This window comes from Mycolicibacterium flavescens (assembly GCF_001722335.1).
Classification (GTDB): Bacteria; Actinomycetota; Actinomycetes; order Mycobacteriales; family Mycobacteriaceae; genus Mycobacterium; species Mycobacterium flavescens.
The window spans coordinates 56417-113077 of sequence record NZ_MIHA01000017.1 but is presented as its reverse complement, the minus strand read 5'-3'; the positions used below and the strand labels follow the sequence as shown (position 1 = coordinate 113077).

Sequence of the window (56661 nt, the reverse complement as noted above, 5' to 3'; positions counted from 1 at the left end):
GCCTGCGTGCCGCCGGTCTGTTCGAGGCGACCGCCGGGCTCGCTGAGCGCCATCGCGTCGGCGGCCAGGCCGTTGTGCCGCTGCGCCAGTTGCAGTTCGCGGCCGAACTCGGCCGCCGAGGCGAACCGGTCGGCGGGCTCCTTCGACATCGCCTTCTCGATCGCGGCGCAGACGTCGGCGGGGATGCCGGCCGGCCGCAGGTCGGGCACCGGGGTGTCGGTGATCCGCAGGTAGTGCGCGATCAGGTCCTCGTCGGCCTTGCGTTCGTGGGGCGGGCTACCGGCGATCAGCGCATAGATCGACGCGCCGAGGGAGTAGACGTCGGCCGCGACCGTCGGCGGGCTGCCCGCGAGCACCTCGGGTGCGGTGTAAGACAGTGTGCCGGTGAAGAATCCGGTGACCGTCTTGTAGCCGCCGGCGATGCGCGCGGTGCCGAAGTCGCTCAGCTGGGGTTCGCCGTAGTCGTTGACGAGGACGTTGGCGGGTTTGATGTCGCGGTGCAGAGTTCCGGTGCGGTGCGCGGTTTCCAGTGCGCCGCAGAGCTTCACGCCGATGCGCAGCGCTTCGGGCCAGGCGATGCGGCCTTCGCGCCGGACGCGTTCGGCGAGCGATCCCGCTGCGTGGTAGGGCATCACGATGAACGGCCGGTTGGTCGCGGTCATCCCGACCTGCAGGATGTTGACGATGTTCGGGTGCCCGGACAGGCCGCCCATCGCGACACCTTCGCGCAGGAACCGCTCCCGGTCGTCGTCGTCGAGATCGGAGGCGAGCACCTTGATCGCGACGCTGCGCCCGAGTGATTTCTGGTGGCAGCGGTACACCACGCCGCCCCCGCCGCGGCCCACCTCGACGGCGTCGATGAATCCCGCTTCGGCCAGTTCAGATGCTATTCCGCCGCCCATGTCGCCGCCCTCCGTGCGCGATGCGGATACCTCGCCTAAAGGTACCGAGCAAAGATTCGGAAAAGATGAAATCGGCCATACGCGGGCGGGCGGACCCGGGCGGTCATACTCGTGCGGTGACATCCGTCGAGGGATTCGAGGTCGCCGATCCGGTCGAGGCCTGGCGGCGGGCGGGGTTCACCGTCGACGACGACGGGGTGTGCCGGGTCGGTGGGGTCCGCATCCGGCTGGGTGCGTCCGGAACGGGGATCGTCGGCTGGTCGTTGCGCGGTGTGCAGGTGCCGGACCTCGACGGTATCCCCACGACGACGTCCGACGCGCCGCAGGCGTCACCTGCCGAGCACGCCAACGGCGTCGTCGCGATCGACCACGTCGTGGTGCTCTCCCCCGATCTGGGCCGGACGGTCGACGCTTTCGCGGCCATCGGCGTGGCACCGCGCCGGGAACGCGTCGGCGAACTGGGCGGCCGGGCCATCCGCCAGGTGTTCTACCGGTTCGGCGAGGTGATCGTCGAGGTCGTCGGCGCCCCGGACTCCGCTTCGGACGGCCCGTCGTCACTGTGGGGGATCACCTACGTCGTCGGCGACATCGACTTGACCGCACGGTTTTTCGGCGACAAAGCGGCGCCGGTCAAGGACGCGGTGCAGCCGGGCCGTCGGATCACCACGCTGCGGCACCGGGATCTCGGCATGTCGGTCCGCACCGCGATGATCTCGGCGCCTATCCTTCGACCGTGAGCGAAGACCCGGTCGTCATCCACACCGACGGCGGCTGCCGGCCCAACCCCGGGCCGGGCGGCTGGGGCGCGGTGCTGCGGCATCGCGAACACGTGCGGGAGATGTTCGGCGGGGAGGCCGGCGCGACGAGCAACAACCGGATGGAGTTGACCGCGCCGATCATGGCGCTCGAGGCGCTGACCCGGCCGGTCGCGGTACACCTGTACACCGACAGCACCTATGTGCGCAACGGCATCACCAAGTGGGTGTTCGGCTGGGAGCGCAACGGGTGGCTCACCGCCGCCAAGCAGCCGGTCAAGAACGAAGACCTGTGGCGGCGCCTGCAGATCGCCTGTGCGCGCCACCGCGTCGAGTGGTTCTGGGTCAAGGGCCACTCGGGGATCGCAGACAACGAGCTGGCCGACCAGTTGGCGACCCGGGGTCTCAACGAAGCGCTGTCCGTCGGGGCCACATCTGCCCCTTAACGGGTTGATTGCACGCGAATATCGCGGGTAATCAACCTCTTAAGCCCCCTGCGGCCCTTCCCATTTCACCTCGCCGGGCTCCTTGTCCGGCCGCAGACCGCGCCAACTCGCCTGGCGCAGCCGGCCGTCGGAGGTGCGTTCGCTGTAGCGCACCTCGCCGACGAGTTCGGGCCGCACGAAGGTCACCCCCCTGGCATCCTGGCGGGGCAGCCGCTCGTTGAACGGGCTGTCGTCGGTCTCCAGCGGTTTGAGGGTCTTCTTCAGCTCGGCGAGCGCCTTGTCGGTGAAGCCGGTGCCGACGCGGCCGACGAACTCCAGCCCGCCCTCGGCCGGAATCCCCAGCACCAGCGCACCGATCCCGCTCGAGCGGCCGCCCTCCCCCTGCCGCCACCCGCCGATGACGACTTCCTGGGTGTTCCAGATCTTGTCCTTGATCCACGACGACGACCGACGGCCCGGTTGGTAGGTGGAGTTCCGCTTCTTGGCGACCACGCCCTCCCACCGTTGTGCCCGTGCGTATTCCAGCGCCTCGGGCCCGTCGCCGGGCAGTGTGTCCTTCACGATCACGCCACCACCCTCGGCCAGCGCCTCCAGCAGCCGCCGGCGATCGGAGTACTTGACCTTCAGCAGCGACCGCCCGTCGAGGTGCAGGATGTCGAAAGCCCAGTACTCGACGCGCGTCGAGCGCGCCCGGTTCTGGATCTCGGAGAAACTCGGCACACCGTTCTGGTCCAGTGCCACCGCCTCGCCGTCGAGGATCACGTGGTGGTCGGCGAGATCGGCTGCCAGCGCAGCGAATTGCGGGAACTCGGCGGTGACGTCGCGGCCCCGCCGGGACCGCAGGCTGAGCTCACCGTGGCGGGCCTCGAGCAGCACGCGGTAGCCGTCCCACTTGCCCTCGAACGCCCACTGCGTCGACTTCAGCCTCGCGATCGAGCCCTCGCTGGCGAGCATCGGCGCGAGGTCTGCAACCGTCGCGGGGCCGGGCTGTTCCTTGGTGCGGTGCGCCAGCCAATTTTTGCCGTTCGTCTGGATCAACGCGTAGCGGCCGGTGATCTTCTTGCCGTGCAGCGTGACGATCACTTCGCCCTTGTCGGGGCCGTTGCGGTCGAGTGGCTTCTCGTCGTTGACGCCCGGGTCCCGGAACTTCTCGGCCTCGTAAGTCCCCGAATCCCAGACGATCACCTTGCCGCCGCCGTACTCGCCTCTGGGGATTTCGCCTTCGAAGGTGCCGTACTCGAGCGGATGGTCCTCGGTGTGGACGGCCAGATGGTTGACCGACGGGGTGTCTGGCAGGTTCTTCGGGATCGCCCAGCTGACCAGCACCCCGTCGCGTTCCAACCGGAAGTCGTAGTGCAGCCGCCGGGCGTGGTGCTCCTGGATGACGAAGAAGTCGTCGTTGCCGGTGATCGGCGCGGTGTTCGGGACGGGCTCGGGCGTCTTGCCCGCGTCGCGCATGCTGCGGTAGGTCGACAGGGCGTCGGCGACCGGCGCGTCGTCGTCCATGTCGGCCAACAGATCACCGTTGCGTTCGAGGCGTTCGAGCACTTCGTCGAAGCGCAGATGCCTCAGGTCGGGGTCCTCGATCTCGTCCCAGGTGCGGGGCGCCGCGACCGTGGGCTCGTCGCGGCCGCGCAGCGAATACGGCGCGATGGTGGTCTTGTTGCCGTTGTTCTGGCTCCAGTCGACGAACACCTTGCCCGCCCGCAAACTCTTGGTCATGGTGGCCGTCACCCGCTTGGGCATCGCCTTCTCCAGCTGCACCGCGATACGGCGGGCCAGCACCGAGGCACCACTCGAGCTGATCGGTTTCTCCAGCGGCACATACAGGTGCAGGCCCTTGCTACCACTGGTCAACGGCAGCGTGGTCAACCCGATACCGGTGATCAGCTCGCGCACCTCATGGGCCACCTCGCACAGCTGCCGGAACGTGACGCCCTCGCCGGGATCCAGATCGAACACGACGCGGGTGGCCAGTCCCGGCGTCTGCTCGGCGCCGCCGTCTCGGCTCCACGTCTTGACGAAACGCCATTGCGGCACATGCACTTCCAGCGACGCCTGCTGCGCGATCCAGGCCAGCGCCTCGGCGCTGTTGATGATCGGATAGGTGGTGGTGCCCGACTTGTGCGTGATCGATCCGCGCTCCAGCCAGTCGGGCGCCGAGGAGGCGAGCTGCTTCTCGAAGAACGACGGCTCGTCGACGCCGTTGGGCCAGCGCTTGCGGGTGCACGCCCGGCCCGCGATGTGCGGCACCATCGCCGCGGCGACGTTGACGTAGTACTCGAACACCTCCGCTTTGGTGGTCCCCGTCGCCGGGTAGAGCACCTTGTCCGGGTTGGTCAGCTTCACCCGGCCGAAACGATCCACAGTGTGAACGTATACCCGCTGGTAGCGTGAATCCGTGGTGAGAGTGATCGCGGCGGTGCTGCTCGCGGTGGCCGGTCTGGTCGCCGCCCCGCACGCTGCCGCCGACCCACAGGACCTGGTGCCGTACTGCTCGGGCGACCAGACGCCGATGGACAACAACTGCCGGACGATGGCGCATCAGGAGTTCACCCACGGATCCGGTCTCGACCCCGGCGTGCCGAGCGGCCTGCTGCCCGGCAGCGTCGCCGCGATCAACGACTAGCCGCGCCGAGCGGCCAGTTATCCGACGTTTTCCGCGCTCAACCGCGCGACAACTGGCCACTCGGCGCGGCAACTAGTTGATGCGCTCCCCGGTCTCGGGATGGAACAGGTGCACCGCACCCTCGGGATGCCTGCGCAGCCGCACCGTGTCGGCGAGCCGCGGGGCGCTCCGCGGGTTACAGCGCGCCACCAGCTCGATACCGCCGGATCCGGCGTGGGTGTACACGTAGGCCTCGGCGCCGAGGTCCTCGACCAGGTCGACGACGACCTCCACGCCGCCGGAGTCGACGATCTCGAGCTGCTCGGGCCGGACACCGAAGGTGACCTCCGACAGGCCCGCCTCGCTGAGCTTGGTCAACGATTCGCGTTCCAGTTCCAGCGTCGAGTCGCCGATCTTGACACCGTCCGGGGCGATCGGCACGGTCACCAGGTTCATCGCGGGTGAGCCGATGAAGCCGGCGACGAACGCGTTGGCGGGCTTGTCGTACAGATCGTTGGGCGAGGCGAACTGCTGCAGCTTGCCGAACCGCAGCACCGCGACCCGGTCACCCATCGTCATCGCCTCGACCTGATCGTGAGTGACGTACACCGTCGTGGTGCCGAGGCGCCGCTGCAGCGCGGCGATCTGGGTGCGGGTCTGCACCCGCAGTTTCGCGTCGAGGTTGGACAACGGCTCGTCCATGCAGAACACCTGCGGCTCACGCACGATCGCGCGGCCCATCGCCACCCGCTGACGCTGACCACCCGAGAGCTTGGCCGGTTTGCGGTCCAGGAACTCGGTCAGGTCGAGGATCTTGGCGGCCTCCTCGACCTTGCGGCGCCGCTCCTCGGCGGACACGCCGCGCAGCTTGAGCGCGAAACCCATGTTCTCCGCGACGGTCTTGTTCGGGTACAGCGCGTAGTTCTGGAACACCATCGCGATGTCGCGGTCCTTGGACGGCACGCCGACCATGTTCTTGCCGCCGATCTCGATCGTGCCCTCGTCGATCTCCTCGAGACCGGCCAGCATCCGCAGCGCGGTGCTCTTGCCCGACCCGGACGGGCCGACCAGGACGACGAACTCCCCGTCGGCGATCTCGAGGTTCAGCGAGTCGACCGCGAGCTTGTCCGAACCCTCGTAGATGCAGGATGCGTTGTTGTAAGTGATTGAGGCCATGGGACTTTGACTCCTCTACTTGATCGCGCCGAACGACAGTCCGCGCACCAGCTTGTTCTGAGCGAACCACCCGCACAGGATCACGGGCAGCGCGGCCATGGTCGCGGCCGCCGAAAGCACCGCCCAGTACTGCCCCTCACCGGCGATGAAGCCGACCAGGTAGACGGGCATGGTCTGGGCATTCACCGCGGTCAGGTTCACCGCGAAGAAGAACTCGTTCCACGCGAAGATCACGCAGATCAGCGCGGTCGCCGCGATACCGGGCGACACCAGCGGCAGGATCACCTCGCGCACCGACCGCCACAGGCTGGCGCCGTCGAGGCTGGCCGCCTCCAGCAGTTCACCGGGCACCTCGAGGAAGAACGACCGCATCATCCACACCGCGATCGGCAGGTTCATCGACGTGTAGAGCACGATGAGCGCCCAGATGTTGTCCAGCAGGCCGATGTTGGACACGATCACATACAGCGGCAGGATCACCGCGACGACGGGCAGCATCTTGGTGCTCATGAAGAAGAACAACGCGTCCTGCGTCTTCTTCACCGGCCGCAGGGACAGCGCGAACGCCGCGGGCACACCCAGCAGCAGCACGATCACCGTCGAGATCCCCGTGGCGAACACCGAATTCAGCATCGCCGGGCCGATGCCCTGGTTGAACACCTCGGCGTACTGGTCCAGCGTCGGGTTGAACAGCAGCGTCGGTGGGCTGGTGGCCGCGTCGGCCTCCTGCTTGAACGACGTCAGCACCATCCAGAACACCGGGAAGAAGAACCCGAGCCCGACCAGCCACGCCACCACCCCCCACGGGCTGAACTTGCGGGACTTCTTGGCGCGCACCGCGGGTTCGGCTGCCGCCGCCGGCTTTTCAGCAGTCGTAGTCATATCTAGGCCGCCTCTTCCTTTCCGCTGAACGACTTGAAGATCAACCGCAGCGCGAAGCTGGCGATGACGATCGTGAACACCACCACGACCACACCCATGGCCGCAGCCTGGCCGATGTCGAAGCCCAGGAACGCGCGCTGATAGATGTAGAACGGCAGGTTCGCACTCGCGATACCCGGGCCGCCCTGCGTCATCATGTAGATCGCGTCGAAGGTGTTGACGAGATAGATCGCGCCGAGCACGACGCCCAGCTCGATGAATCGCCGAAGGTGGGGCAGCGTCAACTCCCGGAAGAGCTGGAACGCGCCGGCACCGTCGACTCGACCGGCCTCCAGGATGTCGCGAGGCATCGACTGGAGGCCGGCGAGGATCAGCAGCATCATGAACGGGGTCCACTGCCAGATCAGTTCCACCATCACCATGGTCAGTGGGAACTGACCGATCCAGTCCACCTTGCCGATCCCGACCAGCGACAGCAGCCAGTTCAGGATGCCGTTGTTCGGGTCGAGGATCGTGGTCTTCCAGATCAGTGCGCCCGCAACGGGTGTGACGAGGAACGGGGTGATCAGCAGCGTGCGGACGATGCCGCGGCCCAGGAACGCGCGGTCGAGCAGCAGCGCCAACAGCAGCCCGAAGAACGCCGAGACCAGCACCACACCGACGATCAGGATCACGGTGTTGAGCGCCACGGTCCAGAACTGGCTGTCCTTGGCGACCGTCAGGTAGTTCTGCAGGCCGACGAACTCGCGCGAACCGGGCCGCACCAGGTTCCACGACAGCGTCGAGTAGTACAGGGTGAACAGGAACGGGATCTGCGTGACGACGATCATGAAGATCAGCGCCGGCAGCAGCGGCCCGCGTCGGCGCCACGCCTCGGCTCGGCTGACGCCGACGCTCTGCGCCTCCCGAATCTTGCGAATCCGTTCGGCCACCGCCTGTTCGCCGGCGTCGGCTCTGGTGTCAGCGGTAACGGTCATCATTTCTCCTGATATGTCCGGCCGACGACCTCGGCGTACTGCTGCGCCTGGTCGAGCGCTTCGTCGACGGTCTTCTGACCGGCGATCGCGGCGCTGATCTGCTGGCTCACCCGGGTCCCGAGGTCCTGGAACTCGGGGATGCCCACGAACTGGATTCCGGTGTAGGGCACGGGTTGCACGGTCGGGTGCTCCGGGTCGGCGTTCTCGATGGAGCGCAGCGTCAACGGGCCGTAGGACTGCGAGATCTTCTCGTACTCCGGCAGTTCGGTGTACGTCGACGTCCGGCTACCCGGTGGCACCCGGGCCCAGCCCAGCCGCTCGCCGACCAGTTTCATGTAGTCCTTGCTCGTCATCCACGAGATGAATTTCCAGGCGCCGTCGGGGTTCTTGGCCGACTTCGGGATCCCCAGCGCCCAGGTGTAGAGCCACCCGGAGTTCGGCTTCTCGGCGATGGGCGCGGGCAGGTAACCGATCTTGCCGACCAGCTCGGGGTACTCCTGCGGGTCCTCGAGCACCGACACCGCCGAGGTCGCGTCGTACCACATGGCGGTCTGGCCCTGCCCGAACAGGTTCGCGCACTCCTGGAAACCGGTTGAGGCGGCGCCGATTTCACCCGATCGTTTGATCAGGTCGACGTAGAAGTTCACCGCCTGACGCACCTGCGGGCTGTTCAACTGGGCGTTCCACTGCTCGTCGAACCAGCGCCCGCCGAACGTGTTGATCACCGTGTCCAGCGGAGCCAGGACCTCACCCCAGCCCGGCTTACCGCGCAGGCAGATCCCAGCCCGGTCGGCGGTCTTCAATTTGTCCGCCCACCCGGCGACCTCCTGCCAGGTCGGCTGGTAGTCCGGCGACTGGTCGACGGTGATGCCGGCCTGTTCGAACAGGTCCTTGCGGTACATCAGAAACGACGACTCACCGTAGAACGGCACCGAGTACAGGTCGCCCTCATAGGACAGCGACTCCCGCAGCGACGAGATGAAGTCCTGCTCGTCGTAGCCGGGGGTCTGCTCGGCGTAGTCGGAGAGGTTGCGCAGCCAACCGTCTTTCGCCCACTGCGGGGTCTCGAAGTTGCTGATCATCACGACGTCGAACTCGCTGCCGCCCATCGCCGTCGACATCGTGATCTTGGCGCGGGCCTGGTTTTCCGAGAGCGTGATGAACCGCAGCTTGGTGCCCGGGTTGGCGGCCTCGAACTCCGAGGACAGTTCGCGGGCGTCGGTCATCTGCGCGTTCGACACCATCGCGATCGTGACCTGGTTCTCGGAGGCGCCCATGCTGCCCGCGCCCGAACAACCGGTGGCCAGCGTCAACCCCACGGCGGTCAGCCCGGCGGCCAATCTTCGTAGTGTTCTCACGTCACCTCACCTTTCGCCGTGCTGTCTATTGCGCCAACAGCCAATGGGCACAATCGATGTCGCAGACCAACAGCCTGGCCAGCTTGCCGCGCAGAGCGCCGAGCGTGGCCTGGTACTTGGTGGTCCCGCTGGAGATCAGCAGCGTCTTGTCGCAGTTGCGCACGTCCTCCAGCGGCACCGAGACCGCGCGCTGTTGCAGTTCGGTGACCACCGGGGCGCCGTGGGCGTCGAAGAACCGGCCGCCGATCTCACCGACGGCACCCAGGGACACCAGTCCGTCGAGCATCCGGGTGTCCAGGAAGCTGCCTTCGAACAGGGTCGTCGACGTCGACACCGCGCCGACACCGAACAGCATCATGTCCGCGCGCCGGCCCGCCTCCAGCGTGCGGGAGATGACCGAGTCGTTGCGCATCGACGCCACCGTCGACGCGTCGGCGTACAGCGGTGCGGGAAGCCGTAATGTCGCTGCGCGCAACGTGTCCCCGGCGCGGGTGAGGATGAACTCGGTGCCGGTCTGGTACGACGCGGTGGACATGGCGCCGTCGAGCTGGACCACCGCGCGGCAGCTGGCCACCCCGGGTGTGAGCGCCGCGGCCACCGCGACCTGCTCCGGGCCCCAGGTGAAACCGAGCACGTCGTCGGAGGACAGCCGACGCATCAGCAGCGCGGCGGCGGCGCGCCCGACGCCGGCGTACGAGGCGGGTCGTCCGGGACCGCCGACGTCGGCGCCGTGGCCGGCGATCACGGCCTCGGTCAGCCCGAACCGCCGCTCGAGTTCGCGCTCCTCCTCGGCGTGCAGGTGTTCGGTCATCTCCGGCGGGACCGCGACCTCGATGCGCACCAGCCCCTTGGCCTTGGCGCGGGCGATCAGCCGCCCGGCGGTCGGGCGGGAAACGCCGAGGTTGGACGCGATCTCAGCCTGCGTCAGGCCGTCGAGGTAGTACATCGTCGCCGCCCGCAGAGCCAACCGGATGTCCTCAGGCGTGGAACCGCTCCTGACGACCTCGCCGGCGACATCGCCGTTCGACCGTGGCACAGACCCTCCTGGCTTGAGCAAATGCTCAGGGATGCGAGTAGATGCTCATGACGTTAGCATGGGGATGTGACGCAGACAACACCCTCATCGGGCGCCCTCATGCGGGCCGCAGTCCTCGTCGAACCCGGCCGGATCGAGATGCACGAACGGCCCGTGCCGCGTCCCGACCCCGGTGACGTGCTGATTCGGGTCTCCTCGGTGGGGGTCTGCGGGTCGGACACGCACTACTACCGGCACGGCCGCATCGGCGACTTCGTCGTCGAGGGGCCCCTGGTGCTCGGCCACGAGGCCGCCGGCACGATCGTCGACGTGGGCGCGGGCGTCGACCCGGCCCGCATCGGCCAACGGGTGTCGATCGAACCGCAGCGGCCCGATCCCGACAGTGCGGAGACCCGGCGCGGGCACTACAACCTCTGCCCGCACATGCGGTTCTTCGCGACGCCGCCGGTCGACGGCGCGCTGTGCGACTACGTGACGATCGGCGCGGACTTCGCTCACCCGGTCCCCGACACGATGAGCGACGAGGCCGCCGCGCTGTGCGAACCGCTGTCGGTGGGCATCGCCTCGGTCCGCAAGGCGGGTGTCGACGGCCGGTCCCGCGTGCTGATCACCGGGGCGGGCCCGATCGGGATCGTCTCACCCAGCTCGCGCGGGCCTACGGCGCCACCGACATCATCGTCAGCGACCCCGACGGCGCCCGCCGCGAGCAGGCGCGCTCGTTCGGCGCGACCGAGGTGTTGGACCCGACGACCGGCCCGCTGCCCGACCTCGGGGTCGACGCGTTCATCGACGCGTCGGGGGCGCCCTCGGCGGTGGCCGACGGCATCCGCGCGGTGCGCCCGGCCGGCAACGTGGTGCTCGTCGGGCTGGGCGCCGAGTCGATGGAGCTGCCGGTGCAGGTGATCCAGAACCGCGAGCTGGTGCTCACCGGGGTGTTCCGGTACGCGAACACCTGGCCGACGGCGATCGCGCTGGTGGAGTCCGGGCGCGTCGACGTCGATGCGATGGTGACCGCCCGCTTCCCGCTGGAGAACACCGCCGAGGCGCTGGACTCCGACCGCACGCCGGGTACCGTCAAGACGGTGGTGACGGTGTCATGAAGCTCGACAACTCGACGCTGGCGCAGCTCGACATCGCCAAACCCACCTATGACCGGTCCGAAATCTCAGTCGGCATAGTGCATTTCGGGGTCGGCGGCTTCCACCGCGCGCATCAGGCGATGTACGTCGACCAGCTGATGGAACAGGGACAGGGCTCCGAGTGGGGCATCTGCGGGGTCGGGGTGATGCCATCCGACCGCAAGATGGCCGACGTGATGGCCGCCCAGGACGGGCTCTACACGCTGCTGCTCGAGAAGCCCGACGGCACCCGCGAGGCGCGGGTGATCGGTTCGATCGTCGACTACCGCTACGCGCCCGACGATCCGGAGTCGGTGATCGAACTGCTGGCCGCACCGAGCACCCGGATCGTTTCGCTGACGATCACCGAGGGCGGCTACAACATCGACAACCTCGGCGACGGCGTGAACGTCTTCGGTCTGGTCGCCGAGGCGCTGGCGCGTCGCCGCGACCGCGGCACCGGCTCACCGACGATCGTCTCGTGCGACAACATCGAGGGCAACGGCGACGTCGCACGGCACACGTTCACCACCTACGCCGAACGCGCGCATCCCGGCCTCGGCGAGTGGATCACCGCGAACACCAAGTTCCCCAACTCGATGGTCGACCGGATCACCCCCTCCACCACCGCCGACGTGATCGAGTTGGTGGCAAGCGAATTCGGCGTCGACGACCGCTGGCCGGTGGTGGCCGAGCCGTTCACGTCGTGGGTGCTCGAGGACGACTTCAGCGACGGGCGGCCACCGTACGAGGACGTCGGCGTGCTGCTGGTCGACGACGTCACACCGTATGAGCTGATGAAGCTGCGCCTGCTCAACGCCAGCCACCAAAGCCTCTGCTATTTCGCCTATCTCGCCGACTACCGGCTGGTGCACGACGCGGCCGGTGATCCGCTGTTCGCCGATTTCCTGCGGGCCTACATGGACGACGAGGCAACCCCGACACTCAAACCCGTGCCCGGTATCGACCTGCCCGACTACAAGCGCACGCTGATCGAGCGGTTCGCCAATCCGGGTGTCCGCGACACCGTGGCCCGGTTGTGCTACGGATCGTCGGACCGCATCCCGAAGTGGCTGCTGCCGGTGATCCGGGAGAACCTGCGGACCGGCGCGCCGATCGCGTTGTCGGCGGCCACGGTGGCGAGTTGGGCGCGCTACGCCGAGGGCGTCGACGAGCACGGCGAACCGATCGACGTGCAGGACCAACTCGCCGACACGCTCGTCCCGATCGCCCGCAGCCAGCGTGACAACCCGACCGCGTTCATCGAAAACACCTCGGTGTTCGGCGATCTCGCGGACCACGAGCGGTTCGTCGAGGCGTACGTGTGGGCGCTGGAGTCCCTGCACCGCGACGGTGCGCGCGCGACACTGGAGGCGTTGATGAACAAGGACACCCCGTGACCGCGCCGCGGGCGCTGGTGATCGGCGAGGCACTCATCGACATCGTCGAACGCGGCGGCGAGGTCGAGGGCGAGTACGTCGGCGGCAGCCCGCTCAACGTCGCCGTCGGCCTGGCACGGCTGGGCCGCGACGTCGACTTCCTCACCCACATCGGCACCGACGACCGCGGCCGCCGCATCGTCGACTACGCCGAACAGGCCGGGGTGCAGATGGTTTCGGGAAGCACCACGGCGGCGCGGACGCCGACGGCCAGGGCGATGCTCGACGAGCAGGGGTCGGCCCGCTACGAGTTCGACATCGACTGGCAGCTGTCCGGCACCCCCGAGGTGGCACCGCCGCTGGTCGCGCACAGCGGGTCGATAGCGACGACGCTCGAGCCGGGCTGCCGGGCCACCGCGGCGCTGCTCGACACCTACCACACGGCGGCGACCGTGACGTTCGACCCGAATGTGCGCCCGGCGCTGGTCGGTGACGGGGAAGCTCAAACGGTGCGGGGCCGCATCGCCCGGCTGATCGAACGCTGCGACGTGGTCAAGGCCAGCGACGAGGACATGGAATGGCTCGACCCTGACCGCTCCCCCGAGGAGAAGGCGCAGACGTGGCTGTCGCTGGGCCCGTCGATCGTCGCGGTCACGATGGGCGGGCGCGGCGCGTTCGCGACGTGCGCGGCGGGCACCGTGCACGTGCCGGCCTACCGGGTCGAGGTGGTCGACACCGTCGGCGCCGGGGACGCGTTCATGGCCGGGCTGATCGACGCGCTGTGGTCGCTGGACCTGCTCGGAGCGCAGCGGCGCCGCGACCTCGCGCGGATCGACACGGCGACGCTGACCGAGGTGGTGCGCACCGCCGCGCTGTCGTCGGCGTTGACCGTGGCCCGCCCCGGCGCCCAACTGCCTGATCGAGCTACCCGCGATGCGGCCCGGGGATCAGCCATACTGGGCTGATGCGTTCCATATGGAAGGGCTCGATCGCGTTCGGCCTGGTGAACGTCCCGGTGAAGGTGTACTCGGCGACGCAGGACCACGACGTCAAGTTCCACCAGGTGCACGCCAAGGACAACGGGCGCATCCGCTACAAACGCGTCTGCGAACTCGACGGTGAAGAGGTCGAGTACCGCGACATCGCCAAGGCCTACGAGTCCGACGACGGGCAGACCGTCATCATCACCGACGAGGACATCTCCACGCTGCCCGAGGAGCGCAGCCGCGAGATCGAGGTGCTGGAGTTCGTCCCGGCCAGCGACATCGACCCGATGATGTACGACCGCAGTTATTTCCTCGAACCCGAGGGCAAGTCGTCGAAGTCCTACGTGCTGCTGACCAAGACGCTCAAGGAGACCGACCGCGTCGCGATCGTGCACTTCGCGCTGCGCAACAAGACCCGCCTGGCCGCGCTGCGGGTGCAGGACTTCTCCAAGCGCGACGTGATGGTCATCCAGACGCTGCTGTGGCCCGACGAGATCCGCGACCCGGACTTCCCGGTGCTGGACAAGGAAGTCGAGATCAAGCCGGCCGAGTTGAAGATGGCCAGCCAGGTCGTCGACTCGATGACCGACGACTTCAACCCCGACCGCTACCACGACAACTACCAGGAACACCTGCGCGAGTTGATTCAGGCCAAACTCGAAGGCGGAGAGGCGTTTACCACCGAGGACCAGCCTCAGGAACTCGACGAGACCGAGGATGTCTCCGATCTGCTGGCCAAGCTCGAAGCCTCCGTCAAGGCGCGTCGCGAGGGCCGCTCGGGGTCGGGCGATGGGGACGACGGCGACAAGCCCGCCAAGAAGGCGCCGGCCAAAAAGGCCGCGAAGAAAGCCCCGGCCAAGAAGTCCGCCGCGAAGAAGTCGCCTGCGAAGAAGACCGCCGCCAACAAGACCGCCGCCAAAAAGACCCCGGCGAAGAAGGCCGCCAAGAAATAACCGCCCTTCGCCCCGAGTGTGAACTGGTGGCGATTTTTCGCGCGTTCAGTCGCCGTGGCTTCACAGTCGGCGGGAATTAGAACGTGTTTCAGAAACCGCTCACGAGCGGTCCTCGGCCCTGCTACGGTTCGCCCGTCGAGGGAAGGGACCGATCGTGATTCTTGACAGATTCCGCCTGGACGACCGGGTCGCGGTGGTGACCGGCGCGGGCCGCGGACTCGGCGCCGCGATGGCGGTCGCCTTCGCGGAAGCCGGTGCAGACGTGGTGATCGCGGCGCGGACGCAGTCGCAACTCGAAGAGGTCGCCGAGCAGATCCGCGGGGTCGGGCGGCGGGCCCACATCGTGGTGGCCGACCTCGCTCACCCCGAGGACACCGCGACGCTCGCCGGTGCCGCGGTCGAGGCCTTCGGCAAACTAGACATCGTCGTCAACAACGTCGGCGGCACCATGCCGAACGCGCTGCTGAGCACGTCGACCAAGGACATGCGCGACGCATTCACGTTCAACGTCGCCACCGCCCATGCGCTGACGACGGCCGCGGTGCCGTTGATGCTCGAACACGCCGGCGGCGGCAGCATCATCAACGTCACGTCGACGATGGGCCGGTTGGCCGGGCGCGGGTTCGCCGCCTACGGCACCGCGAAGGCCGCGCTCGCCCACTACACGCGGCTGGCCGCACTCGATCTGTGCCCGCGCATCCGGGTGAACGCGATCGCGCCCGGTTCGATTCTCACCTCGGCGCTCGACATCGTCGCGTCCAACGACGACCTGCGCGACCCCATGGAGAAGGCCACCCCGCTGCGCCGGCTGGGCCAGCCGGAGGACATCGCCGCGGCCGCGGTGTATCTGGCCTCGCCGGCCGGCAGTTACCTGACCGGCAAGACGCTCGAGGTCGACGGCGGGCTGACCTTCCCCAACCTCGACATGCCCATCCCGGATCTCTAGAGGAGACGTACATGACCATCAAAGTGGCCGCGATAGGCACCGGCAACGTCGGACGGCACGCGCTGACCCAGCTCATCAACGACCCGCAGTACGAGCTCACCGGCGTGTGGGTGTCCTCGGAGTCGAAGGCCGGCAGGGACGCGGGTGAGCTTGCCGGACTTGGGGTTTCGACGGGCATCACCGCGACGACGGACCTCGACGAGATCCTGGCGGCTAAACCGGACTGCGCGGTCTACACCGCGATGGCCGACAACCGGCTGCCCGAGGCGCTCGAGGACTACCGCCGCATCCTGGCCGCGGGCGTCAACGTCGTCGGCAGCAGCGCGGTCTTTTTGCAGTACCCCTGGCAGGTGCTGCCCGACGAGCTGGTCAAGCCGATCGAGGAGGCCACGCAGACCGCGTGTTCGACCTTGTTTGTAAATGGCATCGACCCGGGGTTCGCCAACGACCTGCTGCCGCTGGCGCTCGCCGGCACCTGTCAGCGCATCGAACAGATCCGCTGCATGGAGATCATCAACTACGACACCTACGACAGCGCCACCGTCATGTTCGACGTGATGGGGTTCGGCAAGCCGCTCGACGAGATCCCGATGCTGCTGCAGCCCGGTGTGCTTTCTCTGGCGTGGGGTTCGGTGGTGCGCCAGTTGGCGGCCGGACTGGGCATCGAACTCGACAAGGTGGTCGAGACCTACGTCCGCGAGCCCGCGCCGGAGGACTTCGACATCGCCGCCGGGCACATCGCCAAGGGCACCGCGGCCGCGCTGCGCTTCGAGGTGCAGGGCATCAAGGACGATCAGGTGGCCGTCGTCCTCGAACACGTCACCCGGCTGCGCGACGATCTGCACCCCGACTGGCCGCAGCCCGCGCAGGAGGGCGGGTCGTACCGCCTCGAGATCACCGGGGAGCCGTCCTACACCGTCGACCTGTGCCTGAGCAGCCCCAACGGCGACCACAACCACGCCGGTCTGGTCGCGACCGCCGCGCGCGTCGTCAACGCGATCCCCGCGGTCGTCGCCGCCGCGCCGGGCATCCGCACCACCCTCGACTTGCCGCTGATCACCGGAAAAGGGTTGTACGCTGTGCGATGAGGCCGGGGTAGACCTAGACAGAAGGACGTGCCTATGCGGACCACACTTCGTTATCTCGCACCGGTGATCGCCGCGGGCGCCATCGCGGCGGGTCTGGCCGCAGCACCGCTGGCCGGTGCGGAACCGGCCAATCCGACACTGCCGCAGTGTGTGGACACCGGCGGCGCGCAGGCCATCGGCGGGTCCACCACCGAATGCGCCACTCCGGGCAACGTCCAGATCAACGCCACCCCCGCCGAGCAGGAGTACGTCGGCCCCTGGGGCAGCATGTGGGAAGGCGACGGCTTCTTCTTCCCCTGATCCATCGGGGTTGAGGCGCAACGCCTTTCACGCGGCGGAACAAAACACCGCCGACAGCGGTTTTATGGCCTTAGGAGGCCATCGCATGAACTCTTTCTCTCATTACGCCGCACCCGTTCTCGCCGTAGGCGCAATCGGCGCGGCCCTGTTCGCCTCTCCGATCGCCGCCGCCGCTCCGCAGTGCGCCAACGTCGGACCCAACACCACGCAGTGCCAGACCAACGGCAGTTCGCAGATCGTCACTTCACCGTCGGTCCAGACCGGCCCCTACTGGGGTGGTTGGCCGTGGGGCGGCGGCCTGGTGATCAACCTCGGCGGCTGGGGCAAGTAACCCCCTCACCGACACGCCGAAGGTTTCGGCTACCCTAACTTTTCTATTCGCAAGCCCGGATAGAAAGTGGGGTTTCGTTGATCCAGCGCAGCGAGGTACGGCCACGGCCGGGTTTGATGCTGCTCGGGCCCGCGTTCGTCGCCGCGATCGCCTACGTCGACCCGGGCAACGTCGCCGCGAACGTCAGCGCGGGCGCGCAGTTCGGCTTCCTGCTGGTCTGGGTGATCGTCGCCGCCAACATCATGGCGTGCCTGGTGCAGTACCTCTCGGCCAAACTCGGGCTGGTCAGCGGGCACTCACTGCCCGAAGCCGTCGGCGCGAGGATGCGCCGCCCCACCCGGCTGGCCTACTGGCTGCAGGCCGAATTGGTCGCCATGGCAACCGATCTCGCCGAAGTCGTCGGCGGCGCCATCGCGCTGTACCTGCTGTTCGACCTGCCGCTGCTCACCGGCGGCATCATCACCGGCGTCGTCTCGCTGCTGCTGCTGGTGGTCAAGGACCGGCGCGGCCAACGCACCTTCGAGAGCGTGATCACGGGTCTGCTCGCGGTCATCGCGGTCGGCTTCCTGGCCAGCCTGGTCGTCTCGGCGCCACCGGTCGGCGAGGTCGCGGGCGGGCTGGTGCCGCGGTTCGCGGGCACCGAGAGCGTGCTGATCGCGGCCGCGATGCTCGGCGCGACCGTGATGCCGCACGCGGTGTACCTGCACAGCGGCCTGGTCCGTGACCGGCACGGCCACCCCGAACCCGGCCCGGTCCGGCGCATGCTGCTGCGGGCCACCCGCTGGGACGTCGGCGTCGCGATGGTCATCGCCGGCGCGGTCAACCTGTCGATGGTGCTGGTGGCCGCCACCAACCTGCAGGGACGGGAGAACACCGACTCGATCGAGGGCGCGCACGCCGCGGTCGCCGACACCCTGGGCCCGACGGTCGCGCTGCTGTTCGCGATCGGCCTGCTCGCCTCGGGGCTGGCGTCGTCGTCGGTGGGCGCCTACGCCGGCGCGATGATCATGCAGGGCCTGTTCTACCGCTCGATCCCGATGGTGCTGCGCCGGCTGATCACCCTGCTGCCCGCGCTGGTGATCCTCGCGATCGGCGTCGACCCGAGCCGCGCGCTGGTGCTCTCGCAGGTGGTGCTGTCCTTCGGCATCCCGTTCGCGCTGATCCCGCTGATCCGGCTGACCAGCGACCGCGCGCTGATGGGCGACGACACCAACCACCGCGCGACGACGATCGCGGGCTGGGGTGTCGCCGCGCTGATCAGCGCGCTGAACGTGCTGCTGATCTACCTGACCTTCGCCGGTTGAGTCAGCCGATTGTGGCAATCTGACAGGCGTGCGACAGCACCCCTACTTCGCCTACGGGTCGAACCTGAACGTGACCCAGATGGCCCTGCGGTGCCCGGACGCGGTCGATCCCCGACCAGCCAAGCTCGCCGACCACGACTGGCTGATCAACGAACGCGGCGTGGCCACGGTCGAACCGTTCGACGGGTCCGAGGTGCACGGGGTGTTGTGGCGACTGTCCGACCGTGACCTCGCGGTGCTCGACAGCGCCGAGGGTGTGCCGGTGCGCTACCGGCGCGACCGGCTGGTCGTGCACACCGCCGACGGGCCCGCCGAGGCGTGGGTCTACATCGACCACCGCGTCGAACCCGGGCCGCCGCGGCCGGGATACCTCGAGCGGATCATCGACGGCGCCGAACACCACGGTCTCCCCCAACGCTGGGTGGATTTCCTGCGCCGCTGGGACCCCGCACACTGGCCGTCGCGCACCCACGACTCCGAATCGGCAGGCCCGCAGACACTTTCGGAGTTGCTGGCCCAGCCCGGGGTCAGCGAGTCGAGCACGCTGCGGTCGCGTTTCGGGTTCATGGCCATCCACGGCGGCGGCCTCGAGCAGATGACCGACGTGATCGCCGACCGCGCCGCCGACGCCGCCGGCGCCTCGCTCTACGTGGTGCGCCACCCCGACCACTACCCGCACCATCTGCCGTCGGCTTCATATCTCGCAGCAGAGTCCGAACGCCTCGCGGAGTTCCTCGACCACGTCGACGTCGCGGTGTCGCTGCACGGCTACGGCCGTATCGGGCGCAGCACCCAGCTACTGGCCGGCGGCCGCAATCGCCAACTGGCCCAACATCTTGCCGACCATGTGCGGGTGCCGGGATATCACGTGGTCACCGACCTCGACGCGATGCCGCGCGAGTTGCGGGGGCTGCATCCGGACAACCCGGTCAACCGGATGCGTGACGGCGGAGCGCAACTCGAACTCACGCCACGGGTACGCGGCCTGAGCCCCCGCAGTCAGCTACCGGGCGACGACGGGTTGAGCCCGGCGACTTCCGAACTGGTGCAAGGTCTGGTGGCCGCCGCGCACTCGTGGCCACTACGCTCGGCGTAGTGCGCATCGCAGGAGTCGTCGCCCTGATCCTGGCGGTCCTGACCGCCGCCCCGGTTCACGCCCAGCCGCCCGGTGTCCAAACCGAACTCGCCCGCGCCGTCGCCGAAGACGATCTGGCCGGCGGCGTCGCGGTGGTCCGCGACGGACCGGAACTGACGCGTTTCGCGGCCGGCCACTCCGACGTCGCGACCGGAGCCGGATTCGCACCCAACACCCACGTGCGGGTCGGCAGCATCACGAAAACCTTTGTCGCCGCGACCATTCTGCAACTCGTGGCCGAAGGCGCACTGGAGCTCGAAGCGCCCGTCGAGCGGTACCTGCCCGGCCGCATCCGCGGCGACGGCATCGATCCGGCCAAGATCACGGTGCGCCAACTGCTGCGTCATCAGAGCGGCCTGCCCGAGTACTTCGACGAGATCACCGCAGTCCCCGCCGAACCCGTGACCGGCGATCGCCTGCTCGACATGGCGCTCACCCGGCCCGCCCAGTTCCCGCCCGGGACCGCGATGAAGTACACGAACACCAACTACGTCATCGCGGGTCTGCTGATCGAGAAGGTGACCGGGCTGCCCGCGGCCGTCGCGGTCACCGCGCGGGTCATCCTGCCGCTCGGCCTGCTCGACACCTACTTCCCAGACCCCGCCGACCGCGGCCTGCGCGCGCCGCTCGCCCACGGCTACGAACTCGTCGACGGCCGGCGCGCCGACGTCACCGACTTCAACGCCTCGGCGGCGGGGATGGCCGGCAGCCTGGTGTCGACGAACGAAGACGTCACCACGTTCCTCACCGCGCTGCTCGACGGGCGGGTGGTACCGGCGCCGCTGCTCGAGCAGATGATGCAGACGGTCCCGATGCCCGACGGCGACGGCGTCCTGCGCTACGGACTCGGGCTGGCCCGGGCGTCGCTGCCGTGCGGCGTGACCGCGTGGGGGCACGGCGGCGACGTGCCCGGCTACCACAGCTTCATGGCCAAGCCCCTCGACGGGCCCGCGGTCGCCATGACATTGACCCAGGAGCCGGCGGCGGCGTCGCCCGTGGAAGACCCGCGCGCGGCGATCCTCGACGCGCTGTACTGCCCCGCCTGAACCCACCCATCCGCGGCGAAGACGGCTCCGAATACCTGATGTGGACGCCTGTTTGTACCGGACCCGGGTCACCCACCTGCGGCGTGCCCCGGTCCACCACTACTTCGAGCACCCCGGCTACAGCTGGTACGTCGACGTCGACCGGCTGCCCTCGCTGCCGCGCTGGCTGCGGCCGTTCGCGCGGTTCGACCCGGCCGATCACCTCGACGGCGCGCCCGGCGACACGCTGCGCGACCGGGTCGACGCGTTCCTGCGCGGGCACGGCGTCGACCTGACCGGCGGCCGCGTCACCGCGCTGCTGCAGGCTCGGGTCCTCGGCTACGTGTTCAACCCGGTCACCCTGTACTGGTGCCATGACGCCGACGGCGTGCTGCGCCACGTGGTGATGGAGATGCACAACACCCGCGGCGGCCGGCACGCCTACCTGCTGCCGCCGGGCCCCGACGGGGTGTCGATGACGCCCAAGCAGCTGCGGGTGTCGCCGTTCAACGGCGCCGACGGGCACTACCTGGTGCGCGCCCCGCATCCCGACGACGCGCTGGACATCACGGTCTCGCTGCACCGCAACGACGAACCGGCGTTCATCGCGACCGTGCGCGGCACCCGCCGGCCGGCCACCCTGCGGGAGGTGCTGCGACTGCAGTTCACCGCCCCGCTGGCGCCGCTGATGACGGCGGTGGATCTGCGGATCCAGCACCTGACGCTGTGGCTGCGCCGGGTGCCGGTGGTCCGCAGCGACCGGCGAGCCCGCGAAAGAGACGCTCCCTCAACCGAATTGGTGGCACATGCGGCCAGATCACGATAATCATGACGGTGCTGACGCCGGTGGCTAGGCTACCGCTCGTGACATCCGACCTCGACGAACTGCTTCGCCAGGTGGCCGAACAGGACGTCGAAGCGTTCGCCACGTTCTACGACCGGACCCGCGCGCGGGTCTTCGGGCTGGTCTCGCGGGTGCTACGCGACTCCGGCTACAGCGAAGAGACCACCCAGGACGTCTACCTGCAGGTGTGGCGCACCGCCGGGGGTTACGACCCGTCGGCCGGGTCGGCGCTGGCGTGGCTGATGACGCTCGCGCACCGGCGCGCGGTCGACCGGGTGCGCTCGGAGCAGGCCGCCACCCACCGGGAGAACCGTTACGGCGCGGCCACCGCCGACACGCCTGCCGACCACGTCTCCGACTCGGTGATCCTGCGCGACGAACGCCGCCAGGTGGCCGACTGCCTGGGCTCGCTGACCGACGTCCAACGCGAGTGCATCCAACTCGCCTACTACGACGGCCTGACCTACGCGCAGGTCTCGGAACGGTTGTCGGCCAACCTGGCCACCATCAAATCGCGGATGCGCGACGGCATCCGCGGCCTCCGCAAGTGCCTGGGGGTGCCATGACCGAGCCAATCGATACCGATCTCATCGCGCTGGCGGCGCCGTACGCGCTGCACGCGGTGAGCGACTCCGAACGCGCCGACATCGACCGCCGGGTCGCGACCGCGCCGCCGTCGCTCGCGCAGGCGTTCACCGACGAGGTGCGCACCGCACGCGAGACGCTGGCGGTGCTGTCGGCGGCCACCGCGGTCGAACCGCCCGCCGAGCTGCGCACCCGCCTGCTCGCCGAGGTACGCGGACCGGCCCCGGTGCGCGAGCTGCGCCCGCGGCGCTGGCAGAAACCGGCGCTGGCCGCCGCGGCGGTGCTCGTCGTCGGCCTCGGCGCGCTCGGCGCCGGTCTGGCGCTGCGTCCCGCACCGGTGTCGACGGCCGAGCAGGTGTTCGCCGCCCCCGATGTGCGGACGGTGTCCGGCGAAATCCCGGGCGGCGGCGTCGCGACCGTGGTGTTCTCCCGCGAGAAGGATGCCGGGGTGCTGGTGATGAACAACGTCTCCCCGCCGCAACCGGGCACGGTGTACCAGATGTGGCTGGTCGACGAGAAGGGTGCGCACTCCGCGGGAACGATGGATCAGGGCGCGGTCGCGCCGTCGACCACCGCGGTGCTGCCCGACCTCGGCGACTCCCGCACGCTGGCGTTCACCATCGAACCGCCGGGCGGGTCGGAGCGGCCGACCGGCGCGCCGTTCGCCGAACTGCCGCTGGCCTAACAGCCTTCGAGGGTGGCCTCGGCGGCCGCGGCGACCACGTCGCCCACGTCGTGGCCGCGCTGCCAGGCCCGGCGTTGGCGCGACGCGCCGTTGCCGGCCTCGGTGACCCGGCGCAGTCCGTCGACGACGAGGTCGTAGTCGCCGACGTCCTCCAGCGCGGGCCGGACGTGTTCGACGAGGCGGCCGAGCAGTTCGCCGGCCGGGACCCGGGCGTGGCCGTCGACCAGATCCACGGCGTCGCCGTCGATCCCGTCGCGCGCGGACTTCCAGTACGCGGCCTTGAGCGCGTGCGGCGCCAGCGGCGGGACCGGTTCGCCGCGCCGTTCGTCGTCGAGAGCGGTCATCACCGCGGCCCTGGTCAACGCCGCCAGCAGCACGGTGTCGGCGACGGTCGCGGGCACGTCGGCGACGCGCACTTCGATCGTCGGGAAGTTGGCGGAGGGGCGGACGTCCCAATAGACCATGCCGTCGTCGAGCATGGCCCCCGCCTGCTGCATCATCTGCACGACGGCGTCGTACTCGTCGACCGAGTCGAAGTGCGGCGGCGGCCCCGCGCTGGGCCAGCGCGCCCACAGCACGCTGCGCCAACTGGCGTGGCCGGTGTCGGAGTTGCGGTAGATCGCGGAGTTGGCGCTGAGCCCGAGCAGGCTGGGCAGCCAGGGTCGCAGCCGGTTGCTGACCCGGACGGCGATCTCGCGGCTGGGTACCGCGACGTGCACGTGGCACCCGCAGATGCCCTGCTCGTGGGCGATCATCCCGAACCGCTCGGCGATCCGGCGGTAGCGCGGTGTGTCGGTGATCGGGAATTCGTGTGGCAGGGTCGGCGGCAGCCCGACCGCGAGCAGTTGCGCGCCGGCCTGTTCGGCGGCCTCGGCGGTGGCCCGGCGCAGCGCGATCAGCTGCTGTTGCAGGGCGATGGCGGAGCCGACGGCCTCGGTGGCGGTCTCGACCTGGCACGTCGTCAGCTCGAGTTGCAGTTTCACGCCGCGGGCGGCGGCCTCGCGGGCGACGGTCTCGTTGCGCGCGACGGGTTCCCCGCTCGCCGAGTCAACGAGCAGGAACTCTTCTTCGACGCCGATCGTGGGGTGAGTGGCCATGGGAAGAATATTGATCCGGCCCGTCGGATGGTTCACGACGGGCCGGATCGGGGCAACAAGTCCTTCGAGTCTGTGGACTTCGAGTGTCGAAGTCGGCGGCAGGTTTATGCCCCGCGGTGTCGTGCGCCAAACATCCTTTGCCGAGTTGTGATCGCCATACGATGACCGCGTGACCAAACCCTTCCGGTTCGGTGTGGGACTGCAGGCCGGGCGGCGGCAGAAGTCGGTGCAGGACTGGGCGCGCCGCGCCGAGGACATGGGCTACGACATCGTGCACGTCGCCGACCACCTCTACACGACGGCGCCGTTCCCGATGATGACCGCGATGGCGATGGCCACGCAGCGCCTGCGGGTCGGCACGTTCGTGCTCAACGCCGGCTTCTACCGGCCCGCGCTGCTGGCCCGCGAGGTCACCACGCTGCGGGATCTGTCGGGCGGCCGGTTCGACCTCGGCCTAGGCGCCGGGTACGTCGAGGCGGAGTTCGAACAGGCCGAGTTGCCGTTCCCGTCGGCCGGCCAGCGGGTGGACTGGCTGCGCCATGTCACCGAGCACATCGCATCAGAGGCACCCGACGTGCCGATCCTGATCGCCGGCAACGGCGACAAGCTGTTGACGCTGGCGGCGCGGCGCGCTGCCATCATCGGCCTGACGGGCGGGGCGCCGATCACCGCCGAGTCCGATCCGCTGGCCGACCGCATCGCGTTCGTGCGCGAGGCCGCCGGCGACCGGTTCGCCGATCTGGAGCTAAACATCGCGATCACCGCGCTGCCGACCGACGACTCCGGGCGCCCCGATTTGTCGATCACCCGCCAGTTCCTGCCGCACCTGTCCGAGGCGGAACTGCTGGCCACCCCGGCGGTGCTGTCCGGCTCTCCCGCCGAGATCGCCGACACGCTGCGCGGCTATCGCGACACCTACGGCGTCACGTACTTCACCGTGCAGCAGTTGCACGCCGAGGCGTTCGCCAAGGTGATCGCTGAACTCTAGACGCTCTGGGCGGCAGCGCTTCTCACCACGAAGTCGGACCATTCGGGTGTGCGCACCGCGGCGTGGTACTCGTAGAGCTTCCACGGGCTGACGGTGTGGATCTCGCCGTGGGCGTTCTTGAAGTAGGAGTGCTCGATCGACGGGTGCGCCCAGACGGTCATGGTGATCGCCTCCTGTGAGCGGCGCCGCCAGTCCTCGGTCGCTTCGGGGGTGGGTTCGATCGAGTGCAGACCGTCGGCGAGCGCGTGCAGGAGCTGGCCGATGTAGCGCATCTGCAACTCGGAGTTCAGGATCAGGCTTCCGCCGTGGGCCAGGTGGGTGCCGGGGCCGTAGGTGAGGAAGAAGTTCGGGAAGCCCGGCACCATGATGCCGCGGTAGGCGTAGGGCCGCTCGCCCCAGGCGTCGCGCAGGTCGACGCCGTCGCGGCCGGTGATGCGCAGCGGCCACAGCACTTCGGTGGCGCGAAACCCGGTGGCGTAGACGATGACATCGGCGGGGTGCTCGTCGCCGTCGGCGGTCACCACGCCGGTCGGGGTGATCCGCTCGATCGGTGTGCGGATCAGGTCGACGTTGTCGCGGCGCAGGGTTTTCAGCCAGGTGCCGTTGTCCTGCAGCGTGCGCTTGCCGGTGGCCGGGTAGTCGGGCAGCACCTTGGCGAGCAGGTCCTCGTCGCCGTCGACCTGGGTGGTGATCCAGTCGGTGAACATCATCCTGGCGGCGGCGTTCATGTCGCTGACCGCGTAGTCGGTCTGCTCGTAGGCGGGGTCGACGCGTGCGGCGTCGAGGCCCTTGTCGGCGCCGGGCCACAGCAGCAGGAAGCGGTACCAGCGGCTGTAGTACGGCAGATAATCCATGGCCCAACGGGTTCCGTCGCCAACCCGATCGTGGTACATCGGGTTGGGGAACATCCACTGGGCGGTGCGCTGGAAGACGTCGAGGTGCGCGACGTCGTCGGCGATGGCGGGCGCGATCTGGAAACCGCTTGCGCCCGCGCCGATCAGCGCGACCCGCTTACCAGTCAGGTCGACGTCGTGATCCCACCGGGCGGAGTGAAAGGCGGTTCCTGCGAACGACTCTGCGCCGTCGATGTCGGGCATCTTGGGGCGGTTCAGTTGGCCGACGGCGCTGATGACCGCGCGGGCGGTGACCCTGCTGACCCGGCCGTCGTTGGCGCGCACGGCGACGGTCCAGGTTCCGGCGGCGTCGTCCCAGTCGGCCGAGATGACTTCGGTCTCCCAGTGGACGTGCTCGGCGATGCCGTGTTTGGTCATCACGTCGACGAAGTACTGGCGCAGCTCGGGTTGTTCGGCGAAGTAGTGGCTCCACTTGTTGCTGGGTTCGAAGCTGTAACAGTAGAAGTGGTTGGCCACGTCGACGCGGGCGCCGGGATAGCTGTTCTCCCACCAGGTTCCGCCCGGGCCGGCATTCTTCTCGATGACCAGGAACGGCAGGCCGGCCTGTTGAAGGCGGATCGCGGCCAGCAGTCCGGACTCGCCGCAGCCGATGACGAGCACGGGCAGTCGGGATGCGGCGTCGGGGTCGACCGGGTCGGGTCTGCGCGGGTCTTCACCGGCGAGGTCGAGTTCTTCGGACATCAGCGGCAGGTACTCGTCGCCCACCGGTTCGCAGGCGGCCCAGTCCATCATCTGCTTGACGACGTCGGCGCCGAGCGGGGCCGGTTCGGGGCAGCCGCGGTCGCGGTAGTCGGTGATCACGGCCAGCGCCTCGGCTCGGACGCGGGCCTTGTCGTCCTCGGACATGAAGCCCTGCACCTCGTTGAGGAACAGGCCGGCCTGGGCGTAGTCGCGGATGAAGCGGGTGTCGCCGGTGATGTGTACGAGGCTGAGCAGCAGGGTCGGGACGCTGACGTCTTCGAGCGCTTCCCGGATCCGGTCGGTCGGTGTGGTGAAGGGCGTGCCCGCGTAGCGACTGCGCACGTCGTGTCCTCTCACCGGGATTATTACGGTACTGCTCGTAGCGTAATCGACGGCAGGTTTGGGCCGGACGTGAACGGGAATTGATCATGGTCATGAATCCCGGCATGGTCGTCGGCGACCGCGTGAACTGGGGCGTTCGGATGCTGGAGCGCGCTGAGGGCGTGGTGGTGGCGCTGCGTCGCTGCCGGGTCGAAGAGGCGTTCGCCGAGATCGTCGACGCGGCGAAGCGGCACCGGGTGCCCACGCTGGAGCTGGCCGCCGCGCTGGTGGGGCTGGCCGAAGGTGTCGACGTCGAGGGTGACGCCGGCTGGGCGGCCCGCTACGAATGGTCGTCGCTGCTGCAGCAACCCAGGCGGTAAGCTGCGAGCCGTTGCGCCCCCGTAGCTCAGGGGATAGAGCACGGCTCTCCTAAAGCCGGTGTCGCAGGTTCGAATCCTGCCGGGGGCACTTTTTCTTTTTGCAGGTCGGCCGATGGTGTCCGTGTCATCTCACCCGAAATCTGCTGTCTGACAAGCCGATACCAGACGACGGGTGCACTCTCGCACATCCGCCGTCGGTGTGCGGTCGCCGGCATTTGACCAGGCCGTCAGACTCCGCCTGACCTGTTCTCATTTGCCACCGCGGTTGTTATCGTGCGGACTAATCCCAGTCAGAGGGGCGGTGCCGGGTATGGGCCGATTTGCTGGACTGATTATCGCGCTGAGCGTCGGGATGGCTGTGCTGTCCGGGCCCGGGCTCGCGCGCGCCGATTCGCCAGACTCGTCATCCGATTCATCGTCAACAGCCTCAGCCGACTCCCCGTCGGAACCCTCGACAAGCGCTGCCGCACAGACGACGCCGGACGCCCCGAACACTGACGTCGAGACCGATGATTCCCCGAGCATCCGCACACCCTCGTCGACCACACCGTCGACCGAGCCCTCCGACACCGAACCAGCGGCATCGAAGTCCGTGGCGGCGCCCCAGCGCAACAAGAAGTCACCGCTGGACAGCAGCTTCACGACGCGTCAGACGCGGACTTCGGAACCCCCGTCGTCCGCCGCGGCGAGCGTTTCGGCGCCTGCACCGGACGTTCACGACCCTGACCTCACCGCACCGACGACACCCACGCCCAGCGTTGCAACGTCGCCGCTGACGGTGGTGGTCGAAGCTGTTCCTGTGGCGAATCCGCCTGTTAGGAGGGACAATTCATCGCACGACGACGCCGAGAACGCCCCCGTGGAGCGGATTGCCGTTGCGGTGTCCGCTGCGCTCGGCGGGTTGCTCGATCCATCGGCTGCCGACAGCGCGCCGGTATCACCTGCCGGCGCGCCGGCCGCGTGGTCATTGTTGGCGTTCGCGCGACGCGAGTTCGAAACGGCGCCGACCCCGGCTGCCGAGGAACCAGCCGCACCGCAGGTAGTCGAGAACTCCCTGACCTACACGCCGCCACCGACGATCATCGACCAGTTGACGGTCGCCGGCCTGCGGGTGATCCGCGACATCACCGGTTTCTTCGGGATCCCCTTCGCCGCCATCTTCGGGGGGCTGATCGCCAGCGAGAATCCCCCGTTCTTCCTCACGTTCGGGTTGAACGCCCGTCAGATGGAGTTCGAGGTATCGCCGGGAGAGGTCTGGAAGGTTTGGGAATTCGAACCGCCCGAGCCGACCGGCGCCACCGTGGTCGCGATCCACGGCGGCGGTTTCATCTTCCAGCCGAATCTGTTGCACTGGTTCGATTACACGCAGATGGCGCGTGACACCGGAGCGACGGTGCTCGTGCCGATCTACCCGCTGGGGAGGACCGAGGCGGGTTCCATACTCAACGTCACACCCAAGATGGCGGACTACATCTCGCATGTGATCGACGAGCGCGGCGCCGAGAACGTCAGTATCTACGCCGACTCAGCCGGATACACCTACGCGTTTTCCGCTGTGCGGGTACTGATCCTGCGGGGCGAGGAACTGCCGGCGAGCATGGTCGTGATCTCCGGCCAGGCCACCTTCTCGGACGAGGACGAGGACTGGGGCATCGACGACCCGTTCTTCGACGCCACCACCATCGCCTACTTCTCCAAGGGCGTGCACTCCTTCGACGGCGTCGTCAACAATGACCCGCGGATAGGCCCGTTGCACATGGAGACCGAGGTCCTGCAGGCACTGCCGCCGACCACGATCTACATCGGGACCGAGGAGATGGTGTTGCCCGGCAACGTGCGGTTGTATGAGCGCGCGGTCGACATCGGCGCGCCGATCTCGATGGTGGTGGGCCGAGGGCAGTATCACGACTGGCCGATCTCGGGCCTGCCGGTCAACTCCGCCGCGCCGTTGGTACGCCGCGACATCTATCGCCAGCTCGGCCTACTGCCCCACACCGTCGTGGACGACAACTCGGCACCGGCGCAATAGCCGAAAAAGCGGCCCGCCACCTGGAGGTCATCAGGGGGCGGGCCGACCTCACAAACCGTATTCCCAACGACGGCCAGAGGAATCCGGTGTTTCCCTACATTTCAAGATTTTTTTCGCCGCCTCACGCACCCGTGCGGGTGTCGATCACCCGCTGGGCGATGTCGGCGAGCTTGGTGTTGCTGTCCTGCGACAACTGTTTGAGCATCTCGAATGCGCGCACGTCGTCGACGCCGTAGCGCTCCATGATGATGCCCTTGGCCTGGCCGATGCGGTCGCGCGTTGTCATCGCCGACTTCAGCTGCTCACCTTCCTTGCTGGCCAGCAGCGCGGCCGCGGCGTGCGCGGCCAGCACCGCGCCGATCGTCTCGTCCTCGGCATTGAACGCGTTCGGCTTCATGCCGAACATGTTCAGCGCGCCGGCGGTGCGTTCGGCCGTGTAGAGCTTGATCGACAGCCCGCTGAACACGCCGTACTCCACGGCGGCCGCCCCGTACCGTCGCCAGCGCTCGTCGGTCCGGAAGTCGTCGGTCCGCAGAACCGTCTCGCCGAGCGCGGCATCCACACACGGCCCTTCCCGGTACTTCATCTGGATCTCGTCCAGCGTGTGCGGCAACTCGGAGGTGCCCGCCAGCGATTCGAAGTCACCGCCCTTGCCGATCAGCAGCACGCCGACGGCGTCGGCGCCCGGCATCAGTTCCCGCGCGGTCGAGGTCACGTCCTCGAGTACCTGCTCCACGCTGCGCGGGGCAGCCGTCGACCGAGCTAGCTCGGCCATCCGGTTCGCCAGATCGTGGCTTGCCACTTGCGCCATAACCCGCAGTCTTCCCGAACCGACCGCGATGTACACGATTGTTTGCATCTCGGACAGGTTGGGCATCTCGGGTGCAGACAGCCGCGGCGGTCGACCGCCACGTCTGTTGAGGTCTCGTCGGTTCAGCTCAGAGCCGGCGGGGCCGCCTCGCGTACCCGGCCGAGTCACTCTGTTAGTTGTAGTAGCGTCTGTGCATGGCAACCGTGGACCTCGTCGGCAAGTACCTCTCGACGCTGCCCGACGACGACGACCACCCCTACCGCACCGGGCCGTGGCGCCCGCAGACCACCGAGTGGGACGCCGATGACCTCACCCCGGTGGCGGGTGAGATTCCCCGCGACCTCGACGGCGTGTATCTGCGCAACACCGAGAACCCGCTGCATCCGGCGCTGAAGTTCTACCACCCGTTCGACGGCGACGGCATGATCCACATCGTCGGCTTCCGCGACGGAAAAGCCTTCTACCGCAACCGATTCGTCCAGACCGACAGCTTCGTCGAGGAGAACGCGGCCGGCGGCCCGCTCTGGCCGGGGCTGGCCGAGCCGATCGAACTGGCCAAGCGGGACTACGGCTGGGGCGCGCGGACCCTGATGAAGGACGCGTCGAGCACCGACGTGACCGTGCACCGCGGTGTCGCGCTGACCAGCCACTACCAGTGCGGCGACCTGTACCGCGTCGACCCGTTCACCGGCGACACCCTCGGCAAGCAGGACTGGCACGGCCGGTTCCCCACCGGCTGGGGCGTGTCCGCGCACCCCAAGGTCGACGACCGCACCGGCGAGCTGCTGTTCTTCTCCTACAGCAAGCAGGCGCCGTACCTGCGCTACGGCGTCGTCGACCGCGACGACCACCTGGTGCACCTGACCGACGTGCCGCTGCCCGGCCCACGGCTGCCCCACGACATGGCGTTCACCGAGAACTACGCGATCCTCAACGACTTCCCGATGTTCTGGGATCCCGCGCTGCTGAAGGCCGACATCCACTTCCCCGGCTTCCACCCGGACATGCCGTCACGCTTCGCCGTCATCCCGCGTCGCGGCCGGCCGGACGACATCCGGTGGTTCGAGGCTGACCCGACCTTCGTCCTGCACTTCACCAACGCCTACGAGGACGGCGACGAGATCGTCCTCGACGGCTTCTACGAAGGCGACCCCAACCCGGTCGATACCGGTGCCGGATCCAAGTGGCAGCGAGCCTTTCGCTTCCTGGCGCTCGACCGCCTGCAGACCCGGCTGCACCGCTGGCGGTTCAACCTCGTCACCGGCACGACCACCGAGGAACAGCTGACCGACTCGATCACCGAGTTCGGGATGATCAATGCCGGCTACGCGGGCGCCCCGTACCGCTACGCCTACGCCGCCACCGGCAAGCCCGGGTGGTTCCTGTTCGACGGCCTGGTCAAGCACGACCTGCACACCGGCGCCGAGCAGCGGTTCATGTTCGACGACGGCGTGTACGGCAGCGAGACCGCGATGGCTCCGCGCGTGGGCGGCACCACCGAGGACGGCGGTTACCTGATCACCCTCACCACCGACATGAACGCCGACGCCTCCTATTGCCTGGTGTTCGACGCCGCCCGCGTCGCCGACGGCCCGGTGTGCAAACTTCCTCTACCCGAACGGATCTCGAGCGGCACCCACTCGACCTGGGCGCCGGGTGCCGAACTGCGGCGGTGGCGGGAGACCGATTCGGCGGCCGCGGCCGTCGGCCTGTAGGTGCCGCCGCCGAATGCCGTCGCCCGCATGCTGGGGCTGCTGGGCGACGAGTGGACACTGCTCGTCATGCAGCAGTCGCTGCTCGGAGCGACACGCTTCGGCGACTTCAAGGCACGCCTGCCGGTCTCGAACTCGGTGATGACCGCGCGGCTGCGTGCGCTCACCGACGAAGGCCTCCTCGACCGCCGCGAGTACCACACCCGACCGTCGCGGTTCGAATACCCGCCGACGACCCGGGGCCGCTCGCTGTGGCCGGTGCTGGTGTCGATCTGGGAGTGGGAGCGACGGTGGGTGCCCGATCACGCCACGCCGCTGCCGCGGATGCAGCACCTCGAATGCGGCGACGAGTGCTCCCCGGTGGTGACCTGCCGGGCGTGCGGCTCGGATGTCGGGGCTGAAGATGTTGTCGCGCACTGGGGTCCGAGCGGATCCTGGTCGCGGTCGGTTCCGCCGTCGTCGACGCGGCGACGCTCGGAGTCCGCGGCCGCCGGCCTCTTCCCCCAGACGATGAGCGTGATGGGCAACCGCTGGGGGTTCGCGCTGCTGGTGGCCGGCCTGGTCGGCATCCGGCGGTTCTCCGACTTCCAGTCACAGCTGGGCGCACCGCCGGGTTCGGTGGCCGACCGGTTGTCGATCCTGACCGCCAACGAGGTGTTCGACGCGGCCGACAACCGGTACCGACCCACCGAGAAGGGCTACGCGTTGTTCGCGGTGGTGATCACGGCGCTGCAGTGGGCGCAGCGGTGGTACGAGGCGCCGGACGGGCCCGCCGTCGTCGTGGAACACCCGTCCTGCGGGCACCGGTTCACCGCGGTGCTGACGTGTGACCGGTGCCGGAGGGCTCTGCGCGGCACGACGATTTCGGTCGTCTCGACTCCCGAATCGGACTAGCACTCTCCGGCAGAGAGTGCTAAACTGGCAGGTGCGCACAGTGATTTGGCTGCCCGCCAGGGTGGCGGGCTCTGGATGACATAGGAGGTGAATTGCTGTGCTTCGTTTCGATCCGTTCAGCGATTTTGATGCTCTGACCCGTGGTCTCCTCAGCAACCAGGCCGGGTCGAATCGTTCCCCGCGGTTCATGCCGATGGACCTGTGCAAGGTCGACGACCACTATCTTCTGACCGCCGATCTGCCGGGCGTCGACCCCGGTTCGGTGGACGTCAACGTCGACAACGGCACCCTGACGATCTCGGCGCATCGCACCGCGCGGTCCGAGGAGTCCGTGCAGTGGCTGGCCAACGAGAGGTTCTTCGGTACCTACCGCCGCCAGCTCGCGCTCGGCGATGGCATTGACGCATCGGCGATTTCGGCGACCTACGAGAACGGTGTGCTCAGCGTGACGATCCCGATGGCCGAGCGCGCCAAGCCGCGCAAGATCGAGGTCGCCGTCAGCGGTGACCAGAAGTCCATCGAACCGACGACTGTCGAGGCCGGGTAAGCCCGACACCAAGACTGCGGACAGATCGCGTTCTCCCCCTGAGAGTTGCGGTCTGTCCGCAGTCTCAGTAACGGCTCATCCGGTAGCGCAGGTTGTTGCGCACGGCCGGCCACTCCACGTCGAGAATCGAGTACACGACGGTGTCGCGGCGCGACCCGTCGGCCAGCACCTGGTGGCTGCGCAGCACTCCGTCGAGTTTCGCGCCGAGCCGCTCGATCGCCGCGCGGCTGGTGAAGTTGAAGAAGTGGGTACGGAATTCGACCGCGACACAGCCCAATTGGTCGAATGCGTGGCCCAGCATCAGCAGCTTGGTTTCGGAATTGACCCCGCTGCGGCGCGCGGCGGCCACGTACCAGGTGTTGCCGATCTCGAGTCGACGGTTCGCGGCGTCGACGTTGATGTAACTCGACGACCCGACCAGTGTGCCGTCGAGTCGGCGCACGACGAACGTCAACCCGCTCCCGGGGGCTCCGACCGCCAACCTGCCGTCGACCCATTGCTCGACCAGCTCAGGCGCCGGCGCCGCGGTGAACCACAGCCGGCCGAGTTCACCGTCGGCGGCGGCCGCCGCGATCTCCGGAAGATGCTCGCGCCTCAGCGGTTCCAGCATCACCCAGCGCTCGCCGGTGAGCCGCACGGGTGCGACGAACCCGCTCACAGCGCGCGGGAGGACGCACGCGGGGCCGACGCCCACGCCGCCACCATCGTCCACACCGACAGCAGCACCGCGACCCCGGCCGTCCCGACACCGATGTACCACCCGTAGCCGGCGGACACCGGCGCATAGACGTAGAGCCGGTAGTACCACACGGCGAGCACCAGCAGGAGCACCGAAACCGTCAGCGCCGCAGAGGAAGCCAGCCTCGGCGAGAGGCCCTGCGCCGCCAGCGCCCCCGCGACGATCAACACGGAAGCCAGCAGCATGATGAGCTGGCCCACCCCGAAGCCCGGCGCCGGAGTGGGCAGATCCCCCACGACGCCGCCGATCGCCGACGCGCGGTTGGGTCCCTCGGTCAGCCAGGGCAGCCACGCGCTCACGGAGATGGTCGCCCCGCACAGCGCGACCAGCCATCCGGGGCGCAGGCGCGACATGCCCCCGAGCCTATCGGGTGTGGTGCGGCGATCCGGTCTCTAGTGTGGAGTGTCCGACACCGAGAGGCGGTACCGGGATGACCGAACTCCCCGAGTGGGCGCGCCGCCTGGACCTGTCCCCTCACCCCGAGGGCGGCTGGTACCGGGAGACCTGGCGCAGCGATCTGACCGTGCCGCAGTCCGCGCTGCCGCCGGACTACAGCGGGCCCCGCAGCGCGGGCACGGCCATCCTGTTCCTGCTCATGCCGGGTCAACAGTCGGCGTGGCACACCGTGCGCAGCGCCGAACTGTGGCTCTACCATTCGGGCAGCCCGCTCATCCTGGAGATGGGCCCCGAACAGAGCGGCGCCGCAACGCATTTGCTGGGCGCGGACATTCTGGACGGGCAACAGCCGCAGCTGGTCGTGCCGCCAGGGCACTGGCAGCGCGCCCGCCCGCGCGACAACGAGCCGACGCTGGTCAGCTGCATCGTGGTGCCCGGATTCGACTTCGCCGACTTCTCGTTGGCCGCGCCTAGCGACTGAGCAGGTCGACCGCGGCCGCCACCAGTGCGGCGTTGTCGGCGGCCATCGACCCGTCGGGCAGCCGCAGCGTGTCCTCCATCCCGATGCGGGTCTGCAGACCGCGCAGGCCGGCGTGTTCCAGCAGCGGCCAACAGCTTTCGTCGAGGCCGTGCAGCAGCACCGGCGCCGGCGACCCGGCCGCCCGGATCCGGGCGAGCAGGTCGTCGGCGGTGTCCGTGTCGCCGTCGCCCTGCAGCTCGATCATCACCCGCAGGCAGTGCGGCGCGACCTCCGAGGCCGCCCACGAATCGGCGGCCTCGGCGTGGAAGATCCCGGCCTCCACCCCGATGCCGCGGTCCAGCAGCAGCTTCGCCAGATCTTCGGCGCCCGGTTCGTGCCAGTTCACCGACGCGAAGTCCGGCAACACCGACCAGCTCTCGACGGTGCGCCGGCGTTCGTGTTCGTCCGGCAACGCCCAGTAGCCCGTGGTCACCCCGAGCGGCAGGCCGGGCATGGCGTGGCGCACGGCGCCGACCGCGGCGTCGACGACGGCGGGCTGCAGGGAGTCGACGCCGTCGGGGCTCTTGGGGTGCAGATGCACGGCCTGGGCCCCGGCCCGGTGCACGTCGGCCGCCGCAACGGCCAGCTGGTCCGGAGTGATCGGCAGGCCTGGATGTTGCTCGGGAGTGCGCGCTCCGTTGATGCAGGCTTTCACGTAGGTCAGGGGCATGCCCCTGATCCTGTCAGCGATCAGCGGAACTGGCCCGCCCGCAGCTTCTCGAGCATCCGGCGGTCCCGTTTGGTCGGCCGGCCCGCCCCTCGGTCGCGGGCGGCAACCTGGACCGAGTCGGCCACCGTGGGCCGGGGGGTGCGGTCGAGGTAGCAGGTCACCGCGTCAGCCGCGCCGACCCGCTTGTGGATGACCCGCAGCACTTCGACGACTCGGGTGGTCTGGCCGATGCGGGCGCGCACCTCGTCGCCGGGCGACACCGTCGTCGCCGGTTTGGCCGGGCGCCCGTTGACCCGCACATGCCCGCCGCGGCAGGCCTCCGCGGCATCCGGGCGGGTCTTGGCCAGCCGGACCGACCACAACCAGCGATCTATGCGGGTCGACTCCACCCGTCCATCATGGCCCACCCCGATCACGACCTTATTGTGACCTTATCTAGGCCTTATTTTTCTTAAAAACTGTTGTACGGTGGTGGGCACGGCGCACCGCAGCGACGAAAGGAAGCCGACATGCATCACGAACCTGCACGGATCGCCCTGGTCACCGGCGGATCGACGGGCATCGGCGCCGACGTCGCCAACCGACTCGCCGACGCCGACACCCACGTCGTGCGGGCCGGCACCTCGGTCGAGTCCGCGGCGATGATCGACACGATCGGCGCCCGCTTCGGCCGGCTGGACACCCTGGTCTTCACGTCCGGTGAGCTCAGCGCCGCGATGCGGGTCGACCGCGACGCGCAGCGGCGTATCGCGCTGCGGGCCCTGCCGCTGATGCCCGCCGGCGGGCGGATCGTCTTCGTGACCAGCCACCAGGCGCACTTCTTCCCGAACAAGGCCGTCCCCAAGGGGTACACCGCGATCGCGGCCACCATGCGCGCCAACGAGACCGCGCTGTACGCGATGCGTTCGGAGTTCGCCCGCGCCGACGTCCACTTCACCGTGGTCTCCGGCGACCTGAGCGACGCGACCTTCGCGGATGCCGTCGTCAACGCGGCGAACACCCCGAACCCGAGCGGCGTCGTCTACGTCGGGCGGGCCGACTACCTGATGACGGCCTGACCGCTCACTGCAGCGACGACAGGTTGAACGCCGCCCCGGTCGGGTCGGCGACGGCGGCCAGGCGGCCGTAGGGGGTGTCCTCGGCGTCGCGCACCACGCTGCCGCCGTTGTCGAGGATCTGCTGCACGGACTTGTCGACGTCGTCGGCGCCGAAGTAGAAGCTCCAGTTCGACGGCACCCCCTCGGGCAGGAAGGCGCTGCCGTCCATCATGCCGAGCAGTGCTTCGCCGTCGAACAGCGCTGTGCGGTAGCGGAATTCGTCGGTGTCGGAAACGACCTCGATCTGCCAGCCGAACACCTCTTGATAGAACGCCTGCGCCTTGGCGATATCGCGGCCGGTCCACTGGAAGTACACCGGTGCGCCATGCTCGTTGACGAGGTCGAAGCCGCGGTGCCCCGTCGGCTGCCACAGGCCGACGAACGCCCCGTCGGTGTCGGCGAGCAGGCCCATCACGCCCTTGTCGGGCACCGGCATCGGCTCGTCCATCCCGCAGGTGGTCGCGCCGGCGGCGAAAGCCTTGGCCAGCGTCGCTTTGGCGTCGGTGGTGTGCAAGTAGGTGGTCCAGCCGTCGGGACTGTTCCACTGCGGGTCGTTGGACATCAGGCCCGCGACCGGTCGGCCGTCCTTGAGCGCGGTGACGTAGCCGCCGTATTCGGGCCCCGAGGACTCGAACGTCCAGCCGAACACCTCGCCGTAGAAGGCTTGGGAGCGTGCGATATCCGAGGTCGCCAGGTCGATCCAGATGGGTGCGCCGACGGGGGTGGAGGTGCGGACGGACATGGGGTCTCCTTCTCGAAGTGAGTGTGTCTACCCGGTGCAGACCACCACCGCCGCAGAAACTCATCGCCGCTACGCGGTCACCCCCAGGACCCGCAGCGCGTTGCCCTTGTAGATCAGCGGCACCACCGCCGGGTCGACGTCGAGGGTCTCGAAGTCGCGGCGCCACCGGTCGATCCGGATGTAGGGGAAGTCCGTGCCGAACAACACCTTGGTGCGCAGTTGGCGGCTCATCGCGCTGACCAACTGCGGCGGGAAGTACTTCGGGCTCCAACCGGACAGGTCGATGTAGACGTTGGCCTTGTGGGTGGCGATCGCGATCTGCGAGTCGACCCACGGCACCGCGGGATGGGCCATCACGAGCGTCAACTCGGGAAAGTCGGCAGCGACGTCGTCGAGCAGCATCGGGTCGGAGTAGCGCAGCTTGATGCGGTGCCCGCCGGGTAACCCGGAGCCCATGCCGGTCTGGCCGGTGTGGAACAGCGCGGGCACGCCGGCCTCGACGATCGCTTCGTAGATCGGGTAGAAGCGCCGGTCGTTGGGTTCGAACGCCTGCATGCTCGGGTGGAACTTGAAGCCCTTCACCCCGTAGTCGCGCACGAGTTCGTGGACGCGGTGCACGGCCCGGCGCTCGTGCCACGGGTCCACGCTGCCGAACGGGATCAGCACGTCGTTGTTGCGCGCCGCGCCGGCGACGAGGTCTTCGATCGAGTTCGGGGTGTGCCGCATGGCCGTGCGCGCGTCGATGGTGAACACCACCGCGGCGGTGTTGTGCTGCCGGTAGAGATCGGCGATCGCGTCGACGCCCGCGATCGCGCCCGGCGGCATCTTGAAGTACTTCTCGGTGGCCTCGACGAGTTCGTCGACGTAGGCCCTGTGCCCGTGGCCGTCGACCTCCACGTGCGTGTGGATGTCGATCGCTGCGATCGAGCCGAAATCGATCCCGTACTGGTACTTCTCGGCGGGTACCGTCACCCACGTGACGATATATGCGCTGAACCTGTTCGACGTCGCGAACCGCGACGAGTATCTCGCCTATTCGCGGCGGTCACCGCGGGAGGTCGCCGAACACGGCGGTCGCGTCGTCGCGCTCGGGCAGTTCCGTGAGGCCGTTCTCGGTGACATCGAACCCCGCAAGGTGCTGATCCTCGTCGAGTGGGATTCGAAGGAGGCGTTCGACAGCTACTGCGACGACCCGGATCTCGCCGACCTGCATGCCCATCGGGAGAACGGGTCGTCGTCGTATGTGTGGCACCTGTTCGACCGCCTCGACGACTTGCGGCCGCTACTCAAGGCGTGAACCTCGGCGCCTGAGCGCGCCGAACCCTCACCCGACGCGGCAGCCACGAAACCCACCGCGCGCCGAGCGTCGGGTTTTTCGCGCATTTCCGGCGAATTCGCGCCATAAACCCGACGCTCGACGACCAGGACCGGCCGAACCCTCAGCCAGCGGACTCCAGCGCGGCAACCCACCGCGCACCGAGCGTCGGGTTTTTCACGCATTTCCGGCGAATTCACGCCATAAACCCGACGCTCGACGACCAGGACCAGGACCAGGACCGGCCGAACCCTTACCCGGCGGGCTCCGGCGCGTAGCCGAGCGCGGCCTTGACCTCGAGATACTCGTCGAAGCCGAACTGGCCCCACTCGCGGCCATTCCCGCTGCGCTTGTAGCCGCCGAACGGCGCGTTCATGTCGAAACCGTGGTTGATCGCGACCGAACCGGCGCGGATCCGGCGGGCCACCGAGCGCGCCTTCTCCAGGTCGGCGCCCGAAACATAGCCCGCCAGACCGTATTCGGTGTCGTTGCCGATCTCGACGGCCTGATCGAGGTCGTCGTAGCCCAGGATGCACAGCACCGGGCCGAAGATCTCCTCGCGCGCGATCGTCATGTCGTTGGTGACGTTGGCGAACACCGTCGGCTTGACGTAGTAGCCCTTGTCGATACCGTCGGGACGGCCGGGACCGCCGACGACGAGCGTCGCGCCCTCGTCGATGCCCTTCTGAATCAGGCCCTGAATCTTCTCGAACTGTGCGCGCGAGGCCACCGGGCCGATCGCGGTCTTGTCGCCCGGGTCGCCGACCTTGACCGCACTGGCGGTCTCCTTGGCCACCGCGATCGCCTCGTCCATCCGCGAGTTCGGCACCAGCATGCGCGACGGCGCGTTGCAGCTCTGCCCGCTGTTCATCATCATCACCGACGTGCCCGCGGCCACGCTCTTGGCGAAGTCGTCGTCGTCGAGCACGATGTTCGGGCTCTTGCCGCCGAGTTCCTGTGTGACCCGCTTGACGGTCGGGGCGGCGTTGCGCGCCACCTCGATCCCGGCGCGGGTCGACCCGGTGAACGACACCATGTCGATGTCGGGATGGCTCGACAACGGCACCCCGACACCGGGGCCGTCGCCGTAGACGAGGTTGTAGACACCGGCGGGAACCCCTGCGGCATCAAGGATTTCGGTGAAGATCTGCGCCGAGTACGGAGCCACCTCCGACGGTTTGAGCACCATCGTGTTGCCGGTGGCCAGCGCCGGGAACACCTTGCAGGCGATCTGGTTGATCGGCCAGTTCCACGGGGTGATCAGCCCGCAAACGCCGATCGGCTCCTTGACCACCAGCGTGCTGCCGTGCTGCTCTTCGAATTTGAAGTTCTTCAGCGCGTCGATCGCGGTCGCCAGGTGCCCCATGCCGAGGTTGACCTGCGGACCCGAAGCCAGCGACGCCGGTGCGCCCATCTCCTCGGTGACCGCCTCGGCCAGATCGCCGGACCGCTTCTGGTATTCGGCCATGATCGCGCCGAGCAGTTCGAGCCGCTCCTCGGGCGTGGTCTGCGACCAGGTGGCGAACGCCCGCCGGGCCGCGGTGACCGCCACGTCGACGTCGGCCGACGAGCCCAGCGCGATCTTCCCGGAGACCTCCTCGGTGGTCGGGTTGTCGACCTCCAGCGAGTTCGGGCGGACCGGGTCGACCCACTGGCCGTCGATGTAGTGCTTCAGATATTCACGCATGGGTCCACTCTCCCCTAGTTCGGTGCCCTACTGGGTTCCTTCTGCATACCAGGTGCGGAATCGGTCGTACTTCGGCATCTCCTCGGAGTTGGCCTTCGGGTCGATGCAGACGTGGACGACGGCGGGCTTGCCGCTGGCGAACGCCCGCTTGATCGCCGGGCCGATCTCATCGTCCTTCTCGACGTATTCGCCGTGGCAGCCGAAACCTTCGGCGATCTTGTCCATCCGCACGTCCTTGCTCCAGTGCACACCGGGCTGCGGCGACGGCTGCTCGAACGTGCGCTTGTACACGCCGACCTCCAGTCCCCACTGGTGGTCCACGCCGACCACGCACACCAGCGGCAGGTTCTCCCGGACCGCGGTCTCGAGCTCGGCGATGTGGAACAGGAACGCCGAGTCACTGGTCAGCAGCATGACCGGGCGCTTGCGGCCCTCGGCGACCGACGCGCCGACGGCGTAGGGCAGGCCGGTGCCGAGGTGGCCGAAGTTCTGGTTCCAGATCACGTCGCGCGGTTTGGTCTGCGAGTAGGTCCACTGGAAGATCACCGTGGCGCCGCCGTCGCGGACCAGGATGCCGTCCTCGGTGCACTCGTCGAACGCCTTGGTGGACTCGACGACGTAGCGCGCCGGATGGATCGGCGCCCGTCCGCTCGGCGCCTCCTCAGCGACCCGGGCCAGCTCGGCCGCATCGGCCTTGATCAGCTTCTCGAGGTCGGCCGACGGGGTCCGCGGGCTCTGGCGGAGCGCCTCCACCAGCTGCGGCACCACCCCGCGCAGATCACCGACCAGCGGCACGTCGATCGGCCGGTTTACGCCGATCGCGGTCGGATCCTGTTCCACCAGAATCCATTTGCGGTTCGCGTCATTGTCGGCCCAGTGCTGGGTCTTGCCGTAGTGCATGGGCTCGCCGAGTTCGGTGCCCAGCGCCAGACACAGATCGGACTGCTCGACGGCCTCGTTGGCGGCCGGCGAGAACAGGTACGGGAACGTGCGGTCCTGCAGACCCGGGATGAACGACGTACCACCGGATGTCTGGATCACCGGGCAGGCCATCAGCTCAGCCAGTTCCCGTACCTGCTCCTGGGTGCGTGAGGTGTGAACCCCGTGGCCCACCAGCAGGATCGGGTTCTTGGCCGTGCGGATCAGGGCGACGGCCTCGGCGATCTCACGCTCGCCGGCGCCCTGGTTGACAAGGCGATAACGGTTCGGCGGCAACGGATCCGGTACGTCGAGCTCTTCGAGGATGATGTGCGACGGGAACTCGACGTAGGACGGTCCCGGCGTGCCCGACATGGACTGCCGGACGGCCTCGCGGATGATCTCGTCGGTCTGGTCGGCGTACTCGATCGAGCTGCTGAACTTGACCGAGTTCTTGAACAGGTCCTCCTGCTGGACGAACTGGATGCGGCCGCGGCGCACGCGGCGCTCGGTGATGCGGGCACGCTGGCCGCCGAGCACGATGACGGGCGAGTTCTCGACCAGCGCGCACTGGATCGCGCCGGCGATGTTCGCCATGCCCGGGCCCAGTGTGCCGATGCACAGCCCCGGCGCACCGGTCATCCGCGACGCGGCCTCGGCCATGAACCCCGCACTCAGCTCGTGGTGCGGTGCGACGACCGACCAGCCGCGGGCGTCGGCCTCGGTGAACATGTGCACGAAGTTGGGGTCGGGGATGCCGAACAACGTGTTGACTCCCTCGGCCTCGAAGAGGTCGAGAATGCGCTTGTAAACGGGTACGCCCATGAGTTCTCCTTCTAGTGGTAGCGCTGCGAGAGTGTTTTCCGGTGCGCCGCAGGCGATCCGAACAGTGAACGGTTGAGGGTGGCGCGTTTGAGGTAGACGTGGATGCCGCTCTCCCACGTGTAGCCGATGCCGCCGTGCAATTGCATGGCTTTCCCGGCGACGTCGACGGCGGCCGCGCAGGTGTACGACTTGGCCATGGCCACCGCGACCGCGGCCTCGGGTGACTGCTCGGTGACGGCGCGTACCGCGTCACCGACGAGTTGGCGCGACACCGCGATGCTGACCTGCATGTCGGCGCAGGCGTGCTTGACGGCCTGGAACGAGCCGATGGCCCTACCGAACTGCTGACGCACCTTCACGTAGTCGACGGTGGCGGCGAGCATGGCCTCGCTGAGTCCGAGGCTGTCGCAGGCCACGGCGACGGCCGCGCGGTCGCGCAGCCGTGACGCGGCGCCGTCATCGGCGAAGGGGAGCAGTTCGGCTGAGTCCTCGACCGCGACGGCGGCCAGCCTGCGGGTCTGGTCGACGACGGGTCGCGGCGTGGCCTGCTGTTCGGTCACCGCGACGCCGCGGTCGGTGACGACCAGGACGCGGTCGGCGCCCTCGGCATCGGGTACGAAGTCGTACGGTGGCAGCGCCACCGCCAGCCGTGTCGTCCCGGCGGCCACCTCGGTGAGCAGCCGGTCGCGAGTGGCGCTGGGCGCCAACGCGTTCAGTGTGGCGACGGTCAGCACCGCGCTGCCCAGGAAACTGGTGGCGGCCGCGGCGCGGCCGATCTCCTCGCAGATGACCGCGACTTCGGCGAACGACGCACCGGCCCCGCCGTACTGTTCGGGCACCTCGAGTCCGACCCAGCCCGCCTCGACCAGCGTCGACCAGTCGACGTCCTTGGCGAGGATGCCGGAAGCGACCGCGCGCAGTTCGTCGTGGAATTCGGTGAAGTCGGTCATCAGAGGGCGCTCGGTTCCCGCGGCAGGCCCAGGCCGCGCTCGCCGATGATCGTGCGTTGGATCTCGCTGGCGCCGCCGGGGATCGTCCATTCCCACGATCCGATGAAGTCGAGCACCCACGCGCCGGACTCCCATCCGCTGGAGGCCGGTTTGGCCAGTTCGGTGTGGGCGGCCAACCCGCCGACTTCGGCGCCGAAGTCGGTCATGCGCTGCAGCAGCTCGCTGTAGAACAGCTTGACGATCGAGGCGTCGGCCGGCCCGGCGGTGCCGCTCTCGTTGTCCTCGACCACTTTTCGGCATAGCCCGCGCAGTCCGGTCAGCTCGGTCTCGAACTGTGCGAGCCGGTCGGCGACGATCGGGTCGTCGACCGGAGCGCTTTGCACCAGCCAGCGGAAGCCGGCGTTGCCGAGGCGTTCGGCGAGTTCCAGCATGGTCATGCCGCGCTCGGCGCCCAGGGTGGCCTGGGCCACCTGCCAGCCCGCATTCTGCTCGCCGACCAGGTTCGCCGCGGGGATCGCCACGTCGTTGAGGAAGATCTCGCAGAAGTGCGAGTCGCCGACCGCGTTGCGGATGGGACGGACCTCGACGCCGGGTGTGGTCATGTCGAGCAGGAAGTACGAGATTCCCTTGCGCTTGGGCGCATCCGGGTCGGTACGGGCCAGCAGCAGGCACCAGTCGGCGTGCTTGCCGCCGCTGGCCCACAGCTTCTGCCCGTTGACGATGTAGGAGTCGCCGTCGCGTCGCGCGGTGGTGCGCAGGCTGGCCAGGTCGGATCCGGCTTCGGGTTCGGAGAAGCCCTGCACCCAGATCTCGCCGTCCAGGATCGCGGGCAGATGTCGTCGACGCTGCTCCTCGGTACCGGCGACCAGCAGCGTCGACGCGGCGTGGTGAATACCGACGAACGCCAGCACCAACCGCGGCGCGTCGTGGGCGGCCAACTCCTGGTACAGCACCACCTGCTCGGGCACCGACATGCCGCCGCCCCACTCGGCGGGCCAGTGCGGGACGGCGTAGCCGGCGCTGTGCAGTGTGGCGAACCACTGCTTCTGAAAGGCCACGAACTGCTCATCGGTTGCGCCGGTCTGGGTTTCGCGCCAGTCCGACGGGATGTGCTCGACGCACCACTGCCGCACTGTCTGGCGGAACTGGTCGAGGTCGGCGCTCACAGCCGCACCGCCTTGGCCCGCAGCTCGTCCATGACACGCGCGACCGCGACACCGTCGTCGAAGGACGGGGCGATCTGGGTGCCGGTGCGCAGCGCCTCGGCCACGCGACCGAAGAACGTCGACAGCGCGGGCGGCGGTGAGCGCCGCGGCGGCGGTGCAAACTCGGCGGTCTCGGGGTCCGCGCCCGGCCGCCGCACCACAAGCGTGGTGTCGGACGCCAATTCGGCGGTGCCATCGCTTCCGATCAGCGTGACCGACGGCGCCGAGGGTACGGCGCAGGCGAACCCGGTGTCGTGGACGGCGGTGGTGCCGTTCGCCAATGCGAACCACGCCGCATACGCATCCTCGGCGGTGGCCTGCGTGGGCGACCCGTCGAGGCGGGTGACGCCGCCGCAGTCGGTGACCTCGCTGCCGAAGAGCCACCGGGTGAAGTCGATCAGATGCGAGCCGTAGGCGCCGATCCAGCCGCCGCCGAGGTCGCGGTCGTTGATCCAGCCGAACTCGCGGCCGCGCAGCCCGCTCGAGAAGTACGTCCAGTGCAGGTGTCGCGGTGTGCCGATCGCCCCGCTGTCGGCCAGTTCCTTGAGCCGCGCCCACGACTCGTTGAACCGGAACTCGAAGTTCAGGAAATGCAGCACACCGGCCTCGTCGGCCATCTCGCGCATCCGTACCGCTTCGTCGGCGTTGCGTCCGAACGGCTTGTCGCACAGCACCGGACGGCCGTTCTCGAGCGCACCGCTGACATGCTCGAGATGCAGGAACGGCGGCGAATGCACGGAGACCAGATCGACGTCGGAAGCCAACGCCGCCTTGACCGCGGCGTCGTCGCGCGGGCTGACGACCTCGACGTCGAAGCCGGCTTCGGCGTATGCGGGTGCCGCCGCGTGCTTGCCGAAACCGGTGCCGATCACCGCGACCTTCATGCGTACAGTCCCGTCAGACCTGCGCGGCCGGCGGTGCGGGTCAGGGCTTCGCGGGTCGCGGACAGGCCCAGCGGCAGCCGGCGTAGCGGTTGGCTGTAGCGCGACAGCCACGACAGCGTGGTCTCGTCGCAGAAGCCGACCGCGCCGTGCAGCTGGTGGCAGACCCGGAACACGATTTCGGCGGCTTCGAGTGCCGACAACCGCAGCGCCAGCGCGTCGGTCAGCGCTTCGGGACGGCCGGTGGCGATGCTCCACAACGCGTACTTGGCCAGGATGTCCAGTCCGCTGCGCTCGACCTCGGCGTCGGTCAGCTGGAACTGCACACCCTGGAACGACGACAGTGTCTGCCCGAACTGCTTGCGCAGGCTGACGTGCGCGACGGTCAATTCGATTGCGCGGTCGAGCATGCCCAGAAGCGTCCAGCACGGCAGCACCAGTCCGAGCGCGACGTCGGCGGCGCCCTGATCGTCGACGGCGGAGGTCTGCAGCTCGGACACGAAGCCCGGCCCGACGGGCCCGGTTCCGGTCACGGTACCGCGGACGCCGCCCAGGGTGACTGTGGACCAACGGGTCTCGAGACCGCCGACGGCGGCCGCGGGCCGGTTGCCGGCCACCACGATCAGGCCGTCGGTGTCGAGGTCGGTCGGGGCGGCCAGCCGTTCGGCGACCGGGTACGGCAGCGCCCAGTATCCCGCGCTGCGGCACAGCGCCGCGGCGGCTTCCAGCCCGTCGGCGTCGCTGCGCGCGTCGAGGTCCCAGGCGCCCAGACCGGCCAGTACCGGGCCGACCAGCGATTCGCGCGCCTCGGGTTTGGCCTCGGCCTGCTGGACCAGTTCGTCACCCCCGGCGGCCTCGAACGCGCGCAGCGCCTGACGGCCGTACTCGGCGGCGTCCTCGGACAGTTCGAGATTCACCGCGCCACCGCCAGCATCGCGCGTGACAGCAGAATCCGTTGCATCTCAATGCTTCCCGACGAGACGGTCGAGGCCTGCGAGTATCTCCAGTGGTCGTCGACCTCACCGAGGAACCACGCGGCCCGCCGGTCGTCGTGGGACACCTCGGCGGCGATGTCCATCAGCACCTCGGCGCTGTCCTGGTCGAGCTTGGTCACCGCGATCCGGTAGGCCGCGGCGTCACCCGGCTGGATGCGGCCGCTGCTCTGCAGCGAAACCACCCGGTAGGCCATCAACCGGGCCCGCCGGCAGTGCGTCAGCATCCGGATCCACCGGCCGCGCAACTCCCCCGGAAGGTCGTCCCAGCGGTCGCCGAGCACGGTGGGTGCGGCGGCCAGCAGACGTTCGCAGCGGGCGTAGCGGGCGATGCCGACGCGCTCGAATGCCATCACGTCCTGCACCACCGACCAGCCCGCGTCGACCGTCCCGAGCACGTCGGCCTCGGTGACCCGCAGGTCGTCGAAGAACACCTCGTTGAGGTGGTGCGGGCCCAACATGGAGCGGATCGGCCGGACCTGGATCGCCGGGTCATCCATCGGGACAAGGAAAATCGTGAGGCCCTGCTGCTTTTTCTCACCGCGCGACGTGCGAGCGAGCAGGAAGCACCACTGCGCCATCGTCGCGTACGACGTCCAGATCTTCTGCCCGCTGACCAGCCAGCCGTCGCCATCGGGGCGGGCGGTGGTGCGCAGCGACGCCAGATCGGAGCCGGCCTCGGGTTCGGAGAAGCCCTGACACCAGATCACCTCGCCGCGCGCGATCGGCGGCAGGTGCTTGCGCTGCTGGGCCTCGGTGCCGTGCCGCATGATGATCGGGCCGACCCAGTTGACGCCCATGTACTGGGCGCCGCGCGGTTCGTGGTGCGCCCACATCTCCTCGCGCACCACGGTCTGCTCCCACACCGACGCCGCGCCGCCGCCGAACTCCTTGGGCCAGGCCAGGCACAGCAGTTCACGTTCGGCCAGCATGCGGCAGAACTGTTGCGCCACCTCCAGATCGGCTGGATCGTCGGTGAACGCGCCGAGGTAGTTCTCCGGTACGTGCTCGTCGACCAGGGCACGCAGTTCCCCGCGCAACTCCGCTGCTCTCTGCCCCATCTCGAAGTCCACGGCTACGCCCTCTCCGACGCGGTCAGGCCGAGTTCGGCCAGCACGTCTTCGGTGTCGGCGCCCAAGTCCGGCGCGGGGCCCGCGACCTTGCCGGGGGTGCGGGAAAACCAGGTCGGCACACCGGGAAAGCGCACCTTCCCGTGCTGGGTGTCGACGGTCTCGAACAGCCCGACCGCGTTGAGGTGTTCGTTGTCGAACAGCGCGTCGGGGGTGTTCAGCGGCGCGGCCGGGATCTCGAGTTCCCGGAACAGGTCCAGCCATTCGGCGGTGGTGCGCTCCTTCATCGTCTGGGCCAGTAGGCCGTAGACGGCGTCGATGTTGTGCGCCCGCTGTTCCAGGGTGGCGTAGGTGCTGTTGTTCCACGCCGGTTTGACCGCGTCGATGAACGCGTTCCAGTGTTTGTCGTTGTAGATCAGCGCGGCGACGTAGCCATCGCTGGTCTCGTACGGTGTGCGGTTCGGCGCGACCGTGCGCGGATAGACCGCCGGTCCCAGTGGGGGGTCGAACATGGCGCCGTTGGCATGTTCGACCAGCATGAAGGATGCCATGGTCTCGAACATGGCGACCTCGACCTCTTGGCCCTCGCCGGTGCGTTCGCGGTGGAACAGCGCCATCGTGGTGGCGTAGAGCGCGGTCAGGCCGGCGACCTTGTCGGCCATGATGGTGCCGACGTAGTCCGCTTCGCCGGTCAATTGCTTCTGCACGGCGGGTAATCCGGATTCGGCCTGGATGGTGTCGTCGTAGGCGGGGCGGTCACGGTCGGGTCCGCGGCGGCCGTAGCCGTAGCAGTTAGTGTAGACGATGGCGGGGTTGATCGCGGCGACGGCGTCGTACCCGAAGCCCAGTTTGGCGACCGCCTTGGCGCGCATCGAGTGGATGAACACGTCGGCGCGTCCGATCAGTGCCCGCAGTGCCGTCTTGCCCGCGTCGGTCTGCAGGTCGAGTACGACGCTGCGTTTGCCGCGGTTGACATTGACGAACACCCCGCTCATTCCCGGCGCGGGCCCGACCGAGATGAACCGGGTGTTATCCCCCTGCGGCGGTTCGATTTTGATGACCTCGGCACCCATGTCGGCCATGATCTGGGTGCAGTACGGTCCCATCACCATCGCGGTGAGGTCGACGACACGTACGCCGGAGAGCGGGCCGCTAGGCATGCACGGCCCCCTGTTTGGCCATCGCGAAGCTGTACCGGATGTGGTCGTTGTGGCCGTCGGGAACGACGGGGAAGACCACGGGGTCGGTGGTGTCGCGGATCGCGCTCAGCTGTTCGCCGACCTGCTCGATGGTCCACGACGGCTGGTACACCCCGGGGGTCTCGGCGACCACCGCGCGCGCGACCCGGCCGGCCAGCGCGATCATCACTTCGCCGGTGATCGAGCAGGTTTCGTGAGCCAGCCAGCCGACTGCGGGGGCCACCAGGTCGGCACCCATCGGCGGGTAGGCCGACGTGTCGAGGCCTTCGGCCATCCGGGTCACCGCCGCGGGCACGATCACGTTGCTGACCACGCCGTGCGCGGCGCCCTCCATCGCAGCGACGTTGGACAGCCCGATCACCCCCGCCTTGGCGACGGCGTAGTTGGCGACCTCGTGGTTGCCGTAGAGGCCGCCGATCGACGACGTCAGCACGATGCGGCCGTATCCGGCGTCGCACATCAGCGGGAACGCCGGCCGCACAACGTGGAACGCGCCGCGCAGGTGCACGTCGAGCACGGCTTCGAAGTCGTCGTAGGACATCTCCCTCAGCGGTGCCCGCCGGACGTTGCCGGCGTTGTGGATCAGGATGTCGATGCGCCCGTACCGTTCGACGGCGGTCTCGACGATGGCCCGGCCGCCGTCGGGGGTGGCCACCGAGTCGGTGCTGGCGACGGCTTGTCCACCGGCGTCGACGATTTCGCGCACCACGTCGGCCGCGGGTCCGGTGTCCGAACCGTCACCGGCGAGGCTTCCGCCGGCGTCGTTGACCACGACCTTGGCGCCGCGACTGGCCAGCAGCAGCGCGTACTCGCGGCCCAGGCCCCGACCGCCACCGGTGACGACGGCGACACGACCGTCGAAGCCCAGGTCAGCCACGGAGTTCCAGGCCCTCCAGGTTGCCGCTGTCCCGCCACCCGGCGATGAGTTCGTCGAAGGCGTAGAAGCCCGGCGAGTAGAAGTCACCGAGGAACGCTCCGTTGCCTTCGGCGCCGCCGCGGCCCTCGTTGTTGTAATAGCCGGGAGTGCAGGACAGTTCGAATGCCGAGTTGTCGATCGCCAGTTCGCGGACGGTCGCGACCCAGTTGTCCTGCCCCTCCTGGGAGGGTTCGACCGTGGTCGCTCCCCGCTTCTGCGCCTCGGCGATGAGGTAGGCGATGTGCTTGGCCTGCTGCTCGAACATCGCGGTGGTGTTCGCTGACACGCCGCCCTGGATGAATCCCATGAAGAACTGGTTGGGGAATCCGCGGCTGGTCATGCCGTGCAGCGTCTTGTAGCTGTCCTTCCAGTGGTCGAACAGCGACAGCCCGTCCCGGCCGACGATGCGGTCGATCGCGTAACGGCGGCTGATCTCCGTGGAGATCTCGAATCCGCTCGCGAAGATGACGCAATCGACCTCGTACTCTTCGCCGTTGGCGACGATGCCCTTCTCGGTCAGCCGCTCCACCCCCTTGGTGGCCGACACGTCGACCAAGGTCACGTTGGGCCGGTTGAACGTGGTCAGGTAGTGCTCGCTGGAGGTCGGGCGCTTGCACATGAAGCGGTAGTACGGCTTGAGCGCTTCTGCCGTCGCGGGATCCTCCACGACGGCTTCCACGCGGCGCCGCAGCCGCTCCATGATCTTGTAGTCCTCTTCTTCCCGGAAAGCCATGATCTGTTCGACGGTGACCGACGCGGGATCCTCGAGGGCGCCGATCCGCGCGGTCAGATTGCGCCCGAGCTCAGTCCAGAAGTCGCACACCAGGTCCGGCTCGCCGAACACCACGCCGACGAACGGCGACCAGTTGTGGAAGTTCCGCTTGCGTTCCTCCTGCCACCCCGGCTGCAGCGACGCGGCCCACTCCGGATCGGTGGGGGTGTTGACCCGCTCGTCGACCGAGGACGGCGTGCGCTGGAAGACGAACAGGTGCTGGGCGTCCCGGCCGAGATGGGGCACCAACTGGATACCGGTCGCCCCGGTGCCCACCAGCGCCACCCGCTTGTCCGCCAGCTTGTGCAGGCCGCCGTCGGCGTTCCCGCCGGTGTACTCGTAGTCCCAACGCGCGGAGTGGAATACGTGGCCTCCAGCAGCCCGGTAGTCCTTGATGCCCGGGATGCCGGGCAGCTTGGGACGGTTGTAGGAGCCCTGCGCCATCACCACGAACCGGGCCCGGATGTCGTCGCCGCGGTTGGTGCTGATCCGCCACCGCCGCAGCGCGTCGTCCCAGTGGAGTTCGCGGACCTGGGTCGAGAACAGCGCGCCGTCGTAGAGACCGAACTGCTTTCCGATGTTGCGGCAGTGCTCGAAGATCTCGGCGCCGTCGGCGAACTTCTTGCTCGGCATGAAGTCGAGCTCTTCGAGCAGCGGGATGTAACAGTATGCGTCGTTGTCGCATTGGATTCCGGGGAACCGGTTCCAGTACCACACGCCCCCGAAGTCGCCGGCCATCTCGATCACCCGGATCCCGGTCACTCCGGCCTTCGTCAGGTACGCCCCGGCCAGAAGTCCGGAAAAACCGCCGCCGAGAATAACGACCTCGACGTCCTCGGCGATCGGGTCACGCTCGGTGACCGTCGTGTACGGGTCGACTTCGTAGAACTCGGCGAACTCGCCCTCCAGTTCCAGGTACTGCGAGCCGCCTTCGGGCCGCAGCCGCTTGGCGCGTTCCTGTGCGTACTTCTCGCGCAGCGCGTCGATGTCGATGTCGTCGGGCGTCTGAGTCGGCCCGCAGGTGTCGGGCCTCGAATCGGACAAAGTCATCGGTCAGAGTTCTTTCGGTTCGCCGGTGCCCATGTACTTGGACAGTTGGTAGTGCAGGTTCACGGTGCTGCGTTCGCGGTACGGGTTGGGCCTGGTCCCGGGGAAGCCCAGCGACTTCATGCCCTGCTGCACCGCCGCCATGTTCGAGAAGTCCTGCGGCAGCACCGAAAGCCAGTTCGGGCTGTCCTTGGGGGTGTACTCCCACTGTGTCTGGGGCTCTTGGCCTTTCGGGAACAGCTCCAGGGTGGCGACTTCGAAGATGCACTTGTTCGGGTCGTAGCTCGGATGCGGTCTGGCGCTGTAGCACAGCGCGGTGGTCAGACCCTGACCGACCTGGAAGTTGGGGAAGATCTGCCACGCCGTGCCTGCCTGCCCGAGGATGTCGGGCGGAATGGTCGGCCACACGACGCCGCGGGCCTCGTCGTCACGCCTGGCCGACGCCAGCCAGTGCTCGAGCACCTTGTCGGGCGGGGTGCCCTCGGGCAGTTCGTCGACCAGCCGCTTGGCCGCGTTCACCAGCGTCTCGGTGGTGGTGGCGTTGGTCTGCTCCCAGGTGTACATCTGCATCTCGGCGGTGGAGACGCGGGGGTCGTCGCCGGTGCCCAGCCGGATCTTGGACTTGGTGGCCTCCATGTCCTTTGGCGCGTCGTACCCGATGTTGCTGTGCCTGCCCTGCGCCTTGGCCCAGCCCTTGAACTCGCCGAACTTGTTGAACTCCGGGTGCGTGGTGAACACGTGGTAGGTCTCGTTGAAGGCCTCCAGCGCGACCTTCCAGTTGCAGTCGAAGTACAGCCATTTGCGCCACTTGTAGCGCATGTTCTCCAGCCCGAACGGGTCGAGGATCTTGGCGGCCGGGAACAGGTAGTCGGCCAGCGGTTCGCAGTCGGGGTCCATGTTGATGAACAGCCAGCCGCCCCACGTGTCGACCTGGACCGGGACGAGGTGGGTGTTCTGCGGTGTGAGTGCGCCGTTCCAGTCGTCCTGTTCGCGGATGTGGGTGCACGCACCGTCGAGACCGTATGTCCAGCCGTGGAATCCGCAGACGAACGACTTGCGGGCCCGCCCGCAGGCGTTCTTCGCGCCCTCGGGGGTGTCGACGAGGCGGCGGCCGCGGTGCATGCACACGTTGTGGTGGGCCCGAAACTCGTTCTCACCGGTGCGCACCACGATGATCGAGTCGTCGAGGATGTCGTGGGTCAGGTAGCTGCCCACCTCCGGCAGGTCCTCGACGCGGCCCACCTGCTGCCAGACCTTGCGCCACAACTTGTCCCGCTCGGCGCGCGCGTACTCCTCGGAGACGTAGGCGTCGACCGGTATCGTCATCGGCTGCGAAAGCTCTTCGAGCGCTTCGGTTTGACGGTCCTGCGTATCGGTCATTGAGAACTCCTTAGAACCGGCTGATCTCTGCGCGGAAGGTGTCGTCTTTGAGGAACAGCGACGTGTTGTCGGCGCCGACGTGGGTCCACTTCAGGTTGAGCCCGCCGTCGACGAGCAGCGTCTGCCCGGTGATGTAGCTCGACAGGTCCGAGAGCAGGAACAGAATCGCGCCGGCCTGCTCCTCCGGGCGCCCGCGTCTGCCCATCGCGATCGCGCGGCGGTCCCGGTCGGGATCGACGTCGACGTAGGTGCGCGACGCGGCGGTCTCGGTCACCCCGGGGGCGACCGCGTTAACGCGGATGTCGTCGAGCGCCAGTTCGACGGCCATGGTCCGGGTCATCGCGACGACGGCGGCTTTGGCCGTCCCGTAGGCGATGTGGAACGGCGCGGTGTTCATCCCGCTGATCGACGAGATCGACACGATCGAACCCGGTTTACCGGCGCCGCGGATCTCGGCGGCGACGGCCTGGCTCATGAAGAACGCGGTCTCGAGGTTCGCGGTGAACAACGCCCGCCAGTCGTCGCGCGTCACGCGGGTCGAGGGCATCCACGTCGACGGCGCCGCACCGCCCGCGATGTTCACCAGCCCGTAAAGGTCACCGTCCAGCGCCCGCGCCCGGTCGAGCACCGCGGCGATGCCGTCGTCGGTGGAGGCGTCGGCGGCGACCGGATGCACCGCCAGGCCCCGTTCGGCCAGCGGTCCGATGTGTTCGTCGAGGTTGTCCTGCGACCGGCTGACTGCCACGACCGTGGCGCCGGCCTCGGCCGCCATACGGGTCACGGTGGTGCCGATCCCGCCGCCTCCCGCACCGGATACGACGACGATCCGACCGTCCAACCTCAGAAGATCGTCCATCCTATTTGTCCGGACAATAAATGGTGCTCTCCATGTTGCAGAACACTATTCCCCAGCGTCAATCCGCCCGTCAAGGGCCGGAGGCGGCGTACTGCTGCCTATTGTCTGGACTAGCCGGCCTTGCTACCGTCCGAGGTCATGACGCATTCGGCGACCCGTCAACCTTCCCGCTACCCGGAGTGGAATCCGGCAACCGCCGAAGGGTGGCGCGTCGAGCGGTTGACCACACCCAGCCGGCTGTTCGGCGCCAACGGCCTGCGCACCGGTCCGGACGGCCGTGTCTACGTCGCCCAGGTCACGGGCAGCCAGATCAGCGCGCTCGATCTGGACAGCGGCGACCTGGACACCGTCAGCGCCAAGGGCGGCGACATCGTCAGCCCCGACGACGTGGCGTTCGACTCCGCGGGCAATCTGTTCGCCACCGAGGTGATGGAGGGACGGGTCAGCGTCCGCGACGCCGCCGGCCGCACCCGGGTGCTGCGCGACGACCTGCCGTGCGCGAACGGCATCACCGTGCACGGGGACCGGCTCTTCGTCAACGAGTGCCGCGACGGCGGCCGGTTGATGGAACTCGACCGCGCCACCGGCGCCCAGCGGATCCTGTTGGAGAACCTGCCGTCGCCGAACGCGATGGAGGTCGGCCCGGACGGTCTCCTGTACTACCCGCTGATGACGGCCAACGAGATCTGGCGCATCGACCCCGCGGGCGGCGAGCCGCAGCGGGTGGCCGCCGACCTCGGCGTGCCCGACGCGGTGAAGTTCGACGCGCAGGGCAACCTGGTCTCGACGCAGGTGGCCAGCGGCCAGGTGCTGCGCATCGACCCGCGCACCGGCGACAAAACGGTTCTGGCGCAACTGCACCCGGGTATCGACAACTTGACGTTCGCCGGTGACCGGCTGTTCGTGTCGAACTTCACCGGCGAGATCACCGAGATCCTCGGGACCGGTGAGACCCGTGCGCTGCTGACCGGCGGGCTGAACTGGCCGCTGGATCTGGCGGTGGCCGGCGACGGCAGGCTCTACGTCGCGGACGGCACCTACTTCTACACCGTCGGCGACGACGGAGCACTGCACACCGTCGGGATGCTGTTCTCCCCCGGCTATCCCGGCTTCCTGCGCGGGTTGGCGCCGGTCGACGGCGGGGCGTTTGTCGTCGCCACCTCCGGCGGACAGATCGCCCGGTACCGGCCCGCCGACGGTGAGACCGACTATCTGGCAGACGGTTTCGACCAGCTCTACGGCGTCGCGGTGGGCCCGTCGGAGGAGATCGTGTTCACCGAACTCGGCACCGGGCGGGTGCACGCGCTGCGGTCGGGCACACCCGAGGTGCTGGCCACCGAGCTGCGGGACCCGGTCGGTGTGGTGTTCGATCCCACCGGCCGTCCACTGATCGCCGAATCCGGTGCGGGACGGGTGGTTTCGGTCGGCGACACGACCGACACGGTGGTCGACGGTCTGCAGCGCCCGCAGGGCCTGGCGGTCGCGGACGGGACGCTCTACATCGTCGACGCCGGCGCCAAAGAGGTGCTCGCGGTGGATCTGGCCACGGGTGCGCGTACGACGATCGCGTCGGGGTTGCCGGTGGGCCCGCCGCCGGGGGTGCAGCCCAAGCCGCTGAAGGGCATGCCGCCGTTCTCCGGGCCGCAGGGACCGTTCGCCGGGATCACCGTCGGCCGCGACGGCACGCTGTATGTGGCGGCCGACGGTGAGGGCAGCGTGCTGGCGCTGCGACGCACATGACCGTCAGCTCGACCGACCACCGCTACCTTCAGGTGGCCCGCACGCTGCGCAAGGAGATCGTCGACGGGATCTACCCGGTCGGTTCGCAGCTGCCCACCGAACAGCAGCTGTGCGAGCGGTTCGCGGTGAGCCGCTACACGGTTCGCGAGGCGCTGCGCCGGCTGCGGGAGGACAACCTGATCGCGTCGCGGCCCCGCGCCGGCACGCTGGTGGTGCCGCGGCCCACGACGAACTCCTACGCCCAGGACGTCGTCTCGATCGACGATCTGCTGGCGTTCGCGGCGGGCGCTCAGCTGGCGATCGAGTCCAACGCGATGGTGACCGTCGACGAGGCGGCGGCCGCGCGCACCGGCCTGGAGGTCGGGTCGCAGTGGCTGGTGGTCCGGGGATGCCGGCGCGCCGAGGGCGACGACACCCCGGTGTGCACGACCGAGTACTACATCAACCGGGCATTCGCGGCGGTGGGGCGTCTGCTGCAACGACATTCGGGGCCGATCTTCCCGCTGATCGAGGACCTGTTCGGGGTCAGCATCGTCGAGGTGCACCAGGAGATGGCCGCCGTCACCGTCACCCCCGAACTCGCCGCGGCGCTCAACGTCACCGCGGGCACGGCGGCGCTGGAGATGCGGCGCTCGTACACGACGTCCGACGGTGAGGTCGCGCAGGTGACCGTCAACACCCACCCGTCGTCGCGGTACCGGCATTCGATGACCATGCGCCGGGTCAAGGGCTAGCCGTGCGGGTCGACGAGGCACGCAGCGCCGACGCCTACCGGCGCGGGCTGTGGGTGCACGAGACGCTCGCCGACGCGCTGCGCGATGCCGCGGCCACCATGCCGGACCGAACGGTGGTGGTGGACGGCGATGTTCGGCTCAGCTGCCGTGAACTGCACGAGCAGGCGGTCGCACTCGCGGGGGCCCTGTCGAGCAGGATGCCGCCCGGCAGCGTGGTGTCGTTCATGCTGCCGAACTGGTATGAGGCCGCCGTCATCTATCTGGGTGCGACGCTGGCGGGCATGGTGGTGAACCCGATCCTGCCGTCCCTGCGCGACCACGAGCTGGGATTCATCCTCGGCGATTCGGACTGCCGGGCGGTGTTCGTGCCGTCGACGTTCAACAACCACGACTACGCCGCGATGCTCGACCGGGTCGTCGCGGCGATGACCGAACCGCCGGAGGTCGTCGTCGTCCGCGGCGAGACCGGTGCGCACACACCGTACTCATCCTTGTTCAGCGGCGGCACGGCGGTGTTGCCGGTACTCAACGCCGACAGCGTCCGCATGATCCTGTACACCTCCGGGACCACCGGGCGCCCGAAAGGTGTTCTGCACACCCACAACTCGATCCACGCGCTGATCCGTCAGATCGGCGAGCACTGGCGGGTGACCGCCGGCGACACGTTCCTGGTGCCATCGCCGATCGCGCACATCGGCGGGTCGATCTACGCGTTCGAGTGTCCGCTGCTGCTGGGCAGCACGGCGGTGCTGATGCAGCGGTGGGACCCCGACGCCGCCGTCGACCTGATGCTCGGCGAACGCGTCACCCACATGGC

56 protein-coding genes, 1 tRNA gene and 1 pseudogene (2 of these 58 only partly in view) are annotated in these 56661 nt (G+C 68.5%); 30 read left to right on the top strand and 28 right to left on the bottom strand.

The genetic code is table 11. The features are described 5' to 3' along the window. On the bottom strand, positions 1–902 hold the 5' portion of the coding sequence (locus tag BHQ18_RS21215; RefSeq protein ID WP_069415614.1) for a serine/threonine-protein kinase. Its footprint begins 2059 nt before the window's first position; the window shows 902 of its 2961 coding nt (coding positions 1–902); it begins with the start codon at positions 900–902; its stop codon lies off the left edge, out of view. Positions 903–1018: 116 nt separating this feature from the next. On the opposite strand from BHQ18_RS21215, the gene BHQ18_RS21210 reads away from it, so the two are divergent. Next, complete coding sequence (locus tag BHQ18_RS21210; protein WP_109789362.1) at positions 1019–1639, top strand: VOC family protein; 621 nt, start codon at positions 1019–1021, stop codon at positions 1637–1639. Next, positions 1636–2103, top strand: coding sequence for a ribonuclease HI (rnhA, locus tag BHQ18_RS21205; protein WP_069415612.1), 468 nt, complete (start codon positions 1636–1638; stop codon positions 2101–2103). The genes BHQ18_RS21210 and rnhA overlap by 4 nt, the downstream gene beginning before the upstream one ends. Before the next feature lie 39 nt (positions 2104–2142). Here rnhA and BHQ18_RS21200 read toward each other — a convergent pair whose 3' ends face one another. Continuing rightward, the gene (locus BHQ18_RS21200; RefSeq protein ID WP_069415611.1) at positions 2143–4470 is read right to left on the bottom strand and encodes an ATP-dependent DNA ligase; all 2328 of its coding nucleotides are present in this window, start codon (positions 4468–4470) and stop codon (positions 2143–2145) included. 34 nt (positions 4471–4504) lie between these two features. On the opposite strand from BHQ18_RS21200, the gene BHQ18_RS21195 reads away from it, so the two are divergent. Continuing rightward, the gene (locus BHQ18_RS21195; RefSeq protein WP_205866157.1) at positions 4505–4732 is read left to right on the top strand and encodes a hypothetical protein; all 228 of its coding nucleotides are present in this window, start codon (positions 4505–4507) and stop codon (positions 4730–4732) included. 72 nt (positions 4733–4804) lie between these two features. Here the strand turns inward: BHQ18_RS21195 and BHQ18_RS21190 are convergent, their stop codons facing one another. From BHQ18_RS21190 to BHQ18_RS21170, 5 genes are read right to left on the bottom strand one after another with little or no spacing between them, the layout of a single operon-like run. Then, positions 4805–5887 carry an ABC transporter ATP-binding protein gene (locus tag BHQ18_RS21190; RefSeq protein ID WP_069415610.1) on the bottom strand — a complete coding sequence of 361 codons (1083 nt, stop codon included), beginning with the start codon at positions 5885–5887 and terminating at the stop codon, positions 4805–4807. Between the two features lie 15 nt (positions 5888–5902). Then, positions 5903–6769, bottom strand: a complete 867-nt coding sequence (locus BHQ18_RS21185; RefSeq protein WP_069415609.1) for a carbohydrate ABC transporter permease — start codon at positions 6767–6769, stop codon at positions 5903–5905. 2 nt (positions 6770–6771) lie between these two features. Beyond that, positions 6772–7746 (bottom strand): carbohydrate ABC transporter permease, encoded by a 975-nt coding sequence (locus tag BHQ18_RS21180; protein ID WP_069415608.1) that lies wholly within the window; start codon positions 7744–7746, stop codon positions 6772–6774. Continuing rightward, positions 7746–9104: an ABC transporter substrate-binding protein gene (locus BHQ18_RS21175; RefSeq protein WP_069415607.1), complete on the bottom strand. Its 1359-nt coding sequence runs from the start codon at positions 9102–9104 to the stop codon at positions 7746–7748. Before BHQ18_RS21175 ends, BHQ18_RS21180 begins: the two co-directional genes overlap by 1 nt. A gap of 25 nt (positions 9105–9129) precedes the next feature. Continuing rightward, the gene (locus BHQ18_RS21170; RefSeq protein ID WP_069415606.1) at positions 9130–10140 is read right to left on the bottom strand and encodes a sugar-binding transcriptional regulator; all 1011 of its coding nucleotides are present in this window, start codon (positions 10138–10140) and stop codon (positions 9130–9132) included. Positions 10141–10239: 99 nt separating this feature from the next. On the opposite strand from BHQ18_RS21170, the pseudogene BHQ18_RS21165 reads away from it, so the two are divergent. From BHQ18_RS21165 to BHQ18_RS21100, 14 genes and pseudogenes are all read left to right on the top strand, one after another. Next, positions 10240–11240: pseudogene (locus tag BHQ18_RS21165) on the top strand (NAD(P)-dependent alcohol dehydrogenase). Next, positions 11237–12658, top strand: coding sequence for a mannitol dehydrogenase family protein (locus BHQ18_RS21160; protein ID WP_069415605.1), 1422 nt, complete (start codon positions 11237–11239; stop codon positions 12656–12658). Before BHQ18_RS21165 ends, BHQ18_RS21160 begins: the two are co-directional and overlap by 4 nt. Next, the gene (locus BHQ18_RS21155; RefSeq protein ID WP_069415604.1) at positions 12655–13602 is read left to right on the top strand and encodes a carbohydrate kinase family protein; all 948 of its coding nucleotides are present in this window, start codon (positions 12655–12657) and stop codon (positions 13600–13602) included. The genes BHQ18_RS21160 and BHQ18_RS21155 overlap by 4 nt, the downstream gene beginning before the upstream one ends. After that, on the top strand, positions 13602–14576 hold the full coding sequence (gene ku / locus BHQ18_RS21150) for a non-homologous end joining protein Ku (protein ID WP_069415603.1): 975 nt from the start codon (positions 13602–13604) through the stop codon (positions 14574–14576). The genes BHQ18_RS21155 and ku overlap by 1 nt, the downstream gene beginning before the upstream one ends. A 154-nt stretch (positions 14577–14730) precedes the next feature. Continuing rightward, a complete protein-coding gene (locus BHQ18_RS21145; RefSeq protein WP_069415602.1) occupies positions 14731–15522 on the top strand; it encodes an SDR family oxidoreductase in 792 nt (263 codons plus the stop codon). An 11-nt stretch (positions 15523–15533) separates the two neighbouring features. After that, positions 15534–16610, top strand: a complete 1077-nt coding sequence (locus BHQ18_RS21140; protein ID WP_069415601.1) for an NAD(P)H-dependent amine dehydrogenase family protein — start codon at positions 15534–15536, stop codon at positions 16608–16610. Between the two features lie 33 nt (positions 16611–16643). Beyond that, positions 16644–16910, top strand: a complete 267-nt coding sequence (locus BHQ18_RS21135; RefSeq protein WP_069415600.1) for a hypothetical protein — start codon at positions 16644–16646, stop codon at positions 16908–16910. 85 nt (positions 16911–16995) lie between these two features. Continuing rightward, entirely contained in the window at positions 16996–17241 is a 246-nt protein-coding gene (locus BHQ18_RS21130; RefSeq protein ID WP_069415599.1) for a hypothetical protein, read from the top strand. A gap of 77 nt (positions 17242–17318) precedes the next feature. Beyond that, complete coding sequence (locus BHQ18_RS21125) at positions 17319–18545, top strand: Nramp family divalent metal transporter (RefSeq protein WP_084294215.1); 1227 nt, start codon at positions 17319–17321, stop codon at positions 18543–18545. Between the two features lie 28 nt (positions 18546–18573). After that, positions 18574–19641 carry a poly-gamma-glutamate hydrolase family protein gene (locus BHQ18_RS21120; RefSeq protein WP_069415597.1) on the top strand — a complete coding sequence of 356 codons (1068 nt, stop codon included), beginning with the start codon at positions 18574–18576 and terminating at the stop codon, positions 19639–19641. Beyond that, positions 19641–20726 carry a serine hydrolase domain-containing protein gene (locus BHQ18_RS21115; RefSeq protein WP_069415596.1) on the top strand — a complete coding sequence of 362 codons (1086 nt, stop codon included), beginning with the start codon at positions 19641–19643 and terminating at the stop codon, positions 20724–20726. The genes BHQ18_RS21120 and BHQ18_RS21115 overlap by 1 nt, the downstream gene beginning before the upstream one ends. A gap of 40 nt (positions 20727–20766) precedes the next feature. Then, positions 20767–21531, top strand: coding sequence for a DUF1365 domain-containing protein (locus BHQ18_RS21110; protein WP_069415595.1), 765 nt, complete (start codon positions 20767–20769; stop codon positions 21529–21531). 2 nt (positions 21532–21533) lie between these two features. Continuing rightward, on the top strand, positions 21534–22115 hold the full coding sequence (locus tag BHQ18_RS21105) for a sigma-70 family RNA polymerase sigma factor (RefSeq protein WP_069415594.1): 582 nt from the start codon (positions 21534–21536) through the stop codon (positions 22113–22115). Beyond that, a complete protein-coding gene (locus BHQ18_RS21100; RefSeq protein ID WP_069415593.1) occupies positions 22112–22819 on the top strand; it encodes an anti-sigma factor in 708 nt (235 codons plus the stop codon). The genes BHQ18_RS21105 and BHQ18_RS21100 overlap by 4 nt, the downstream gene beginning before the upstream one ends. Here BHQ18_RS21100 and BHQ18_RS21095 read toward each other — a convergent pair. Next, a complete protein-coding gene (locus BHQ18_RS21095; protein WP_069415592.1) occupies positions 22816–23916 on the bottom strand; it encodes a glutamate--cysteine ligase 2 in 1101 nt (366 codons plus the stop codon). The two genes, BHQ18_RS21100 and BHQ18_RS21095, sit on opposite strands and share 4 nt — an antisense overlap. Positions 23917–24085: 169 nt before the next feature. Here BHQ18_RS21095 and BHQ18_RS21090 point away from each other — a divergent pair, with 169 nt between their 5' ends. Next, positions 24086–24904 (top strand): TIGR03621 family F420-dependent LLM class oxidoreductase, encoded by an 819-nt coding sequence (locus BHQ18_RS21090; RefSeq protein ID WP_069415591.1) that lies wholly within the window; start codon positions 24086–24088, stop codon positions 24902–24904. Here the strand turns inward: BHQ18_RS21090 and BHQ18_RS21085 are convergent. Next, positions 24901–26841 (bottom strand): flavin-containing monooxygenase, encoded by a 1941-nt coding sequence (locus tag BHQ18_RS21085; protein WP_069415590.1) that lies wholly within the window; start codon positions 26839–26841, stop codon positions 24901–24903. The two genes, BHQ18_RS21090 and BHQ18_RS21085, sit on opposite strands and share 4 nt — an antisense overlap. Positions 26842–26927: 86 nt before the next feature. Here BHQ18_RS21085 and BHQ18_RS21080 point away from each other — a divergent pair, with 86 nt between their 5' ends. The 3 genes from BHQ18_RS21080 (at position 26928) to BHQ18_RS21065 (ending at position 29229) form a co-directional block, all read left to right on the top strand. Continuing rightward, positions 26928–27200: an ANTAR domain-containing protein gene (locus tag BHQ18_RS21080; protein ID WP_069415645.1), complete on the top strand. Its 273-nt coding sequence runs from the start codon at positions 26928–26930 to the stop codon at positions 27198–27200. A 15-nt stretch (positions 27201–27215) separates the two neighbouring features. Further along, positions 27216–27288 (top strand) — tRNA-Arg (locus BHQ18_RS21075). Positions 27289–27399: 111 nt separating this feature from the next. Further along, positions 27400–29229 carry an alpha/beta hydrolase fold domain-containing protein gene (locus BHQ18_RS21065; protein WP_131815718.1) on the top strand — a complete coding sequence of 610 codons (1830 nt, stop codon included), beginning with the start codon at positions 27400–27402 and terminating at the stop codon, positions 29227–29229. Positions 29230–29350: 121 nt separating this feature from the next. Here the strand turns inward: BHQ18_RS21065 and BHQ18_RS21060 are convergent, their stop codons facing one another. Continuing rightward, a complete protein-coding gene (locus BHQ18_RS21060) occupies positions 29351–30040 on the bottom strand; it encodes a GAF and ANTAR domain-containing protein (protein WP_069415644.1) in 690 nt (229 codons plus the stop codon). Positions 30041–30234: 194 nt separating this feature from the next. On the opposite strand from BHQ18_RS21060, the gene BHQ18_RS21055 reads away from it, so the two are divergent. The 3 genes from BHQ18_RS21055 (at position 30235) to BHQ18_RS21045 (ending at position 33193) form a co-directional block, all read left to right on the top strand. Further along, entirely contained in the window at positions 30235–31755 is a 1521-nt protein-coding gene (locus BHQ18_RS21055) for a carotenoid oxygenase family protein (RefSeq protein WP_069415587.1), read from the top strand. A gap of 27 nt (positions 31756–31782) precedes the next feature. Beyond that, a complete protein-coding gene (locus BHQ18_RS21050) occupies positions 31783–32646 on the top strand; it encodes a winged helix-turn-helix transcriptional regulator (protein WP_069415643.1) in 864 nt (287 codons plus the stop codon). A 97-nt stretch (positions 32647–32743) separates the two neighbouring features. Continuing rightward, positions 32744–33193 (top strand): Hsp20/alpha crystallin family protein, encoded by a 450-nt coding sequence (locus tag BHQ18_RS21045; RefSeq protein WP_069415586.1) that lies wholly within the window; start codon positions 32744–32746, stop codon positions 33191–33193. A gap of 64 nt (positions 33194–33257) precedes the next feature. Here BHQ18_RS21045 and BHQ18_RS21040 read toward each other — a convergent pair whose 3' ends face one another. Both BHQ18_RS21040 and BHQ18_RS21035 read right to left on the bottom strand, forming a co-directional pair. Further along, on the bottom strand, positions 33258–33851 hold the full coding sequence (locus BHQ18_RS21040; protein WP_069415585.1) for a GNAT family N-acetyltransferase: 594 nt from the start codon (positions 33849–33851) through the stop codon (positions 33258–33260). Then, on the bottom strand, positions 33848–34285 hold the full coding sequence (locus BHQ18_RS21035) for a hypothetical protein (RefSeq protein ID WP_069415584.1): 438 nt from the start codon (positions 34283–34285) through the stop codon (positions 33848–33850). The genes BHQ18_RS21040 and BHQ18_RS21035 overlap by 4 nt, the downstream gene beginning before the upstream one ends. A gap of 77 nt (positions 34286–34362) precedes the next feature. On the opposite strand from BHQ18_RS21035, the gene BHQ18_RS21030 reads away from it, so the two are divergent. After that, entirely contained in the window at positions 34363–34809 is a 447-nt protein-coding gene (locus tag BHQ18_RS21030; RefSeq protein WP_069415583.1) for a cupin domain-containing protein, read from the top strand. On the opposite strand, the gene BHQ18_RS21025 is transcribed toward BHQ18_RS21030, so the two are convergent. Together BHQ18_RS21025 and BHQ18_RS21020 are read right to left on the bottom strand one after the other, a co-directional pair. Continuing rightward, complete coding sequence (locus BHQ18_RS21025) at positions 34799–35518, bottom strand: 3-keto-5-aminohexanoate cleavage protein (RefSeq protein WP_069415582.1); 720 nt, start codon at positions 35516–35518, stop codon at positions 34799–34801. The two genes, BHQ18_RS21030 and BHQ18_RS21025, sit on opposite strands and share 11 nt — an antisense overlap. A 20-nt stretch (positions 35519–35538) precedes the next feature. After that, positions 35539–35907, bottom strand: a complete 369-nt coding sequence (locus BHQ18_RS21020; RefSeq protein WP_205866156.1) for an Hsp15 family ribosome-associated heat shock protein — start codon at positions 35905–35907, stop codon at positions 35539–35541. A gap of 120 nt (positions 35908–36027) precedes the next feature. On the opposite strand from BHQ18_RS21020, the gene BHQ18_RS21015 reads away from it, so the two are divergent. Next, positions 36028–36576, top strand: a complete 549-nt coding sequence (locus BHQ18_RS21015; protein WP_069415580.1) for a Rossmann-fold NAD(P)-binding domain-containing protein — start codon at positions 36028–36030, stop codon at positions 36574–36576. Positions 36577–36580: 4 nt separating this feature from the next. Here the strand turns inward: BHQ18_RS21015 and BHQ18_RS21010 are convergent, their stop codons facing one another. Next, a complete protein-coding gene (locus tag BHQ18_RS21010) occupies positions 36581–37357 on the bottom strand; it encodes a VOC family protein (protein WP_069415579.1) in 777 nt (258 codons plus the stop codon). Between the two features lie 69 nt (positions 37358–37426). Then, entirely contained in the window at positions 37427–38329 is a 903-nt protein-coding gene (locus tag BHQ18_RS21005) for an amidohydrolase family protein (protein WP_069415578.1), read from the bottom strand. 4 nt (positions 38330–38333) lie between these two features. On the opposite strand from BHQ18_RS21005, the gene BHQ18_RS21000 reads away from it, so the two are divergent. Continuing rightward, positions 38334–38654 carry a DUF1330 domain-containing protein gene (locus BHQ18_RS21000; protein ID WP_069415642.1) on the top strand — a complete coding sequence of 107 codons (321 nt, stop codon included), beginning with the start codon at positions 38334–38336 and terminating at the stop codon, positions 38652–38654. A gap of 271 nt (positions 38655–38925) precedes the next feature. On the opposite strand, the gene BHQ18_RS20995 is transcribed toward BHQ18_RS21000, so the two are convergent. From BHQ18_RS20995 to BHQ18_RS20940, 12 genes are read right to left on the bottom strand one after another with little or no spacing between them, the layout of a single operon-like run. Beyond that, entirely contained in the window at positions 38926–40359 is a 1434-nt protein-coding gene (locus BHQ18_RS20995; protein WP_069415577.1) for an aldehyde dehydrogenase family protein, read from the bottom strand. Between the two features lie 27 nt (positions 40360–40386). Next, a complete protein-coding gene (locus BHQ18_RS20990) occupies positions 40387–42102 on the bottom strand; it encodes a thiamine pyrophosphate-binding protein (protein ID WP_069415576.1) in 1716 nt (571 codons plus the stop codon). A gap of 11 nt (positions 42103–42113) precedes the next feature. Then, positions 42114–43052, bottom strand: a complete 939-nt coding sequence (locus BHQ18_RS20985; protein ID WP_069415575.1) for an acyl-CoA dehydrogenase family protein — start codon at positions 43050–43052, stop codon at positions 42114–42116. Further along, a complete protein-coding gene (locus BHQ18_RS20980) occupies positions 43052–44218 on the bottom strand; it encodes an acyl-CoA dehydrogenase family protein (protein ID WP_069415574.1) in 1167 nt (388 codons plus the stop codon). The genes BHQ18_RS20985 and BHQ18_RS20980 overlap by 1 nt, the downstream gene beginning before the upstream one ends. Then, positions 44215–45141: a Gfo/Idh/MocA family protein gene (locus BHQ18_RS20975; RefSeq protein WP_069415573.1), complete on the bottom strand. Its 927-nt coding sequence runs from the start codon at positions 45139–45141 to the stop codon at positions 44215–44217. The genes BHQ18_RS20980 and BHQ18_RS20975 overlap by 4 nt, the downstream gene beginning before the upstream one ends. After that, complete coding sequence (locus BHQ18_RS20970; RefSeq protein ID WP_069415572.1) at positions 45138–46055, bottom strand: acyl-CoA dehydrogenase family protein; 918 nt, start codon at positions 46053–46055, stop codon at positions 45138–45140. The genes BHQ18_RS20975 and BHQ18_RS20970 overlap by 4 nt, the downstream gene beginning before the upstream one ends. After that, a complete protein-coding gene (locus BHQ18_RS20965) occupies positions 46052–47191 on the bottom strand; it encodes an acyl-CoA dehydrogenase family protein (protein WP_205866159.1) in 1140 nt (379 codons plus the stop codon). Before BHQ18_RS20965 ends, BHQ18_RS20970 begins: the two co-directional genes overlap by 4 nt. A gap of 14 nt (positions 47192–47205) precedes the next feature. After that, positions 47206–48360 (bottom strand): CaiB/BaiF CoA transferase family protein, encoded by a 1155-nt coding sequence (locus BHQ18_RS20960; protein WP_069415570.1) that lies wholly within the window; start codon positions 48358–48360, stop codon positions 47206–47208. Then, complete coding sequence (locus tag BHQ18_RS20955; protein WP_069415569.1) at positions 48353–49276, bottom strand: SDR family NAD(P)-dependent oxidoreductase; 924 nt, start codon at positions 49274–49276, stop codon at positions 48353–48355. Before BHQ18_RS20955 ends, BHQ18_RS20960 begins: the two co-directional genes overlap by 8 nt. Further along, a complete protein-coding gene (locus BHQ18_RS20950) occupies positions 49269–51137 on the bottom strand; it encodes a flavin-containing monooxygenase (protein WP_069415568.1) in 1869 nt (622 codons plus the stop codon). Before BHQ18_RS20950 ends, BHQ18_RS20955 begins: the two co-directional genes overlap by 8 nt. 3 nt (positions 51138–51140) lie before the next feature. Continuing rightward, positions 51141–52514 carry an aromatic ring-hydroxylating oxygenase subunit alpha gene (locus tag BHQ18_RS20945; RefSeq protein WP_069415567.1) on the bottom strand — a complete coding sequence of 458 codons (1374 nt, stop codon included), beginning with the start codon at positions 52512–52514 and terminating at the stop codon, positions 51141–51143. A 10-nt stretch (positions 52515–52524) separates the two neighbouring features. Beyond that, positions 52525–53370: an SDR family NAD(P)-dependent oxidoreductase gene (locus BHQ18_RS20940; RefSeq protein ID WP_069415566.1), complete on the bottom strand. Its 846-nt coding sequence runs from the start codon at positions 53368–53370 to the stop codon at positions 52525–52527. A gap of 138 nt (positions 53371–53508) precedes the next feature. Here BHQ18_RS20940 and BHQ18_RS20935 point away from each other — a divergent pair, with 138 nt between their 5' ends. The 3 genes in view from BHQ18_RS20935 to BHQ18_RS20925 are tightly spaced (at most 2 nt apart) and all read left to right on the top strand, a layout consistent with a single transcriptional unit that may run on beyond the window. After that, the gene (locus tag BHQ18_RS20935) at positions 53509–55110 is read left to right on the top strand and encodes an SMP-30/gluconolactonase/LRE family protein (RefSeq protein WP_069415565.1); all 1602 of its coding nucleotides are present in this window, start codon (positions 53509–53511) and stop codon (positions 55108–55110) included. Continuing rightward, positions 55107–55844 (top strand): GntR family transcriptional regulator, encoded by a 738-nt coding sequence (locus BHQ18_RS20930; RefSeq protein WP_069415564.1) that lies wholly within the window; start codon positions 55107–55109, stop codon positions 55842–55844. Before BHQ18_RS20935 ends, BHQ18_RS20930 begins: the two co-directional genes overlap by 4 nt. Before the next feature lie 2 nt (positions 55845–55846). Beyond that, positions 55847–56661: the 5' portion of an AMP-binding protein gene (locus BHQ18_RS20925; RefSeq protein WP_069415563.1), read on the top strand. 727 nt of this gene lie beyond the right edge of the window; only the first 815 of its 1542 coding nucleotides appear in the window; it begins with the start codon at positions 55847–55849; its stop codon lies beyond the right edge, outside the window.

Excerpts from the sequence above, each read along its gene's own strand:
- BHQ18_RS21190 (WP_069415610.1), bottom strand. The coding sequence starts at position 5,887 with ATGGCCTCAATCACTTACAACAACGCATCCTGCATCTACGAGGGTTCG.
- BHQ18_RS21185 (WP_069415609.1), bottom strand. The coding sequence starts at position 6,769 with ATGACTACGACTGCTGAAAAGCCGGCGGCGGCAGCCGAACCCGCGGTG.
- BHQ18_RS21180 (WP_069415608.1), bottom strand. The coding sequence starts at position 7,746 with ATGACCGTTACCGCTGACACCAGAGCCGACGCCGGCGAACAGGCGGTG.
- BHQ18_RS21160 (WP_069415605.1), top strand. The coding sequence starts at position 11,237 with ATGAAGCTCGACAACTCGACGCTGGCGCAGCTCGACATCGCCAAACCC.
- ku (WP_069415603.1), top strand. The coding sequence starts at position 13,602 with ATGCGTTCCATATGGAAGGGCTCGATCGCGTTCGGCCTGGTGAACGTC.
- BHQ18_RS21140 (WP_069415601.1), top strand. The coding sequence starts at position 15,534 with ATGACCATCAAAGTGGCCGCGATAGGCACCGGCAACGTCGGACGGCAC.
- BHQ18_RS21135 (WP_069415600.1), top strand. The coding sequence starts at position 16,644 with ATGCGGACCACACTTCGTTATCTCGCACCGGTGATCGCCGCGGGCGCC.
- BHQ18_RS21130 (WP_069415599.1), top strand. The coding sequence starts at position 16,996 with ATGAACTCTTTCTCTCATTACGCCGCACCCGTTCTCGCCGTAGGCGCA.
- BHQ18_RS21105 (WP_069415594.1), top strand. The coding sequence starts at position 21,534 with ATGACGGTGCTGACGCCGGTGGCTAGGCTACCGCTCGTGACATCCGAC.
- BHQ18_RS21100 (WP_069415593.1), top strand. The coding sequence starts at position 22,112 with ATGACCGAGCCAATCGATACCGATCTCATCGCGCTGGCGGCGCCGTAC.
- BHQ18_RS21095 (WP_069415592.1), bottom strand. The coding sequence starts at position 23,916 with ATGGCCACTCACCCCACGATCGGCGTCGAAGAAGAGTTCCTGCTCGTT.
- BHQ18_RS21080 (WP_069415645.1), top strand. The coding sequence starts at position 26,928 with ATGGTCATGAATCCCGGCATGGTCGTCGGCGACCGCGTGAACTGGGGC.
- BHQ18_RS21060 (WP_069415644.1), bottom strand. The coding sequence starts at position 30,040 with ATGGCGCAAGTGGCAAGCCACGATCTGGCGAACCGGATGGCCGAGCTA.
- BHQ18_RS21055 (WP_069415587.1), top strand. The coding sequence starts at position 30,235 with ATGGCAACCGTGGACCTCGTCGGCAAGTACCTCTCGACGCTGCCCGAC.
- BHQ18_RS21050 (WP_069415643.1), top strand. The coding sequence starts at position 31,783 with ATGCTGGGGCTGCTGGGCGACGAGTGGACACTGCTCGTCATGCAGCAG.
- BHQ18_RS21035 (WP_069415584.1), bottom strand. The coding sequence starts at position 34,285 with ATGTCGCGCCTGCGCCCCGGATGGCTGGTCGCGCTGTGCGGGGCGACC.
- BHQ18_RS21030 (WP_069415583.1), top strand. The coding sequence starts at position 34,363 with ATGACCGAACTCCCCGAGTGGGCGCGCCGCCTGGACCTGTCCCCTCAC.
- BHQ18_RS21025 (WP_069415582.1), bottom strand. The coding sequence starts at position 35,518 with ATGCCCCTGACCTACGTGAAAGCCTGCATCAACGGAGCGCGCACTCCC.
- BHQ18_RS21015 (WP_069415580.1), top strand. The coding sequence starts at position 36,028 with ATGCATCACGAACCTGCACGGATCGCCCTGGTCACCGGCGGATCGACG.
- BHQ18_RS21010 (WP_069415579.1), bottom strand. The coding sequence starts at position 37,357 with ATGTCCGTCCGCACCTCCACCCCCGTCGGCGCACCCATCTGGATCGAC.
- BHQ18_RS20995 (WP_069415577.1), bottom strand. The coding sequence starts at position 40,359 with ATGCGTGAATATCTGAAGCACTACATCGACGGCCAGTGGGTCGACCCG.
- BHQ18_RS20990 (WP_069415576.1), bottom strand. The coding sequence starts at position 42,102 with ATGGGCGTACCCGTTTACAAGCGCATTCTCGACCTCTTCGAGGCCGAG.
- BHQ18_RS20985 (WP_069415575.1), bottom strand. The coding sequence starts at position 43,052 with ATGACCGACTTCACCGAATTCCACGACGAACTGCGCGCGGTCGCTTCC.
- BHQ18_RS20975 (WP_069415573.1), bottom strand. The coding sequence starts at position 45,141 with ATGAAGGTCGCGGTGATCGGCACCGGTTTCGGCAAGCACGCGGCGGCA.
- BHQ18_RS20965 (WP_205866159.1), bottom strand. The coding sequence starts at position 47,191 with ATGGGGCAGAGAGCAGCGGAGTTGCGCGGGGAACTGCGTGCCCTGGTC.
- BHQ18_RS20960 (WP_069415570.1), bottom strand. The coding sequence starts at position 48,360 with ATGCCTAGCGGCCCGCTCTCCGGCGTACGTGTCGTCGACCTCACCGCG.
- BHQ18_RS20950 (WP_069415568.1), bottom strand. The coding sequence starts at position 51,137 with ATGACTTTGTCCGATTCGAGGCCCGACACCTGCGGGCCGACTCAGACG.
- BHQ18_RS20945 (WP_069415567.1), bottom strand. The coding sequence starts at position 52,514 with ATGACCGATACGCAGGACCGTCAAACCGAAGCGCTCGAAGAGCTTTCG.
- BHQ18_RS20940 (WP_069415566.1), bottom strand. The coding sequence starts at position 53,370 with ATGGACGATCTTCTGAGGTTGGACGGTCGGATCGTCGTCGTATCCGGT.
- BHQ18_RS20935 (WP_069415565.1), top strand. The coding sequence starts at position 53,509 with ATGACGCATTCGGCGACCCGTCAACCTTCCCGCTACCCGGAGTGGAAT.
- BHQ18_RS20930 (WP_069415564.1), top strand. The coding sequence starts at position 55,107 with ATGACCGTCAGCTCGACCGACCACCGCTACCTTCAGGTGGCCCGCACG.